The 55,057-nt window shown below is 60.4% G+C and carries 59 protein-coding genes (2 of these 59 cut by a window edge); 33 read left to right on the plus strand and 26 right to left on the minus strand.

All coding sequences use genetic code 11. The features are described 5' to 3' along the window. The 4 genes from BM017_RS20410 to BM017_RS20425 form a co-directional block, all read right to left on the minus strand. Positions 1–168 carry the 5' end (the start) of an EAL domain-containing protein gene (locus tag BM017_RS20410; RefSeq protein ID WP_071488502.1) on the minus strand. The gene continues 996 nt to the left of window position 1, outside the view, so 168 of the gene's 1,164 nt are visible here — the first part of the coding sequence; its start codon is at positions 166–168; its stop codon lies off the left edge, out of view. A 93-nt stretch (positions 169–261) separates the two neighbouring features. Next, entirely contained in the window at positions 262–603 is a 342-nt protein-coding gene (locus tag BM017_RS20415; RefSeq protein WP_092247738.1) for a hypothetical protein, read from the minus strand. Then, positions 600–983, minus strand: a complete 384-nt coding sequence (locus BM017_RS20420; protein ID WP_012723020.1) for a phage holin family protein — start codon at positions 981–983, stop codon at positions 600–602. Before BM017_RS20420 ends, BM017_RS20415 begins: the two co-directional genes overlap by 4 nt. 2 nt (positions 984–985) lie before the next feature. Beyond that, a complete protein-coding gene (locus tag BM017_RS20425) occupies positions 986–1,300 on the minus strand; it encodes an ElaB/YgaM/YqjD family protein (RefSeq protein ID WP_012723021.1) in 315 nt (104 codons plus the stop codon). Between the two features lie 346 nt (positions 1,301–1,646). Here BM017_RS20425 and BM017_RS20435 point away from each other — a divergent pair, with 346 nt between their 5' ends. Then, on the plus strand, positions 1,647–2,855 hold the full coding sequence (locus BM017_RS20435) for an ammonium transporter (RefSeq protein WP_071488501.1): 1,209 nt from the start codon (positions 1,647–1,649) through the stop codon (positions 2,853–2,855). Here BM017_RS20435 and BM017_RS20440 read toward each other — a convergent pair. Continuing rightward, positions 2,842–4,566, minus strand: a complete 1,725-nt coding sequence (locus BM017_RS20440; protein ID WP_083351560.1) for a cation:proton antiporter — start codon at positions 4,564–4,566, stop codon at positions 2,842–2,844. The genes BM017_RS20435 and BM017_RS20440 overlap by 14 nt on opposite strands. 155 nt (positions 4,567–4,721) lie before the next feature. Here BM017_RS20440 and BM017_RS20445 point away from each other — a divergent pair, with 155 nt between their 5' ends. The 3 genes from BM017_RS20445 (at position 4,722) to BM017_RS20455 (ending at position 6,329) form a co-directional block, all read left to right on the plus strand. Further along, the gene (locus BM017_RS20445; RefSeq protein ID WP_058427940.1) at positions 4,722–4,958 is read left to right on the plus strand and encodes a glutaredoxin family protein; all 237 of its coding nucleotides are present in this window, start codon (positions 4,722–4,724) and stop codon (positions 4,956–4,958) included. Positions 4,959–5,031: 73 nt separating this feature from the next. Continuing rightward, positions 5,032–5,367 carry a hypothetical protein gene (locus tag BM017_RS20450; protein WP_010565034.1) on the plus strand — a complete coding sequence of 112 codons (336 nt, stop codon included), beginning with the start codon at positions 5,032–5,034 and terminating at the stop codon, positions 5,365–5,367. Between the two features lie 71 nt (positions 5,368–5,438). Then, positions 5,439–6,329: a pseudouridine synthase gene (locus BM017_RS20455; RefSeq protein ID WP_092247741.1), complete on the plus strand. Its 891-nt coding sequence runs from the start codon at positions 5,439–5,441 to the stop codon at positions 6,327–6,329. Between the two features lie 55 nt (positions 6,330–6,384). Here the strand turns inward: BM017_RS20455 and BM017_RS20460 are convergent, their stop codons facing one another. Continuing rightward, the gene (locus tag BM017_RS20460) at positions 6,385–6,606 is read right to left on the minus strand and encodes a YgdI/YgdR family lipoprotein (RefSeq protein ID WP_010211805.1); all 222 of its coding nucleotides are present in this window, start codon (positions 6,604–6,606) and stop codon (positions 6,385–6,387) included. A gap of 79 nt (positions 6,607–6,685) precedes the next feature. Further along, positions 6,686–7,288 carry a molybdenum cofactor guanylyltransferase MobA gene (gene mobA / locus BM017_RS20465; RefSeq protein ID WP_092247744.1) on the minus strand — a complete coding sequence of 201 codons (603 nt, stop codon included), beginning with the start codon at positions 7,286–7,288 and terminating at the stop codon, positions 6,686–6,688. A 76-nt stretch (positions 7,289–7,364) separates the two neighbouring features. Here mobA and moaB point away from each other — a divergent pair, with 76 nt between their 5' ends. Together moaB and glp are read left to right on the plus strand one after the other, a co-directional pair. Beyond that, a complete protein-coding gene (gene moaB / locus BM017_RS20470; protein ID WP_056857153.1) occupies positions 7,365–7,904 on the plus strand; it encodes a molybdenum cofactor biosynthesis protein B in 540 nt (179 codons plus the stop codon). Further along, positions 7,888–9,114: a molybdopterin molybdotransferase MoeA gene (gene glp / locus BM017_RS20475; RefSeq protein ID WP_092247747.1), complete on the plus strand. Its 1,227-nt coding sequence runs from the start codon at positions 7,888–7,890 to the stop codon at positions 9,112–9,114. The genes moaB and glp overlap by 17 nt, the downstream gene beginning before the upstream one ends. Positions 9,115–9,173: 59 nt before the next feature. Here glp and BM017_RS20480 read toward each other — a convergent pair whose 3' ends face one another. Continuing rightward, positions 9,174–9,503: an EscU/YscU/HrcU family type III secretion system export apparatus switch protein gene (locus tag BM017_RS20480; protein ID WP_092247750.1), complete on the minus strand. Its 330-nt coding sequence runs from the start codon at positions 9,501–9,503 to the stop codon at positions 9,174–9,176. Then, entirely contained in the window at positions 9,500–11,077 is a 1,578-nt protein-coding gene (locus BM017_RS20485; RefSeq protein WP_092247753.1) for a flagellar hook-length control protein FliK, read from the minus strand. The genes BM017_RS20480 and BM017_RS20485 overlap by 4 nt, the downstream gene beginning before the upstream one ends. A gap of 200 nt (positions 11,078–11,277) precedes the next feature. On the opposite strand from BM017_RS20485, the gene ccmA reads away from it, so the two are divergent. The 11 genes from ccmA (at position 11,278) to phnN (ending at position 19,583) form a co-directional block, all read left to right on the plus strand. Beyond that, positions 11,278–11,913: a cytochrome c biogenesis heme-transporting ATPase CcmA gene (gene ccmA / locus BM017_RS20490; RefSeq protein ID WP_092247756.1), complete on the plus strand. Its 636-nt coding sequence runs from the start codon at positions 11,278–11,280 to the stop codon at positions 11,911–11,913. After that, positions 11,910–12,578 carry a heme exporter protein CcmB gene (gene ccmB, locus BM017_RS20495; protein WP_092247759.1) on the plus strand — a complete coding sequence of 223 codons (669 nt, stop codon included), beginning with the start codon at positions 11,910–11,912 and terminating at the stop codon, positions 12,576–12,578. Before ccmA ends, ccmB begins: the two co-directional genes overlap by 4 nt. An 83-nt stretch (positions 12,579–12,661) precedes the next feature. Next, positions 12,662–13,417: a heme ABC transporter permease gene (locus BM017_RS20500; protein ID WP_071488491.1), complete on the plus strand. Its 756-nt coding sequence runs from the start codon at positions 12,662–12,664 to the stop codon at positions 13,415–13,417. Next, entirely contained in the window at positions 13,414–13,590 is a 177-nt protein-coding gene (gene ccmD, locus BM017_RS20505; protein ID WP_061435869.1) for a heme exporter protein CcmD, read from the plus strand. The genes BM017_RS20500 and ccmD overlap by 4 nt, the downstream gene beginning before the upstream one ends. After that, positions 13,587–14,042, plus strand: a complete 456-nt coding sequence (ccmE, locus tag BM017_RS20510; protein ID WP_092247762.1) for a cytochrome c maturation protein CcmE — start codon at positions 13,587–13,589, stop codon at positions 14,040–14,042. The genes ccmD and ccmE overlap by 4 nt, the downstream gene beginning before the upstream one ends. 3 nt (positions 14,043–14,045) lie before the next feature. Next, positions 14,046–16,034 carry a heme lyase CcmF/NrfE family subunit gene (locus BM017_RS20515; protein ID WP_092247765.1) on the plus strand — a complete coding sequence of 663 codons (1,989 nt, stop codon included), beginning with the start codon at positions 14,046–14,048 and terminating at the stop codon, positions 16,032–16,034. Further along, a complete protein-coding gene (locus BM017_RS20520; protein WP_071488488.1) occupies positions 16,031–16,567 on the plus strand; it encodes a DsbE family thiol:disulfide interchange protein in 537 nt (178 codons plus the stop codon). Before BM017_RS20515 ends, BM017_RS20520 begins: the two co-directional genes overlap by 4 nt. Next, positions 16,564–17,037: a cytochrome c-type biogenesis protein gene (locus tag BM017_RS20525; protein ID WP_071488487.1), complete on the plus strand. Its 474-nt coding sequence runs from the start codon at positions 16,564–16,566 to the stop codon at positions 17,035–17,037. Before BM017_RS20520 ends, BM017_RS20525 begins: the two co-directional genes overlap by 4 nt. Continuing rightward, positions 17,030–18,214: a c-type cytochrome biogenesis protein CcmI gene (gene ccmI, locus BM017_RS20530; protein WP_092247768.1), complete on the plus strand. Its 1,185-nt coding sequence runs from the start codon at positions 17,030–17,032 to the stop codon at positions 18,212–18,214. Before BM017_RS20525 ends, ccmI begins: the two co-directional genes overlap by 8 nt. A 15-nt stretch (positions 18,215–18,229) precedes the next feature. After that, positions 18,230–18,622, plus strand: coding sequence for a hypothetical protein (locus BM017_RS20535; protein ID WP_071488485.1), 393 nt, complete (start codon positions 18,230–18,232; stop codon positions 18,620–18,622). Positions 18,623–19,010: 388 nt separating this feature from the next. After that, positions 19,011–19,583: a phosphonate metabolism protein/1,5-bisphosphokinase (PRPP-forming) PhnN gene (phnN, locus tag BM017_RS20545; protein WP_092247771.1), complete on the plus strand. Its 573-nt coding sequence runs from the start codon at positions 19,011–19,013 to the stop codon at positions 19,581–19,583. Between the two features lie 29 nt (positions 19,584–19,612). Here phnN and BM017_RS20550 read toward each other — a convergent pair whose 3' ends face one another. Then, positions 19,613–20,491 carry a LysR family transcriptional regulator gene (locus tag BM017_RS20550; protein WP_092247774.1) on the minus strand — a complete coding sequence of 293 codons (879 nt, stop codon included), beginning with the start codon at positions 20,489–20,491 and terminating at the stop codon, positions 19,613–19,615. Between the two features lie 190 nt (positions 20,492–20,681). Here BM017_RS20550 and BM017_RS20555 point away from each other — a divergent pair, with 190 nt between their 5' ends. From BM017_RS20555 to BM017_RS20570, 4 genes are all read left to right on the plus strand, one after another. After that, positions 20,682–20,870, plus strand: coding sequence for a type II toxin-antitoxin system HicA family toxin (locus BM017_RS20555; RefSeq protein WP_092247776.1), 189 nt, complete (start codon positions 20,682–20,684; stop codon positions 20,868–20,870). An 11-nt stretch (positions 20,871–20,881) separates the two neighbouring features. Further along, complete coding sequence (locus tag BM017_RS20560) at positions 20,882–21,286, plus strand: type II toxin-antitoxin system HicB family antitoxin (protein ID WP_092247779.1); 405 nt, start codon at positions 20,882–20,884, stop codon at positions 21,284–21,286. A gap of 374 nt (positions 21,287–21,660) precedes the next feature. Further along, positions 21,661–23,190 (plus strand): M10 family metallopeptidase C-terminal domain-containing protein, encoded by a 1,530-nt coding sequence (locus BM017_RS20565; protein ID WP_256575654.1) that lies wholly within the window; start codon positions 21,661–21,663, stop codon positions 23,188–23,190. A gap of 217 nt (positions 23,191–23,407) precedes the next feature. Further along, positions 23,408–25,117, plus strand: a complete 1,710-nt coding sequence (locus tag BM017_RS20570) for a M10 family metallopeptidase C-terminal domain-containing protein (protein ID WP_139216870.1) — start codon at positions 23,408–23,410, stop codon at positions 25,115–25,117. Between the two features lie 96 nt (positions 25,118–25,213). On the opposite strand, the gene BM017_RS20575 is transcribed toward BM017_RS20570, so the two are convergent. Further along, complete coding sequence (locus tag BM017_RS20575; RefSeq protein ID WP_092247785.1) at positions 25,214–26,410, minus strand: MFS transporter; 1,197 nt, start codon at positions 26,408–26,410, stop codon at positions 25,214–25,216. Between the two features lie 175 nt (positions 26,411–26,585). Between BM017_RS20575 and BM017_RS20580 the strand changes: the two genes are divergently transcribed. Further along, the gene (locus BM017_RS20580; protein WP_092247788.1) at positions 26,586–27,200 is read left to right on the plus strand and encodes a DUF5666 domain-containing protein; all 615 of its coding nucleotides are present in this window, start codon (positions 26,586–26,588) and stop codon (positions 27,198–27,200) included. Between the two features lie 53 nt (positions 27,201–27,253). Here BM017_RS20580 and BM017_RS20585 read toward each other — a convergent pair whose 3' ends face one another. The 8 genes from BM017_RS20585 to gcl form a co-directional block, all read right to left on the minus strand. Then, on the minus strand, positions 27,254–28,258 hold the full coding sequence (locus tag BM017_RS20585; RefSeq protein WP_071488477.1) for a sulfate ABC transporter substrate-binding protein: 1,005 nt from the start codon (positions 28,256–28,258) through the stop codon (positions 27,254–27,256). A gap of 105 nt (positions 28,259–28,363) precedes the next feature. Continuing rightward, positions 28,364–29,188 carry an ion transporter gene (locus tag BM017_RS20590; RefSeq protein ID WP_092247791.1) on the minus strand — a complete coding sequence of 275 codons (825 nt, stop codon included), beginning with the start codon at positions 29,186–29,188 and terminating at the stop codon, positions 28,364–28,366. A gap of 31 nt (positions 29,189–29,219) precedes the next feature. Then, the gene (locus tag BM017_RS20595) at positions 29,220–30,095 is read right to left on the minus strand and encodes an urea transporter (RefSeq protein ID WP_092247794.1); all 876 of its coding nucleotides are present in this window, start codon (positions 30,093–30,095) and stop codon (positions 29,220–29,222) included. Between the two features lie 118 nt (positions 30,096–30,213). Beyond that, complete coding sequence (gene pyk, locus BM017_RS20600; protein ID WP_092247797.1) at positions 30,214–31,629, minus strand: pyruvate kinase; 1,416 nt, start codon at positions 31,627–31,629, stop codon at positions 30,214–30,216. Continuing rightward, a complete protein-coding gene (locus tag BM017_RS20605) occupies positions 31,619–32,899 on the minus strand; it encodes a glycerate kinase type-2 family protein (RefSeq protein WP_092247801.1) in 1,281 nt (426 codons plus the stop codon). The genes pyk and BM017_RS20605 overlap by 11 nt, the downstream gene beginning before the upstream one ends. Positions 32,900–33,093: 194 nt before the next feature. After that, positions 33,094–33,984 carry a 2-hydroxy-3-oxopropionate reductase gene (locus tag BM017_RS20610; RefSeq protein ID WP_071488472.1) on the minus strand — a complete coding sequence of 297 codons (891 nt, stop codon included), beginning with the start codon at positions 33,982–33,984 and terminating at the stop codon, positions 33,094–33,096. An 18-nt stretch (positions 33,985–34,002) separates the two neighbouring features. Next, complete coding sequence (gene hyi, locus BM017_RS20615) at positions 34,003–34,785, minus strand: hydroxypyruvate isomerase (protein ID WP_071488471.1); 783 nt, start codon at positions 34,783–34,785, stop codon at positions 34,003–34,005. Positions 34,786–34,795: 10 nt separating this feature from the next. Further along, entirely contained in the window at positions 34,796–36,571 is a 1,776-nt protein-coding gene (gcl, locus tag BM017_RS20620; RefSeq protein ID WP_092247804.1) for a glyoxylate carboligase, read from the minus strand. A 256-nt stretch (positions 36,572–36,827) separates the two neighbouring features. On the opposite strand from gcl, the gene BM017_RS20625 reads away from it, so the two are divergent. Continuing rightward, positions 36,828–37,268, plus strand: a complete 441-nt coding sequence (locus tag BM017_RS20625; RefSeq protein WP_092247807.1) for a GlcG/HbpS family heme-binding protein — start codon at positions 36,828–36,830, stop codon at positions 37,266–37,268. A gap of 47 nt (positions 37,269–37,315) precedes the next feature. On the opposite strand, the gene BM017_RS20630 is transcribed toward BM017_RS20625, so the two are convergent. Beyond that, complete coding sequence (locus BM017_RS20630) at positions 37,316–37,921, minus strand: TetR/AcrR family transcriptional regulator (RefSeq protein WP_092247810.1); 606 nt, start codon at positions 37,919–37,921, stop codon at positions 37,316–37,318. A gap of 134 nt (positions 37,922–38,055) precedes the next feature. Between BM017_RS20630 and BM017_RS20635 the strand changes: the two genes are divergently transcribed. Beyond that, on the plus strand, positions 38,056–38,970 hold the full coding sequence (locus BM017_RS20635) for a DUF808 domain-containing protein (RefSeq protein WP_092247813.1): 915 nt from the start codon (positions 38,056–38,058) through the stop codon (positions 38,968–38,970). A gap of 224 nt (positions 38,971–39,194) precedes the next feature. On the opposite strand, the gene BM017_RS20640 is transcribed toward BM017_RS20635, so the two are convergent. The 4 genes from BM017_RS20640 to BM017_RS20650 form a co-directional block, all read right to left on the minus strand. Beyond that, positions 39,195–40,073, minus strand: a complete 879-nt coding sequence (locus BM017_RS20640) for a hypothetical protein (protein ID WP_092247816.1) — start codon at positions 40,071–40,073, stop codon at positions 39,195–39,197. 309 nt (positions 40,074–40,382) lie between these two features. Beyond that, entirely contained in the window at positions 40,383–40,976 is a 594-nt protein-coding gene (locus BM017_RS28925; protein ID WP_139212891.1) for a hypothetical protein, read from the minus strand. A gap of 125 nt (positions 40,977–41,101) precedes the next feature. Further along, positions 41,102–41,890, minus strand: coding sequence for an MlaA family lipoprotein (locus BM017_RS20645; RefSeq protein ID WP_092247818.1), 789 nt, complete (start codon positions 41,888–41,890; stop codon positions 41,102–41,104). Then, the gene (locus BM017_RS20650; protein ID WP_071488466.1) at positions 41,883–43,181 is read right to left on the minus strand and encodes a serine/threonine protein kinase; all 1,299 of its coding nucleotides are present in this window, start codon (positions 43,179–43,181) and stop codon (positions 41,883–41,885) included. Before BM017_RS20650 ends, BM017_RS20645 begins: the two co-directional genes overlap by 8 nt. 236 nt (positions 43,182–43,417) lie before the next feature. On the opposite strand from BM017_RS20650, the gene BM017_RS20655 reads away from it, so the two are divergent. Next, entirely contained in the window at positions 43,418–43,786 is a 369-nt protein-coding gene (locus BM017_RS20655) for a hypothetical protein (RefSeq protein WP_092247821.1), read from the plus strand. An 81-nt stretch (positions 43,787–43,867) separates the two neighbouring features. Here BM017_RS20655 and BM017_RS20660 read toward each other — a convergent pair whose 3' ends face one another. Beyond that, positions 43,868–45,421, minus strand: coding sequence for a glycoside hydrolase family 17 protein (locus BM017_RS20660; RefSeq protein WP_092247824.1), 1,554 nt, complete (start codon positions 45,419–45,421; stop codon positions 43,868–43,870). Positions 45,422–45,752: 331 nt separating this feature from the next. Here BM017_RS20660 and BM017_RS20665 point away from each other — a divergent pair, with 331 nt between their 5' ends. The 3 genes from BM017_RS20665 to BM017_RS20675 all read left to right on the plus strand — a co-directional run bounded on the left by BM017_RS20665 (position 45,753) and on the right by BM017_RS20675 (position 48,826). Continuing rightward, positions 45,753–46,604: a glycine betaine ABC transporter substrate-binding protein gene (locus BM017_RS20665; RefSeq protein ID WP_092247827.1), complete on the plus strand. Its 852-nt coding sequence runs from the start codon at positions 45,753–45,755 to the stop codon at positions 46,602–46,604. A gap of 255 nt (positions 46,605–46,859) precedes the next feature. Beyond that, positions 46,860–47,171: a DUF485 domain-containing protein gene (locus BM017_RS20670; RefSeq protein ID WP_016972153.1), complete on the plus strand. Its 312-nt coding sequence runs from the start codon at positions 46,860–46,862 to the stop codon at positions 47,169–47,171. Further along, positions 47,168–48,826, plus strand: coding sequence for a cation acetate symporter (locus BM017_RS20675; protein WP_071489586.1), 1,659 nt, complete (start codon positions 47,168–47,170; stop codon positions 48,824–48,826). Before BM017_RS20670 ends, BM017_RS20675 begins: the two co-directional genes overlap by 4 nt. A 253-nt stretch (positions 48,827–49,079) precedes the next feature. Here BM017_RS20675 and gltA read toward each other — a convergent pair whose 3' ends face one another. After that, the gene (gltA, locus tag BM017_RS20680; protein ID WP_092247829.1) at positions 49,080–50,369 is read right to left on the minus strand and encodes a citrate synthase; all 1,290 of its coding nucleotides are present in this window, start codon (positions 50,367–50,369) and stop codon (positions 49,080–49,082) included. A 365-nt stretch (positions 50,370–50,734) separates the two neighbouring features. Between gltA and sdhC the strand changes: the two genes are divergently transcribed. The 5 genes from sdhC to BM017_RS20705 all read left to right on the plus strand — a co-directional run. Further along, on the plus strand, positions 50,735–51,109 hold the full coding sequence (sdhC, locus tag BM017_RS20685) for a succinate dehydrogenase, cytochrome b556 subunit (RefSeq protein ID WP_003172804.1): 375 nt from the start codon (positions 50,735–50,737) through the stop codon (positions 51,107–51,109). Continuing rightward, positions 51,103–51,471 carry a succinate dehydrogenase, hydrophobic membrane anchor protein gene (gene sdhD, locus BM017_RS20690; protein WP_003172805.1) on the plus strand — a complete coding sequence of 123 codons (369 nt, stop codon included), beginning with the start codon at positions 51,103–51,105 and terminating at the stop codon, positions 51,469–51,471. Before sdhC ends, sdhD begins: the two co-directional genes overlap by 7 nt. 3 nt (positions 51,472–51,474) lie before the next feature. Continuing rightward, positions 51,475–53,247 (plus strand): succinate dehydrogenase flavoprotein subunit, encoded by a 1,773-nt coding sequence (sdhA, locus tag BM017_RS20695; RefSeq protein ID WP_010211741.1) that lies wholly within the window; start codon positions 51,475–51,477, stop codon positions 53,245–53,247. A gap of 11 nt (positions 53,248–53,258) precedes the next feature. Next, a complete protein-coding gene (locus tag BM017_RS20700) occupies positions 53,259–53,963 on the plus strand; it encodes a succinate dehydrogenase iron-sulfur subunit (protein WP_003172807.1) in 705 nt (234 codons plus the stop codon). Positions 53,964–54,225: 262 nt separating this feature from the next. Next, positions 54,226–55,057, plus strand: the beginning of a protein-coding gene (locus tag BM017_RS20705) for a 2-oxoglutarate dehydrogenase E1 component (RefSeq protein WP_092247832.1). Its footprint extends 2,000 nt past the window's final position; 832 of the gene's 2,832 nt are visible here — the first part of the coding sequence; its start codon is at positions 54,226–54,228; its stop codon lies beyond the right edge, outside the window.

Genomic DNA, 55,057 nt, shown 5'->3' on the forward strand with positions numbered 1-55,057 from the left:
ACGGCGCAAGGTCACGCCTGGGGTGCGCGGGTCGGCGAACAGCGGCCCCACCGATTGCAGGCGCCCGTCGGCCTGGCGCAGGCGGCCGAGGGCCTCGACACCGGCGATGCGGCCGGTGGCGGTATCGATAAACGGCTGGAAGCAGGCGAGCGGTTGCCCGTCGATCACGGGGCCTCCTTAAGCGAGGTGGCTGAAAAAAGGCCCGGCCCTCGAAAACGAGGGCCGGGCCGATTCTGTTAGCAAGAATGCAGCCAGCCAGGCTCAACTTTTGCGCGAAGTGCCCTGCATGGCCAATTTGATCAGCGGGATCAACCCGGCACCGAGACGCACCAGGCGTGTCAGGCTGCTGATACCGCCGCCCTTGGCGCCTTTGCCGGTGAAAAAGCCCATCAGCGTCACCGCAGCCACGCCCCACAGCGGCGCGTGCTTGATGCCAAGGCTGTCCTGCCAGTTACTGCCCAGGTTGCGCACCTTGTTCAACGGCAGCATCAGTTGCTGGGACTCGTGGCGGATTTCCTGACGGTGCATTTCCATGCGCAGCCTGATCAACGCTTTGCGCATTTCCCGCCGTGACGTGTTTTTTGGCATTTCAGTCAGGCTCATGGCAGCAGACGCTCCCGGTCATTGGCCAGCTCTTCGAGGGTGGCGTGGAATGGCGTGGATTCATCGAACACCGCCGCTTTCAAGCGTACCCCGCAAAAGGCTGCGGCCAGGCTGTAGAACACGCAGAGGCAGATGATTCCGGTCAGGCGGTAGCCGGTGTCCCAGACCAGGATCATCACCAGTGTCGACAACCCCACCAGCAACAGCAGTGCAAACACCAGCGCCAGGCCGGCAAACAGCAGCAGGCTGACGGTGCGAGCTTTCTGTTCCTGCAATTCGATGCCGAACAACTCGACGTGGCTGTGCAGCAAGCCCAGCACGGCTGCGCCCAGGCGCCTTGAAGTCGTCCCCGTGGACGAGCCGGTTTCGCCGATAGACATGATTAGCGCCTTGTGGCCAGCAGGCCGATCAGAAAGCCCACGCCGGCGGCAATGCCCACCGACTGCCAAGGGTTGGCTTGCACGTAATCTTCAGTCGCAGTGACCGCCGCCTGGCCGCGTTCACGCAGCGAGTCTTCAGTCTGCTTGAGGGTTTCGCGGGCCTGGAGCAGGGTATCGTGGATCTTGGCCCGTAGCTCATCAGCCTGGTCACCGGCGAGCACTTTGGTGTCGTCCAGCAACCTTTCGGTATCAGTCACCAGGGTTTGAAAATCCGCCATCAATATTTCTTGAGCAGTCTTTGCAGTTCTTCTGGCCATGGTTATCTCCGTGATGGGCTGTTTTGTACTTAGTGGTTTCGAGTCACCGGCGTCGGTGAAGGTTCAGTGCAATTGTGTGGTACAGCTTTTGCTTTGCCTTGGTGCGCAGGCCCCGGGGCCTGCGCCGAATCCGGGCGGTCGGGCAGGAAGCCTTGAAAAACCTTACCCTAAATAACTGAAACTCGCGGAAAAACCCTGTCGGCAACGGCCTGTTGTGTTGATCGCTGCGCTAAATCGGTTCATGCCCTCTGCAGAGGGGCGGGACCGGCGGTGCCAATTTAGTGCGCGCAACCCGGGCTTGAACCGCTTTGGTGCTTTTTGCCTTACTGCAGGCCTGCCAACTTCCATGGAAAATGTGCAAAGTGCAGTGGACACGCTTGTCCACAGCTCCAACACCCTGTTTATCCTGATCGGTGCGGTCATGGTCCTGGCCATGCACGCTGGCTTCGCCTTCCTCGAAGTCGGCACGGTGCGCCAGAAGAACCAGGTCAACGCCCTGTCGAAGATCCTCAGCGACTTCGCCATCTCCACCCTGGCCTATTTCTTTATAGGCTATTGGATCTCCTACGGGGTGAGCTTCATGCAACCGGCGGCGGTGATCAGCGCCGACCATGGCTACGGCCTGGTGAAGTTCTTCTTCTTGCTGACTTTCGCGGCAGCGATCCCGGCGATCATTTCCGGGGGGATTGCCGAGCGTGCACGGTTTGCGCCGCAACTCTGCGCAACCGCGTTGATCGTGGCGTTTATCTACCCGTTTTTCGAAGGCGTGGTGTGGAACGGCAATTTCGGTCTGCAGGCCTGGTTGCTCGCGACCTTCGGCGCCAGCTTCCATGATTTCGCCGGCTCCGTGGTGGTCCACGCCATGGGCGGCTGGCTGGCGCTGGCGGCGGTGTTGCTGCTTGGCCCGCGCAACGGGCGCTACCGCGAAGGGCGCCTGGTGGCGTTCGCGCCGTCGAGCATTCCGTTCCTGGCATTGGGGTCGTGGATCCTGATTGTCGGCTGGTTTGGTTTCAACGTGATGAGTGCGCAAACGTTGAATGGCGTCAGTGGCCTGGTGGCGGTCAACTCGCTGATGGCCATGGTTGGCGGCACCGTCGCGGCTTTGATCATCGGCCGCAACGATCCGGGTTTCCTGCATAACGGTCCGCTGGCCGGGCTGGTGGCCATCTGTGCGGGTTCCGACCTGATGCATCCGGTGGGCGCACTGGTCACTGGCGCAGTCGCCGGTGGTTTGTTCGTGTGGTTCTTTATCGCCGCCCAGGATCGCTGGAAGATCGACGACGTGCTGGGCGTGTGGCCGCTGCATGGCCTGTGCGGCGTGTGGGGTGGCATTGCCTGCGGCATCTTCGGCCAGACGGCATTGGGTGGCCTGGGCGGTGTCAGCCTGGTCAGCCAGTTGATCGGCACTGCCCTTGGTGTGCTGGTCGCGCTGGTCGGTGGCCTGCTGGTGTACGGCGTGATCAAGCGCGTGCACGGGCTGCGCCTGAGCCAGGAAGAGGAGTATTACGGCGCGGACCTGTCGATCCACAAGATCGGCGCGGTCAGTCAGGATTGATCGGCTCGTCTGCCTGGCGATAAAAACCGTGCAGCAGGCGGTAGCGGTTGTGTCGCACATCGTCAACCCGCGCCTGCACCTGTTGGTCCGGCAGGCCCAGCAGGATCAGGGCGTGGGAGGCGAGCATCAGGCTTGACTCCAACAGTTCGGGCACCACTTCGCTGGCGCCTGCGGCCTTCAGTTCAGCCAGTTGGCTGTCATCGCGGGTGCGCACCAGGATCGGCACTTCGGTGTTGATCCGGCGTGCTTCCTTCAACACCACCAGCGCGACATCGGTGTTGTCCACCGCAATCACCACCAACCGCGCGCGTTCCAGGCCGACCGCACTGAGCAAGGCGCCACGCCGGCAATCACCGTAGTGCACGCTGCTGTCTTCGGTGGCGGCTTCCTGTACCCGTTCCGGGTCGTCATCCAGAGCGATGAATGCCTGTTGTTCCTGGCGCAGAAAGCGCCCGATGGATTGGCCGACGCGACCATAGCCGCAGATCACCGCGTGACCGTGCAGCTCGGCGTTGAGCGCGGTGATGGCTTCCAGTTGTACTTGCTGGTTGGGCTTGCGGTGCAGGCGCAGGGCAATGCCCGGCGCGGCACGCAGCAGCAGCGGCGTCAGTAGCATCGAGCAGAAGGTGGCGGCGAGCAGCAAGCCGTTGAATTCATCCGGGATCAACCGGCTCTGTTGCATCTGTGCCATCAACGCAAAGCAGAACTCGCCGCCTTGGGCCAGCGCCAGGCCGCTGCGCCAGGCGGTTTCGCTGTCGCTGCCGCGCAGCTTGACCAGCGCGGCGACCACACAGCCCTTGACCAGCATCAAGGTGAGGGTCAGGGCGAGGATCAACAGGCTGTGGCTGACGAACAGTTGCAGGTCGATCAGCATACCGATGCTGACGAAAAACAGCCCCAGCAGGATGTCGCGAAACGGACGGATATCTGCCTCGATCTGATGGCGGTAGTGGCTTTCTCCCAACAGCATGCCGGCCAGGAACGCGCCGAGGGCAGGGGAGAGCCCCAGCAGGTGGGTGAGCCAGGCGGTCAGCAACACAATCACCAGCGCTAGCAGTACAAACAACTCGGCCGAATGGGAGGCGGCGACTTCATGAAACAAGCGCGGCAACAACCAGCGACTGGCGAGCAGCAAGCCGACAAACAACACCACGGTCTTGCCCAGGGTCAGTGGCAGCGCCCAGTACCAGGCTTGTTCACCGGTGCCGGCAAACACCGGCACCAGGGTCAGCAACAGCACCGCTACCACATCCTGGAACAGCAACACGCCAATCGCGTTCTGGCCATGGCTGCTGAAGATTTCACCGAGGCTGGTCAACTCCTTGCTGACGATGGCCGTGGATGACAGCGCCAGCCCTGCGCCCAGTAACAACGCGACGCCTGGCGCCACACCCAGGATCATCAACAAGATGCCCAGCAGCGCCCCGCAGCCCAATACCTGCAAACTGCCCAGGCCAAACACCACGCGGCGCAGGGCGAGCATCTTGGTCAGGGAGAACTCCAGGCCCAGGGAGAAGAGCAGGAACACCACGCCCAGTTCGGCGAGGTCGGGCAGCTCTTCGCTGTCATTCACCCAGTCCAGCGCGGTGGGGCCTACGGCCAGGCCGACGCAGAGGTAGCCCAGCACCGGCGGCAGTTGCAGCCGGCGAAACAGCGCAATCACCACCAGGGATGAGGCCAGAATGATCAGCAGGTTGGCAAACACACGCATCTCCGTTGCAAGGGGGCAGGCAAAAAGCCGCGAGAATCGCTGAAACAGTTATAGGCCATGGTGACCTGGGTCAGGGTTTTTGGGGGCTGGTTTCTCGCCACAGATTTTCGTCAGGCTTAGAATGTTGGCCTACTTTCTGATCAGGTCCATTCGTCATGCTTCCTGAATGCCAGCTATTCGGCACCCTGGGTTGCCATCTGTGTGAAATCGCCGAAGCCGAAATCATGCCGCTCGTCGAACACGGGTTGTTGGTGGAACTGGTGGATATCGCCGACCCCGACGACCTGACCGAAGCCTACGGCCTGCGGATTCCGGTACTTCGCAGAGTGGACACCGGGGCGGAACTGGATTGGCCATTTGACTCACAACAGGTCGTGGCCTTCCTTCGTTGAGTTTATGCGATGGCAGGTTTCCAAATATTACGTTACTGTATGTTTGTACAGCGATTGAGTAGAGGGAACGCCCGTGGTGAATGTTGAACAACTGAAAAGCAGCGTCAATCGCATGTCCGCCGATGTCGTGCGCGACGCGGTGAACGAGCTGCGCCTCGATGGCCTGGTCACAGAAGGCAAGACGCCTTTTAACAAGGTGCATTTCAATACCTGCTTTGCCGAGATCGAGGCGCTGTTCCAGCGTGCCGGTTACCACAAGCAATTGGATGTGGTGGGTTACCAGGGCTTGTTGTACGCGTTGTACGATCCAGGCCGCTGGGAAGCGGTGGACGTGCTGCGCTGGCTCAAGGAATTCACCGAGGCCGCCAGTGCCTCGCCGATTCTGCGGGCGGAGCTGGCCAAGGCTTGAGATCCGCCCTAGGCTCAAGCCCGACCGATGCGGGATAATGCCCGCCGGTTTTCCCAGGCTTCGAGCATTTCATGTCCACTTCCGTTTTTATCGCCTCCGAGCACCAAGCCAGCACCCTGTATTTGCCGCCCGGTCCTTGGGCGACGGTGCTCGATTGCCTCTGCGAGCACTTCCCGGCGATCGGCCGTGGACAGTGGCTTGACCGCATCGCCCGTGGCAGGGTGCTGGACATCAACGGCAGCCCCATCAGGCTGGACTTGGCCTACAAGGAAGGCCTGTGTATCTATTACTTCCGCGAAGTGCCCAACGAGAAAGTCATCCCGGTGCAGGAAACCATCCTGTACGCCGACGAGCACTTGGTGGTCGCTGACAAACCGCACTTCCTGCCCGTGACCCCCGCCGGTGAATACGTCGAGCAAACGCTGCTGCGGCGCTTGATTCGCCAGTTGGATAACCCATCGCTGGTGCCCCTGCACCGCATCGACCGGCATACGGCGGGGCTGGTGCTGTTCTCGGCCAACCCGGCCAGCCGCTCGGCGTATCAGCAACTGTTTCCCACACGCCAGATCGACAAGTTCTACGAAGCCATCGCTCCGGCCCTGCCGAACCTGACGTTCCCCCTGGTGCATAAAAGCCGCCTGGTCGATGGCGAGCCGTTCTTTCGCATGCAGGAAGGGCCTGGCGCGAGTAACACCGAAACGGCGGTGGAAGTGCGGGAAAAAAACGGCGATCTATGGCGCTATGGCCTGTTTCCCGTAACCGGCAAGAAACACCAGTTGCGTGTGCACATGACCGCACTCGGTGCGAGTATCTGCAACGACCCGTTCTACCCGGACGTGATCAAGGACGCCGTGGACGATTACGCCAACCCCCTCAAACTGTTGGCCCAGGGCGTACGGTTTATCGACCCGGTCACAGGTGTCGAGCGCAACTTGCGCAGCCAGATCACCCTCGACTGGTAACTGCCAGAAACGACAAGGCCCGCGCGAGGCGGGCCTTGATGGCAAACGCTAAGACTTACAAGTCTTTGACGGTGCGAACCTGATCTTTGTTGATGCGGGTGCGCTTGCCGTCAAGCTGTTCGAATTCGTAGAAACCCGAATCTTCGTTGTATTTAGGGGTGTCGACGGCCTGGATTTCGCGACCGTCATTCAGGGTGATCACTGTCGGCGAGGCACAACCGGCGAGGGTGGCGAGGCCCAGTGCAAGCATGAGAGCGGCGATGGTCCGTTGAGTCATGAGTTTGTCTCCGAGATAATTCTTTTGAATAGCTGACCTTGTGACGCTCACGGCGTCGACAAAGTTCCGGGTGCGAGGTTCATTCTGACACGCCCGGGCGCGTCTGTAACAGCTCCGGCGTATTAAGGTTGGCCAGGCGCGGGTCATCCGCCGGGCACTCCAGGCCCACGCCGCCCAGTTGCAGGAAGAGCTTGCGCGGGCTGCGCTCACCGGCTTGCCAGGCGCTCTCCACCGCGTCCCGCAGGGCGGTGGGGAGGATGCAGATCAGCGGCTCCCAGAACTCACCATGGCGTACCATCACCGGCAGCCGAGGGTTGCGCCGTGCAGTGTCACACAGGCCGGCGAGCAACCCTGCGTCGATATGCGGCACATCGCACGGCAGTATCAACAGGTGTGTGTGGCGCGCGGCGGCGAGTCCTGCGCGGATACCGGCAAGCGGGCCGGGAAAATCCGGGCTGTCGTCGTTCACCAGTTGGTCGGCGTACGCGGCGTAGTGCTCCAGGTTGCGGTTGCACGAGATGATCAGGTCATCCGTCAGCGGCCGCACCAGGCGCTGCAGATGGGCGATCAAGGGCTGGCCATGCCATTCCAGCAGACCTTTGTCCTGGCCGCCCATGCGCTGGCCACGCCCACCGGACAGCAGCAAGACCGAACAGGGCAGTGATGATGAATCGATAGGCATGGCGGTTCCGCAGCGGCAGTAAAAGGGGGGGCTGTGATATAACATCGGGCTGTTCCTTCGACAACCGGACCGTGCCATGAAAGCCAAGGCAGATGCGCCCTTCGTACCTCTGAATATCGCTGTATTGACCGTCAGCGACACCCGCACCCTCGACACCGATACCTCCGGCCAGGTCTTTGTCGACCGCCTCACCGCTGCCGGCCATAACCTGGCCGAACGCGTGCTGCTCAAGGACGACCTCTACAAGATCCGCGCCCAGGTCGCCCACTGGATCGCCGAAGACGTGGTGCAAGTCGTGCTGATCACCGGCGGCACCGGCTTTACCGGCCGTGACAGCACCCCCGAAGCCGTGAGCTGCCTGCTGGACAAGCAGGTCGATGGTTTTGGCGAACTGTTCCGCCAGATCTCCGTGGCGGACATCGGCACCTCTACGGTGCAGTCCCGCGCCCTGGCCGGCCTGGCCAATGGCACCCTGGTGTGCTGCCTGCCAGGTTCCACCAATGCCGTGCGCACCGGTTGGGACGGTATCCTCGCCGAGCAATTGGACAACCGTCACCGCCCATGCAACTTCGTCCCGCACCTGAAACAGGCCGAGCCCTGTGAATCCCGTGGGTAAGCCGGGCAAGACCGGCGCCCTGATGCCGGTGGAAGACGCGTTGGCGCAACTGCTGGCCATGGCTGAAGCCGCACCGATCCGCGAGCAGGAAACCTTGCCCCTTGCGCACTGCGACGGGCGTGTATTGGCCTTGGACCTGGTCTCCACCCTCGACCTGCCACCCTGGCCGAACAGCGCCATGGACGGCTATGCCGTGCGTCTGTCGGACTGGACCGGCGAGCCCCTGGTGGTCAGTCAGCGCATCTTCGCAGGCCAGGCGCCGCAACCCTTGGCTGCGGGCACCTGCGCGCGCATCTTTACCGGCGCCCCGGTACCCGAAGGCGCCGACTGCGTGGAGATGCAGGAAAACGCCGTGGTCCATGCCGACGAGCGCGTGAGCTTCACCGAACCCCTGCACCTCGACCAGAACATCCGTCCACAAGGCCAGGAAACCACTGCAGGCGAGCTGGTTTTGTCGGCAGGTACGCGCCTGGGTCCGATTGAACTCGGACTTGCCGCCTCCCTGGGTCGTGACCGCCTGGACGTGGTGCGCCGCCCGCGTGTGGCGGTGCTGTCCACCGGTGACGAATTGATCGAGCCGGGCCAGCCACTGGGGCCGGGACAGATCTACAACAGCAATCGGCGGGTGCTGTGCTCGTGGTTGACCCGTATTGGTTGTGAAGTGATCGACGCCGGCATCCTGCCCGACGACCTTGAGCAAACCCGTACGCGCCTGGGCGACCTGGGCAGTGTCGACCTGATCCTGTCAACCGGCGGCGTGTCGGTGGGCGAGGCGGATTTCCTCGGCATTGCCCTGCGCGAAGAGGGCGAACTGGCCCTGTGGAAACTGGCGATCAAACCGGGCAAGCCGCTGACGTTCGGGCATTTTCGTGGCGTGCCGGTGATCGGCCTGCCAGGCAATCCGGCGTCGACGCTGGTGACCTTTGCGCTGTTGGCCCGGCCTTATCTGCTGCGCCGCCAAGGTGTGCAGGATGTCGAGCCGTTGCGTTTCGAAGTGCCGGTGGGCTTCACCTGGCCTAAACCTGGCAACCGCCGCGAGTACCTGCGTGGTCGCATCGAACAGGGCAAGGCGATCATCTACCGCAACCAGAGCTCCGGTGTACTGCGCAGCGCGGCGTGGGCGGAGGGGTTTGTCGAGGTGTTGGAAGGCACGACGCTGGCGATCGGCGATCGGGTCAACTTCATCCCGCTCAGTGAAGTCCTGAACTGACCCCAATCCAAATATGGGAGAGGGCAAGCCCCCCTCCCACATTTGGATCTTCATATGCCTCAGTAATCGTCGCCGCGTTCGGTGATGTCGCGCTCCACCGGCCCCGCATCCGGGTCATACCCCACCGGGAACTTGCCCTTCAACGTCCAGGCAAACGCAATGATCTCGGCAATCGTGCGGTACAGCTCCTCGGGAATACTGTCGCCCAGCTCCATCCGTGCCAGCAGCTTGACCAGTTCGGCGTTTTCGTAGATCGGTACTTCATTTTCCCGCGCCAGCTTCAGGATTGCTTCGGCCAGGGCGTCATCGCCCTTGGCCGTCAGCGTGGGTGCCTGCTGGCCGTCGTACTTGAGGGCAATCGCCTGGCGCGGCGGTGTCGGGTTCTTCATGCGGTTTCATCCACCCAGCGTTGTTCCAGTCCGGTTTTCGGCCCGCGCGGTGGGATGCCGAGGTGGCAATCGAGGTCGCCGACATTGATGCCCGAGGTCACCAGGCGTTCGCGCAGGGTGCCCAGGTGGCTTTCGATCAGGCTGGCGGTGAAGGGGCGGGAGGCCCACAGCTGGCTGGAGAGTTTGCCCTGGCTCAATTGTGCCTGGACCTGCAACGGCCCGAGCGGCTCCATGTCGAAAGCCAGTTCGACGCGCCAGAGCATCTGCTTGGCGTCCTTTTTCTCCTTGCGTTCGGGCTGGTCCTTGTCCGGTGCCGGTTCTTCGCGCTGGAACTTGACCTGCAACGGCACGATGTCCTGCAACGTGCGCATGGGGATTTCCAGTTGCCAGGTGGTTTGCAAGCGGCCGTCGGCAGTCGTGCCGGTCTGTTCCAGGCTCGACAGCTGATGGCTTTGTAGGCGTGAGATGGCTCCGGCGGCCAGGCGCAGCAGGTTTTCCAGGTCGCCTTCGCCTTCCAGTTTCGCCATCAGCCGTTCAGGCAGCGGGAAGCTGGCAGGTATCTGGCGGGCGCTGACTTGGCCGAGGGTATTCAAAGGGCTGCGCACGAAGTTGGGCAGCGCCTGGGCCAGGGTGTTGGCGGCGAGGATCGCTGTCATGTTGGTGCTGGCGGGCAGGGCAGGCAACAGGTCCGCGACCAGGCGCAGCAACGCACCCTTCATGTCCAACGGCGGAATTTGCGGGTTCTGCCCGGCGAGCAGCTTGGCTTCAAGGAAGGCGCCGCTGTTCTGGATGACTTGCGCCAGTACCTTGGGGTTGCTGACCTGCGCCAGGTCCGGCAGGGCAGCCAGCAGGCGGTCGGCGGCGGCGCGCAGGTCGGCGGAAGTACTGTCGCCGCGTGGCAGGTTTTGCAGGGCGGTGACGACTGCATCCAGCGAGCCCTGGCGACTCTGTTGGGTCGACAGTTGCTGGCTGACGGCCAGTTGATCCTTGAGCCCGCTCAGCGGCACAAAGCTCAGGGTCTGCGCGTTCTGCACCACGGCGCTGAGCAGGCTGCCGACGCGCAGGGGCTGAGGGCTTTCCACGGTCAGGGTCGCGCCCGCCAGGGCGTTGTTGAGCACAGTGACCAGCGAGCGGTAGATCGCCGGCTGCGCCGTGCCCTGGGGCAGTATCTGGGTGGTCAGCACCTTGGCCTGCAACAGCGTGCCTACCGGCATCTGGTTTGTGTCAATGCGGGTGAGGGCGGCGACATTGGCGCTCAAGGCCTGCTGCAGGCTGAGGGTCAGGTTGCCCGCAGTCGTCTGGCTCACTGCCACATTGCTGCCCAGCGGCAGTGGTTGGGGGCTGCTGGCCTGTACCAGGGTCTGGCGGCCGCCTTCCAGGGTCAATTTGAGCAGCAACTGGAAGGCTTCCCCGCCTTGTTTCAGGGCGATGACTTCAGCGTTCGCGGTTTTGCCAGGGTCGATCAGGCCGATCTGCGGCTCCAGCAGTTTCAGCAGCTCGCCGGCCGCGGGTGCGGGGCCAGGCCCGGCTGTCGGGGCGGGTGCAAGCGTAGGAAGGTTGATCTCACCGGTCATCGCGCGCGTCGTCTCTGGGGAAATTGCCCTCTTTAGAGTAGGGCATCACATGTATAATGCCGCCCGTCTGCAACGAGAGCGGTAAAAACCTCACAACTATTTGATCCAGCTCTCTAAAATCGGTCGCCAAAGCCGTTATTGTGCATTTCTCTTTAACGGCCGCTGCACCGCCGACTTGAACCGTAAAGGCCCGCGATCTTTTGACCAGCCCTCTTCTTGAAGCCGTAGCGCTTGCCTGTGAACGCGACCTGCGCCTGCTGTTCGAGCACCTCGAACTGCGGCTCAAGGGCGGCGACATGGTGCAGATCAGCGGCCCCAACGGCAGCGGCAAGACCAGTTTGCTGCGCCTGCTGGCCGGGCTGATGCAGCCGACCGCCGGTGAGGTTCGACTCAACGGCAAGCCCCTCAACGAACAACGCAGCGAACTTGCCCGCAACCTGGTGTGGATCGGCCACGCCGCCGGCATCAAGGACGTACTGACCGCCGAGGAAAACCTCAGTTGGCTCAGCGCCCTGCATCATCCCGCTTCCCGCGATGCCATCTGGCAGGCCCTGGCCGCTGTCGGCCTGAAGGGTTTCGAGGACGTTCCCTGTCACACCTTGTCCGCCGGCCAGCAGCGCCGCGTGGCCCTGGCGCGTTTGTATCTGCCCGGCCCGCCGCTGTGGATTCTCGACGAACCCTTCACCGCCCTCGATAAACAGGGCGTCGCCCAGTTGGAAGAGCACCTGGCCCGGCATTGCGAGCAGGGCGGTCTGGTCGTTCTCACCACTCATCACACCCTTAATCGCGTGCCCGCCGGTTATCGTGACTTGGACCTGGGGCGGTGGTCGCTATGAGCGTATTCGGCCTGTTGGTTGCCCGCGAAGCACGCTTGCTCTGCCGTCGCCCCGCCGAACTGGCTAACCCGCTGGTGTTCTTCGCGATTGTCATCGCGCTGTTCCCGCTGGCGGTTGGCCCCGAGACTAAACTGTTGCAAACCTTGTCCCCAGGACTGGTGTGGGTGGCCGCGCTTTTATCGGTCCTGCTCTCGCTGGACGGGCTGTTTCGCAGTGATTTCGAAGACGGTTCCCTGGAACAGTGGGTCCTTTCGTCGCACCCCCTGCCACTTCTGGTTCTGGCCAAGGTACTGGCACACTGGGCTTTTTCCGGCCTCGCGCTAGTCTTGCTCTCGCCGCTGCTGGCGATGATGCTCGGGTTGCCCACCGAATGCCTGCCGATCCTGCTGCTGAGCCTGTTGCTCGGTACGCCGGTGCTCAGCCTGTTGGGCGCGGTAGGCGCGGCATTGACCGTGGGTTTGAAGCGGGGCGGCCTGCTGCTGGCCCTGTTGATTCTGCCTTTGTACATCCCGGTATTGATCCTGGGCAGCGGTGCCTTGCAAGCCGCGCTCATGGGCATGCCGGCGACCGGTTACCTGTTGTGGCTGGGTAGCCTGACCGCCCTGGCGGTCACCCTGACACCCTTTGCTATAGCGGCCGGCCTGAAGATCAGCGTCGGCGAATAATGAGGTCTGGTTAAGCGTTGTCTTAACCAGTAAAGACCCTAAGCTTTTCGCAACGACGAAAAGCAACCGTGATGGAAACAGCAATGAACTGGACCTGGTTTCACAAGCTCGGCTCGCCCAAATGGTTCTATGGCATCAGCGGCAAGCTGTTGCCGTGGTTGAGCGTAGCCGCCGTGTTGCTGATCGGCATCGGCCTGGTCTGGGGCCTGGCCTTCGCGCCGCCGGATTACCAGCAAGGCAACAGCTTTCGCATCATTTATATCCACGTACCTGCCGCGATGCTGGCCCAGTCCTGCTACGTGATGCTGGCGGTGTGCGGCATCGTCGGCCTGGTGTGGAAGATGAAGCTCGCGGATGTGGCCCTGCAATGCGCCGCGCCCATCGGCGCCTGGATGACCGCCGTGGCGCTGGTCACCGGCGCGATCTGGGGCAAACCCACCTGGGGCTCGTGGTGGGTGTGGGATGCGCGACTAACGTCCATGTTGATCCTGCTGTTCCTGTACTTCGGTCTGATTGCCCTGGGCAACGCGATCAGCAATCGTGACAGCGCCGCCAAGGCTTGCGCGGTGCTGGCGATTGTCGGCGTGATCAACATCCCGATCATCAAATACTCGGTGGAGTGGTGGAACACCCTGCACCAGGGCGCCACCTTCACCCTCACCGAAAAACCGGCGATGCCGGTAGAGATGTGGGCGCCGCTGCTGCTGATGGTGCTGGGGTTCTACTGCTTCTTCGGCGCCGTGCTGCTGCTGCGCATGCGCCTCGAAGTGCTCAAGCGTGAAGCCCGTACCAGTTGGGTCAAGGCCGAAGTGCAAAGCAGCCTGGGAGCGCGTGGATGAGTTTTGCTTCTTTCAGCGAGTTTCTCGCCATGGGCCATCACGGCCTGTACGTCTGGACCGCCTATGGCATCTGCCTGGCGGTGCTGGCCCTCAACGTCGCCGCGCCGATCCTGGCCCGCAAGCGTTACCTGCAACAAGAGGCGCGTCGTCTGCGCCGGGAGACCGAAAAGTGAATCCGCTGCGTAGAAAGCGTCTGTTGATCATCCTTGCCATCCTGGTGGGCGTCGGCATTGCCGTGGGCCTTGCCTTGAGCGCCTTGCAACAGAACATCAACCTGTTCTACACCCCGACTCAGATCGCCAACGGCGAAGCGCCGGTGGACACGCGGATTCGCGCCGGCGGCATGGTGGAGAAGGGCTCGCTGAAACGCTCTGCCGACTCCCTCGACGTCACCTTCGTGGTCACCGACTTCAATAAAGCCGTGACCATCACCTACCGCGGCATCCTCCCGGACCTGTTCCGCGAAGGCCAGGGCATCGTCGCCCTGGGCAAGCTCAACGCGGATGGTGTAGTGGTGGCTGATGAAGTGCTGGCCAAGCACGATGAGAAATACATGCCGCCGGAAGTCACCAAGGCGTTGAAAGACAGCGGCCAGTCGGCTCCAACACCTGCCAAGGAGGGCTAAGCCATGACGTCCGCACTGTTTATTCCGGAGTTGGGCCAGTTGGCGATGATCCTCGCCCTGTGCTTTGCCATCGTCCAGGCCGTGGTGCCGTTGCTCGGTGCCTGGCGTGGCGACCGTTTGTGGATGAGCCTGGCGCAGCCGGCGGCCTGGGGCCAGTTTGCTTTCCTGCTGTTCGCGTTTGGCTGCCTGACCTATGCCTTCATGACCGACGACTTTTCCGTCGCCTATGTGGCCAACAACTCCAACAGCGCGTTGCCCTGGTACTTCAAGTTCAGCGCCGTGTGGGGCGCCCACGAAGGCTCGCTGCTGCTGTGGGCGCTGATCCTCGGCGGCTGGACCTTTGCCGTGTCGGTGTTCTCGCGCCAACTGCCGCAAGTGATGCTGGCCCGGGTGCTGGCGGTGATGGGCATGATCAGCATCGGCTTCCTGTTGTTCCTGATCATGACCTCCAACCCGTTCAGCCGCATCCTGCCGCAGATCCCGGCGGACGGGCATGACCTCAACCCTTTGCTGCAAGACATCGGCCTGATTGTGCACCCGCCGATGCTCTACATGGGCTACGTGGGTTTCTCCGTGGCTTTTGCCTTCGCCATTGCCGCCTTGCTGGGTGGGCGCCTCGATGCGGCCTGGGCGCGCTGGTCGCGGCCCTGGACCATCGTCGCCTGGGCGTTCCTCGGGATCGGCATCACCCTGGGTTCGTGGTGGGCTTACTACGAACTCGGCTGGGGCGGTTGGTGGTTCTGGGACCCGGTGGAAAACGCCTCCTTCATGCCATGGCTGGTGGGTACGGCGCTGATTCACTCGCTGGCCGTCACCGAGAAGCGTGGCGTGTTCAAGAGCTGGACCGTGTTGTTGGCCATCGCCGCGTTTTCCCTCAGCCTGCTCGGCACCTTCCTCGTGCGTTCGGGGGTGCTGACGTCGGTGCATGCGTTTGCGTCCGACCCGGAGCGCGGCGTGTTCATCCTGATCTTCCTGCTGTTTGTGGTCGGCGGCTCCCTGACCCTGTTCGCCCTGCGCGCCCCGGTGGTCAAGAGCCAGGTCGGCTTCAACCTATGGTCGCGGGAAACCCTGCTGCTGGGCAATAACCTGGTGCTGGTGGTAGCCGCGTCGATGATCCTGCTCGGCACCTTGTATCCGCTGGTGCTGGATGCCCTGAGTGGCGCCAAATTGTCGGTCGGCCCGCCGTACTTCAACGCATTGTTCATCCCACTGATGGGCCTGCTGATGGTGGTAATGGCGGTCGGCGTGCTGGTGCGCTGGAAAGACACCCCGGTCAAATGGCTGGCCGGCATGCTGATGCCGGTTCTGCTGGGCAGTGTGGCCCTGGCGGTGATCGCCGGGGTTGCCTACGGCGACTTCAACTGGGCGGTGCTCGCCACCTTCCTGCTCGCCGCCTGGGTGTTGCTGGCCGGCGTGCGCGATATCTTCGACAAAACCCGCCACAAAGGCCTGCTCAAGGGCCTGCCAACCCTGACCCGCAGCTACTGGGGCATGCAGGTCGCCCACATTGGCATCGCCGTGTGCGCCCTCGGTGTGGTGCTGTCCAGCCAGAACAGCGCTGAACGCGACCTGCGCTTGGCGCCGGGCGAGTCCATGGACCTGGCCGGTTACCACTTCATCTTCGAAGGCGCCAGGCACTTCGAAGGGCCGAACTTCACCTCCGACAAAGGCACCGTGCGCGTCGTGCGCAACGGCAAGGAGGTGGCGGTGCTGCACCCGGAAAAACGCCTGTACACCGTGCAGAGCTCGATGATGACCGAAGCCGGGATTGACGCAGGTTTCACCCGTGACCTCTACGTCGCATTGGGTGAACCGCTGGGCGACGGCGCCTGGGCCGTGCGGGTGCATGTGAAGCCGTTTGTGCGCTGGATCTGGTTCGGCGGTTTGCTCACGGGCTTTGGTGGTTTGCTCGCCGCGCTGGACCGGCGTTATCGGGTCAAAGTGAAAAGCCGGGTGCGTGAAGCTCTCGGCCTGCAAGGAGCGGCGGCATGAAGCGTTGGTTGATGGTGGTACCGCTGGCGATGTTTCTGGTGGTGGCGGTATTCCTGTATCGCGGGCTGTACCTGGACCCGGCCGAGCTGCCTTCGGCGATGATCGGCAAACAGTTCCCGGCGTTCAGCCTGCCGACCGTGCAGGGCGACAAGACCCTGACCCAGGCCGACCTGCTGGGCAAACCGGCGCTGGTCAACGTGTGGGGCACCTGGTGCATCTCCTGCCGCGTCGAACACCCGGTGCTGAACAAGCTGGCCGAGAAGGGCGTGGTGATCTACGGCATCAACTACAAGGACGACAATGCCGCCGCCTTGAAATGGCTGGCGGAGTTCCATAACCCGTACCAGTTGGATATCCGCGATGAAGACGGCAACCTCGGTCTGAACCTCGGTGTTTACGGCGCTCCGGAAACCTTCTTTATCGATGCCAAGGGCGTGATCCGCGACAAGTACGTCGGCGTGATCGACGAGGTGGTCTGGCGCGAGCAACTGGCCGCCAAGTACCAGGCCCTGGTCGATGAGGCCAAGCCATGAAGCGTCTGTTAGCTGCTGCGGTCCTGGCGCTCGGATTGGCCGGTGTGGCCCACGCCGCCATCGACACCTACGAATTCGCCAACGACGCCGAGCGCGAGCGTTTTCGCGACCTGACGAAGGAACTGCGCTGCCCCAAGTGCCAGAACCAGGACATCGCCGACTCAAACGCGCCGATTGCCGCCGACCTGCGCAAAGAGATTTTCCGCATGCTGGGGGAGGGCAAGGACAACCAGCAGATCATCGATTTCATGGTCGACCGCTACGGTGATTTCGTGCGCTACAAACCGGCCCTCACCGGCAAGACCGCGCTGCTCTGGTTCGGCCCTGCCGGGCTGTTGCTGGCCGGCGTTGTCGTAATGGCCGTGATCGTGCGCCGCCGCCGCGCCGCGCCAACCGATGGTTCCGACGCGCTGTCCCTGGATGAGCGTAAACGCCTCGACCAATTGCTGGACACCAAGACTGATGATTGATTTCTGGCTCGCAGCCGGCCTGCTGCTTCTGATTGCCCTGAGTTTCCTGTTGATCCCTGTCCTGCGCGGCCGCCGTGCCCAACGTGAAGAGGACCGCACCGCGCTGAACGTGGCGCTGTACCAGGAACGCGTCGCCGAGCTGCAAGTGCAGCAGGACGAAGGCGTATTGAATCCTGCGCAACTCGACACCGGCCGCGCCGAAGCTGCCCGCGAATTGCTGGCCGATACCGAAGGCGTGGAAAAGCCCCGTGAGTCGCGCCTGGGCAAGCCGCTGCCCTTGTTGGCGGCGTTTCTGGTGCCGGTCCTTGGCGTTGCCCTGTACTTGCACTATGGGGCCAGCGACAAGGTCGAACTGACCCGCGAATTCTCCCAGCCGCCGGTGTCCATGGAAGACATGACCCAGCGCCTGGAACGGGCCGCCGCTGCCCAGCCTGATTCGGCGGAAGGCCTGTACTTCCTCGGTCGCGCCTACATGGCCCAGGACCGCTCCGCCGATGCCGCTAAAGTCTTCGAGCGCACCGTGGCCCTGGCCGGGCGTCAACCGGAGTTGCTCGGCCAGTGGGCCCAGGCGCAGTACTTTGCCGACAACAAACAGTGGTCGCCCAAGGTCCAGGCCCTGACCGACGAAGCCTTGAAGCTCGATCCGAAGGAAGTCACCAGCCTCGGCCTGCTGGGTATCGCCGCCTTTGAAGGTCAGCGTTATCAAGAGGCGATCGACTACTGGAATCGATTGCTGGCCCAACTGCCACCGCAAGACAACTCCCGCGCCGCCCTGCAAGGCGGTATCGACCGCGCGGCCGAGAAGCTCAAGGAAAGCGGCGGCACGGTTGCGCAAAAGACCGTGATGAAAGTCCGCGTGGACCTGTCCGCCGAGGCGAAGGCCAAAGCCCTGCCCACCGACAGCGTGTTCATCTTCGCTCGCGCCGTCAGTGGCCCGCCGGCCCCCTTGGCGGCCAAGCGCGTCACTGTCGCCGAACTGCCGATCACCGTCGAACTGGGCGATGCCGACGCGATGATGCCGCAATTGAAACTGTCCAACTTCCCCGAAGTCCAACTGGTTGCGCGCATATCCCGGGCCGGTCAGCCGACCACTGGCGAGTGGATCGGCCGCAGCCAACCCCTGGCCAGCAGTACCACTGCCTTGCAGCAGCTGACCATCGACAGTCCGGACCAGTAAATCGAGGAAACGCCCATGACCGCATTTGCACGCATCACCCTGCTCAGCCTGGTATTGGGCCTGAGCGCTTGTGCGGTCCACCGCCCACCTCCGGCACCTACCGGCCCGACCATTCCACCGTCCCCGTCGACCCAACCGAGCACCAAACCGTCCGGCCCGGTGACCCCGCCGCCGAAGCCCGTGCCGACCAAGTCGCCGACGTTTGCGCCACCTCCAGGCGCTGCCAGCCACTGGGACGGCAAGATGCAGGTGTATGTACTGGACGACCAGCCCGACACCTTCTATCGCCAGCGCACGTATTACCGCTGGAGCAACGGCTGGAGCCGCTCGATCAGCCCGAACGGGCCGTGGGAAGACACCGATGTGCAGGGTGTGCCGCCGGGGTTGAGCAAGCAGTACGCGCAATGACAAAAGGCGACCTATTACACAGGTCGCCTTTTTTTGCGCTTTGAAATCCGCTCTTTCAAACACTGGAGATCAAAGAAAGGTGGGAGGGGGCTTGCCCCCGATGGAAAGAATGCGGCACCCCACTACGCCTGAGGCGGCGAAGGGCTGCCAGACGCTGAACATGAAAGTGTCGAGGGGGGGCGCCGAACGTGGTGCGCGACGCGTCGCTCTCCGGTAATGTGACTGCCTCCGGCCTGGCGGCCGGGGGCTTGCTGGATATACTTAGCGGCAGGGCTGAAGGACCGTGGCGAGACTGCCCTCGGCCCGCGCGAAGACCGGGTCCAGGCCCGCAGCCGCGAAGGGTCGCCTGTAGCGCATACGTATGACGACAAGCGAAGAGGGTGTTCTGATGCCAGGCAGGTTGATCTATCTCATCGGGCCTTCGGGCTCGGGCAAGGACAGCCTGCTGGATGCCGCACGCCCACGTTTAGCCGAGCGCGGCTGCCGCATTGTACGCCGCGTGATCACTCGCTCGCCGGAGTCGGTGGGCGAAGCGGCGCAAGGGGTGAGCCCGGAGCGGTTTGCGCAGATGCAGGCCGAGGGTGCGTTTGCCCTCAGTTGGCAGGCGAATGGCTTGTCCTACGGCATTCCCAGGGTGATTGACGACTGGCTGGCAGCGGGGGACGACGTACTGGTCAACGGCTCCCGTGCACACCTGGCGCAGACCCGCGAGCGCTATCCGACGTCGCTGGTGTTGCTGTTGACGGTGGACCAGGCCGTGTTGCGCCAACGCTTGATCGCACGGGGCCGTGAGGCGTTGGCGGATATCGAAGCGCGCCTGGCACGCAATGCGCGGTTCACCGCCGAGCTGATCGCCGGTAATGGCGCGGGGTTGTTCGTGCTGGATAACTCCGGGCCGCTGGACCACACGGTCGAGCGCCTGCTGTGCTGCCTCGACCACGGGCATTCGGCATGCGCTTGACCTCGCGCTGCACCGGCCTACGGATGGCGCTAGGTCATTAACCCTTCAACATAGCTGATAAACGCCTTGGCCTTGGCACTCGGCATCCGACCCGTCGGCAATACCGCCCAGAGATCCTTGGGAGGCAGTTCCCAATCGGTCAACACAGCTTTCACCTCCCCCCTGGCCAATTCCGGCGAGAACATCCATTCGGACGTCATCGCCAGGCCATGGTGGGCGAGTACGCCTGCGCGCAAGCCTTCGGAAGAGGTGACACGCAAGCGCCCGCGAGCGGCAATGGTGTGTTCGTGGGGGCCTTGTTTGAACGACCAGAGCGGGCTTTCCCCGAGGCTGTAGATCACGGCCTGGTGGTTGAGGATATCCGCCGGGCTTTGTGGCTCGCCGAAACGTTCGAAGTAGGCCGGTGTACCGAACACCCGGCTCGGGCTTTGGCCAAGCCGGCGAGCAGTGAGGCCGGAATCGCTCAGGTTGCCGATACGCAGAGCAACGTCGATGCCGTCTTCAACCAGGTTGAGGAGGCGGTCGTCAAGCAACACGTCGATGTTCAGGCCGGGGTGTTGGTCCAGGAACGGTCCCAGGTTGGGAATGATCCGCATGCGGGAGAACGTCACGCCGGCGCTGACCCGCAGGTTGCCCGTCAAGCCAGCGCCTGCGCCACGGGCGGCCTCGTCAGCTTCGTCGGCTTCGAAAATGGCGCTCTTGGCTTTCTCGAAAAATGCCAGGCCTGCCTCGGTAGGGGTCAGGCCCCTGGTCGAGCGCAGTAACAACCGCACGGCCAGGCGGGCTTCCAACTGCGCGATGCTTTTGGAAACGGCGGGCTGGCCTACGCCCAGTCGTTTGGCGGCGGCCGAGAAGGAGCCGGTCTCGACGACGTGAACGAAGGTTTCCATGGCAGTGAGACGGTCCATCGGATGTTCCTGTTGACTGGGCGGCGCTCAAGCCTAAGGCGCTGGGCTAGCGGTGTCATGCGTTTCCCGTGGTGAGCCGTTGAGTTTTCAATATTCGGTAAAACAGCCGTCAGTCAGACATGCGCATTTTGTGCTTGAGTAAAGATAACTCTAGAGTTACTTTTATTCGGGCCAAGCCAAGGAGGCTGGGGTGCAAAGCAGGCTATTGATCAAGGAACTGCAAGAGGCGGGTTGGGTTTTGGATCGGGTAACGGGCAGTCATCACATTTTTATCCATCGTTATAGCCCGTACACAATCCCGGTACCCCACCCCAAGAAGGACCTGCCACTGGGCACCCTCAGAAGCATCAGGAAACGCGCCGGGCTGTTTGATTTTTAAGGAGAGCATTCATGCAATACCCAATCTGTATCGAATGGGGCGATGACTTCACCGCCACCGGTATCCAGATCCCCGATATCCCCGGTGCAGTCACCGCCGGGGACAGTTTTGAAGAGGCCTACAAAGCCGCCGTGGAAGTTGCGCACATCATGCTGCAAGAGATCGCCGCAGAAGGTGGGACGATTCCGATGCCAACGTCGGTCGCCCGTTATCATGCCCATGAGGACTACGCCGGGATGGGCTGGGGCATGTTGGAGTTGGACGTCACGCCCTACCTGGGTAAGACCGAGAAGGTCAATGTGACCCTGCCCGGTTATGTCATCCAGCGCATCGACCGCTATGTGCGGGAGCACAAGGTCAAAAGCCGCTCGTCATTCCTGGCGGACGCGGCGCTGGAAAAACTGGTGCGATCCTAGGGCGATCAGGCGGTGTCAGGAGGGGGCGCATGCATTGTCGGATGAGCACGGTTTTTCTACCCGCCTTTTTTTCAGGCATGTTTGAGTGAGTTTCCTCATGTTTGAAATTAAGATTTTGATTAAGTTAAGGGGGTGTTTTACAAGATTTTTTCCTTGAAAAATCAACTTCATAGTGTTGTTGGTATTTCGGAGGTGATCGGTTGTTAAGTGATTTTATGTGTTTTCTTTGCAGGTGTGTTTATTAAGTATCGTTGAAAATAACTCGCGCTGGTGAAGGTGTCGTTAATTTGAGAATTTAATCGCCTGCCAATGGACTGGTCAGCATTGGTATTTCTCATACATGGACGAATGGCTGTTCACTGTTCAGAGTATTCATGATCATGCACTTTCCTGTCCGACAAACTTCACAGCAACCCCCTGTTCACTCGTCGCATTCCCTTTTGTCTGCGTTCGATAACGGCGCCTCGTACTGGACCAGCAAAAAGAGGTCGCTCAGCACCGCGCAGGCAGCGAAACATATCACTCGAGGTAACTTCAAGTTTCATGATCGAGATCGAGACAATAAAGTCGTGGTGGGCTTTAGTTTTTCCGGCGTCTTTACTGCGGCCCAGAAAGAGCGCGCCAGGCAGGCATTGAAGGCTTATGCCGATGTCGCCAACATTTCCTTTGTTGAAAACGGTGCCCAGGTCGATGGCTCTATCGTCATCAGAGGCATGCCAGGCTCCTGGTCGGGCCACGGAGAATTTCCCAACCGATACCAATCGAACGTAACGGCGAAAGTTGGGACGGCAGGCGCGGGCGCCAATCCTGGAGTGGGCAGTCATTTCATGTTCCTGTTGGCCCATGAGTTGGGGCACACCCTGGGCCTGCAACATCCGGGCGGTTACGACGGCGGTGGCACTTACGAGGCCAATGCCGATTATACGCAGGACACCAAGGCCCGCAGTGTCATGAGCTATTGGTCGGAGCGCAAGCAACCGGGGCATGACTTCAACGAACAACAACCCGCAGCGCCCATGATGGACGATATCGCGGCGCTCCAGCGCTCATACGGGGCGAATACGCGCACCCGTGCCACCGATACCGTGTATGGGTTCAACTCCAACACCGATCGTGCGCACTACAGCCTCAAGAGCGCCCGCGACAAGCCCGTCTTCTGCGTCTGGGATGGTGGAGGCGAGGACACCCTGGATTTTTCCGGCTTTGGCAATAAACAAAACATCAACCTCAATGCCGAGGCGTTTTCCGATGTGGGGGGGCTGCGGGGTAATGTGTCGATCGCCAAGGGCGTGATCGTTGAGAACGCTATTGGGGGCTCCAACAGCGATGTGTTGACGGGTAACAGCGCCAATAACCGCTTGAAAGGGGCTGGCGGCAGCGACACGCTGCGCGGCGGTGCCGGCGCCGACACCTTTGTATACGACCGCGTCAGCGACTCAACGCCCCAGGCTCCCGACTTTATTCAGGACTTCACCAGCGGTAGCGACAAAATTGACGTGGCCGGCGTACTGCGCGAGGCGGGGCTCACGTCGCTGAACTTCACGGATAGCTTCAGTGGTCGTGCCGGCGACGCGGTGCTCAGGCATGACACGGCAACCGGGCGCTCCACACTGGCGGTGGATACCACGGGAGATGGTACGGCAGATCTGTTGATCAGCAGCCAAGGCCAAATCAAACAGGAAGATGTGATCTGGAGCGGTGAGAGAGAGGTCGTGGCGGTGACGTCCACTCCAGCCACTGACCCCGCGCCGGAGCCTGAACAGGATCCTGTGCTTGACTCGACTTCAGAGCCGGATCCGCTTTCAACGCCCGGGCCCACACCCTGGTTTGGATCGCGGGTGGGCAAACAGATCGTTTCAGGGGTCTCGCGCTTCGCGAACTGGATATTCAGCTGGTTCCGGTGAACGCTTGGAAACTGTTGTCAATTGCAAGTATTGGAGTGTGAATTTTTATAGGTTTGTTTATGGCGCATGCACGGCGTTTCAGTTGGTATGACTCACGTACTTGCTTGGCGTACTTCTCTGTGCGATTTTGCTTGTGTGTTCATGGTTTGTTTGTTTGCAAGTAACTGGTGTGAGTATTAGTTGTTGTTTCCTTTTTTAAAAGTCTAGCGAGTTGCTCATGAAGATATCAAATGTTTCCCCTGTTGCGAGCAGTAGCAGGATTATGGGTTCTGACAATTTAAAAACAGATGGCCATCCCACTTCATACACGACGGATCAAGCGGCGAAACATCTCACGCGAGGCGGTTACAAATGGCAAGATCGGAATAACGACGGAAAAATAGATCTTTCGTATACCTTGGATTCCAGATTCACCCCTCACCAGAAATCGCGGATCAAGGAGGGGCTTCGGTCCTGGGCGGAGGTGACCAACCTGTCGTTCAAGGAAAATGCCAAGGGGGCCGATGCCTCCCTCCATATCTCACCCTTAGCGGGAGATAGAGGGGGAGTAGCGAGTCTGCCCAATAGCTTTTCGATCGGTACGGTCGACATCGGCACTCAGGGGGCTGATGGAAAGCTGGAACACGGGACTTTGTTTGATAAGGTAACAGTCCATGAAATTGGCCATTCCATCGGTCTTGAGCATCCCCACGACGACGGTCCGGCTTACCGAGAGGACTCAACCACCTACACCGCCATGAGCTACCACGATTCATCCTTTGGCGATTATCCTTACGGCGGCAAAAAAATCGCGGCCCCCATGATGCACGATATCGCCGCTGCGCAGAGGTTGTACGGGGCGAACACCCACACCCGAAAAACCAACACGGTCTACGGCTTCAACTCCAACACCGGTCGAGATTTCTACAGCCTGAAGAGCGCCAAGGACAAACCTGTTTTTTGCGTCTGGGATGCAGGTGGAACCGATACCCTGGACTTTTCCGGTTTCCGCCAGAAACAGAAAATCAATCTGAATGCTGAGTCCTTTTCGGATGTTGGCGGCCTGAAAAACAACGTCTCCATCGCCAAGGGCGTCACGTTGGAAAATGCGGTGGGTGGTTCCAGTGATGACAGCCTGATCGGTAACCCTATCGGCAACCGCCTCAAGGGCGGTGGCGGGGCGGACAAGCTCGAGGGCGGCGGCGGTGCGGATACGTTTGTCTATGACAGCATCGCAGACTCCACGCCTGAGTCCCCTGATTTGATCATGGATTTTGCCAGCGGTACTGACAGAGTCGACATCTCCACGCTATTGAAGCGCGCTGCTGTGAAGGTCCTCTACATTGTTGACCGATTCAGCGGGCGTGCGGGCGAGGCGGTATTGAGCCACGACGCGAGCAACGGGCAGGGACGCCTGGCGCTTGACCTTACAGGTAATGGGAAGCCTGATTTTCTGGTGAGCTGTAACGGGAAAATCCACTACAAGGATTTGATGGTCAACCCTGAACCTCCCACCTCAATTGAACCAGAGCCCGATTTGACGACAGCTCCGGAACCAGAGCCCAGCCCGCCGAGGACTAAAAGAGAGAACGCAGCAAAAGAGCAGGGGGGCGGCAAAACGCACTCTTACAGTTCGGCTTCTGAATCGAACTGCCAAAAGGTCGACACCTTGGAGGATTTCACCAGTGGCAAGGATAAAATCGATTTATCCAGGATGCTTGAAAAGTCGGGTGTTTCGCTGACACAGGTAGACAGGTTCACGGGAAAGGCCGGTGAGGCATTCATCATGAAATCAGGCTGTGATGGCCTGTACTGGGTAGCCGTTGACCTGGACGGGGACAAATGCAGTGATTTTGTCGTCAATAGCCCTAACGTGATAAGCGCCGCAGACGTGGTGGGTATGAAGGTGAACCAGGCCTACGATCAGCAGTTATCCCGACGTAACTGATGGTCCTGCAAAAGGCGCGTCGCCGTTTGAAACGGCATCCAGTCAAAGCCGTCCGTCATTGCTGGCGGACGGCTTTGGCATAGCGAAACAAGCGCCTCAGGCAGTGGCCACCGAGGCTTCGCGTGAAGCGCTCAGGAACCGTAATAGCGCGATCAAGGGGAACGCACTGCCCACCAGCATTACACCCAGCCAGCCGCCGTGTTCATACACGCTGCTGGCAATCGCCGAGCCGAAGGCACCGCCGATGAAGATGCTGGTCATGTACAGCGCGTTCAGGCGGCTGCGGCTGTTGGCGTCGAGGGCGTAGATGGCGCGCTGGCCGAGCACCATGTTCATCTGCACGCAGAAGTCCAGGACCACGCCAGTCACGGCCAGGCCAATCACGCTGTACAGCGGGTGCACGAAGGCCGGCAGGAAGCTCAACGCGGCGAACAACATGGCCAGCAGCGAAGCGCGGTGGGTGTGACCGGCATCGGCCAGGCGACCGGCGATGGGTGCGGCTATGGCGCCCAGTGCGCCGACCAGGGCGAACAGGGCGATCTCGCTTTGGCTCAGGCCATGGTTACGCGCCAGTTCCAGTGGGGCGGCGGTCCAGAACAGGCTGAAGGTGGCAAACATGCAGCCCTGGTAGAACGCCCGTTGACGCAGAACCGGTTGCTCACGCAGCAAGGTGCCGAGGGAGCGCAGCAGTTGACCATAGCTGGCAGAGTGATCCGGCTGACGCTTGGGAATGGTCAGCATCAACACCACACTGATAAACGCCATCAGCGCCGCCGCCGCCATGAACATCGCCCGCCAGCCGAAGTGGTCCGCGACCACGCTGGACACCGGCCGCGCCAGCAGGATGCCCAGCAACAGGCCACCCATGATGCTGCCGACCACACGGCCCCGGGATTCGGCGGGCGCCAGGTGCGCGGCCAGCGGAATCAGGATCTGCACCGACACCGAACTGAAGCCGATCAGCAGCGACACCAGCAGGAACAGGTTCGGCTGCTCGGTGACCGCTGCGCCCAGCAGGCTGGCGATAGCGATCACGGTAGTGGCGATCATCAGCTTGCGGTTTTCCAACAGGTCGCCCAGGGGTACCAGGAAAAACAGCCCCAGGGCGTAGCCGATTTGCGTCAGTGAAACGATCAGGCTGGCCATGGCCGGCGTAAGGCCGATGTCCGGCGCGATCAGCTCGATGATGGGTTGCGCGTAGTAGATGTTGGCAACGATGGCGCCGCAGCAAAACGCAAACAGCATCACCATGCTCCGGGTCATGGTGCTTGTAGCGTGGGAAGTAGCGTTCATGGTGTTCTCATAAAAGCGAAGGAAGTGGGGCGAGCCTAAAGACAACACCGTAGCCCGGGTAGGCCGCTGGCAGTGATAACACTCATGCCCGGTAATGATGAGTGAATCGTTAACTTTCTGCGCGAAGGCTGATGATACATTCAGGCACCACTGCTGAAACAGGAAATCCATTGCAATGAAGATCACGTTGAACAAGATGCTCCTGGCTTCCACGCTGGCCGCCGCCATGGCCGTGGGCCTGGCCCAGGCTGCCGAGACACCTCGCATGGGCGTACGCGGCGCCATCACGGCGATGGACGGCGATGCGATGCACGTCAAGGTCAACAGCGGCGAAGAGGTGGTCGTGCACTTGACCAAAGACACCCAGGTGCGCGCGGTCACCCTGGCCGAAATCGATGAGATCAAGCCGGGCAGCTACATCGGCTCGGCCGCGATGCCCAACGACGATGGCAGCCTTACCGCGCTGGAAGTGCACGTGTTCCCGCCAGCCATGGCCGGCACCGGCGACGGGCACCGCGCGTTTGATTTGAAAGAAGGCAGCAGCATGACCAACGGCACCGTCGGCGACCTGGTAGTGAGCAACGGGCGCACGCTGACGGTGAAATACAAAGGCGGCGAGCAGAAGATCGTGGTGCCGGAAGATGTGCCGATCGTGAACCTGGAGCCGGGTGACCGCAGCCTGCTCAAGCCGGGCGTGAAGGTGGTGCTGTTTGCCGCGCAGGGCGCGGATGGGACGATCACGGCCCAGGCAATCTCCGCCGGTAAGGATGGCGTGACACCACCGATGTAACGGCCAGACACAGAGCCAAATGTGGGAGGGGGCTTGCCCCTCCCACATATCAATTACTGGCCGCTGTAGATCTGGTCGAACACCCCACCATCATTGAAGTGGGTCTTCTGCACGGTACGCCAGTCACCAAAGGTCTTCTCCACCGACAGGAAGTCGACTTTCGGGAACCGGTCGGTGTACTTGGCCAGCACCTTCGGATCACGCGGGCGCAGGTAGTTGTTGGCCGCGATTTCCTGGCCTTCCGGCGACCACAGGTACTTCAGGTAGTCTTCGGCCGCCACGCGGGTGCCTTTCTTCTCGACCACTTTGTCGACCACCGACACCGGCGGCTCGGCTTCGGCGGAGACGCTCGGGTAAATCACTTCGAACTGATCACGGCCGAATTCGCGGGCGATCATTTCCGCTTCGTTCTCGAAGGTCACCAGCACGTCGCCGATCTGGTTGGTCATGAAGGTGGTGGTGGCGGCACGGCCACCGGTGTCCAGTACCGGCGCTTGCTTGAACAGCTTGCCAACAAAGGCCTTGGCCTTGTTTTCGTCACCGCCGTTCTTCAGCACATAACCCCAGGCCGACAGGTAGGTGTAGCGGCCATTACCCGAGGTTTTCGGGTTGGGCACGATCACTTGAACGCCATCCTTCAACAGGTCCGGCCAGTCTTTCAGGGCTTTGGGGTTGCCTTTGCGCACGATGAAAACGGTGGCCGAGGTGAACGGCGCGCTGTTGTTCGGCAGGCGGGTGACCCAGTTGTCCGGCACCAGTTTGCCGTTGTCCACCAGGGCGTTGATGTCGGTGGCCATGTTCATGGTGATCACATCGGCCGGGAGGCCGTCGATGACCGAGCGTGCTTGCTTGCTGGAGCCACCGAAGGACATCTGCAGCGTCAGTTTGTCGTTCGGGTGCTCGGCTTCCCAGTGTTTCTGGAAGGCGGCGTTGTAGTCCTTGTAGAAGTCGCGCATCACGTCGTAGGAGACGTTGAGCAGTGTGACGGGGGCAGCCTGGACGGCGCCCGCCAGGGCAAGGCCGGCGGCCAGAAGAGAGGCGCTAAGGAGTTTTTTCACTGCTCATTCCTTGTTGTTCGAGAAGGTTGCTGATTGAGTGGGGGCAATTTGCCAGCGACTATAGCTGGCGTCGCATAGACGCTTAAAGATTAAAACGAACTTTGCTTATTCCACTTTCTTGAAAAGATGACTGCCACAGCGTGAGCAGAACGCTGCGTTTGGCTCATGACTGTCTTTCTTGCACACCGGGCAGTCATGCTGCAATTGTTCACCGCGCATGGCACTGGCCAGTTCGGCGGTGAAAATCCCGGTGGGCACGGCGATGATCGAGTAACCGGTGATCATCACCAGGGACGAAATCACCTGGCCCAGCGGGGTCTTGGGCACGATGTCGCCAAAGCCCACCGTGGTCAGGGTCACGATGGCCCAGTAGATGCCCTTGGGAATACTGGTAAAGCCGTGCTCCGGGCCTTCGATCACGTACATCAGGGTGCCGAACACCGTCACCAGGGTGCACACGCTGACCAGGAACACCACGATCTTCTGCTTGCTGCCGCGCAGCGCCGCCATCAGGTAGTTGGCCTGCTTGAGGTAGGGGCTGAGCTTGAGCACGCGGAAGATCCGCAGCATCCTGATGATGCGGACGATCAGCAGGTACTGCGCGTCGCTGTAATACAGCGCAAGGATACCGGGCACGATGGCCAGCAAATCCACCAACCCATAAAAGCTGAAGGCGTAGCGCAAGGGTTTGGGCGAACAGTACAGCCGCAGCCCGTACTCGATCAGGAAGATGAGGGTGAACCCCCACTCGATGTACGCCAGCACGTCGGCGTAGTTCTGGTGAATCTGGTCAATGCTGTCGAGCATCACGATCACCAGGCTGGCGAGGATGATCAGCAGCAGGATGCCATCGAAGCGCCGCCCGGCGACTGTGTCACTTTGAAAAACCATGACGTAGAGCCGTTGGCGCCAGTCGTTGTTGCTGTCCATAAAGCCCGCCTGAATCGAATATCGAGCAAGCCTAGGGGGATTCGAAGGGGCTGTCCATGCGGGGTTTCTGAAGCACTCGAACACCTGCGCGTATCAGCCAGCAGGCGAGTATGAATGGCGCGGTCAATGCGGGCAGGTGCAGGGCCGCAAAGCCCGGTGTGAGGAGGATCGCCAGCAGGATACCGAGCAGCGGCAACCAGGGTTGGCGACGCATCTGGCTCAATGCCATGGCCGCCAATGCCGGGTTGTAGCTGTGCAGGCCGAGGAGGGCGCCCGCAGGTTCGTCCAGCCACAGCGCAAGCAGCACACCGACGCTGGCACCGATCAGCGCCCATACAGCGGCGCGGCGGTTGGCCAGCCACAGACCCAGTGCAATCAGCGCGCCCGCCACTGGTTGGTCCAGCAGCATGATCTGCGCAAGCCCGGTAAAAGGCGCCGTGAGGATAGCCAAGGTGTCGGGTTCGCCCAGGGCAAACGTGTTCTGCGGCACCGTGCCCAGCAACAACCAGCCCAGGCCGACAAAAGGCACCGTGTAAGCGGGCAAGTCATTGGGCTGGTCGGCGTGTTTCAACCATTGCCGTGTCAACATCGCCGCCAGTCCGCCGCACGCCAGGATCAGCGGCGGCAACAACGCCGACCAGGCAAAGTGCTGGCTGATCAATAAGCCCAGCAGAACGCCGTTGTAGCTGTAAAGGCCGGCCTGGCGTTCGGCCTTGGGATAACCGCGACGCTGGGCCGTGAGCAACCCCGCCACGCCACCCAGCAGCGCCCCGCCGAACAAGGCCGGGGCGCCGATCAGGATCGCCAGCAGGCACAGCAGGCCGCACAGCGGCTGGCGCTGCAGGAAGATCTGGCTGAAGCCGTTGAGCAGCGCTTCGGCCCAGTCAGGGCAGGATGGGTTGTGCATGGTGATTAATCAGTGGGACCGAGTTGTTCCCATCGGGGGCAAGCCCCTCCCACACTTGATTGGGTTCACAGATTCAAATGTGGGAGGGGGCTTGCCCCCGATGAGGGCCTTACAGACGCTAAATCAGCGTCTCGATACGCAGCGAATTGGTCGACCCCGGCTGCCCGAACGGCACCCCCGCCGTAATCACCAACGTATCCCCACGCTCCGCCATGCCCTGTGCCTGGGCTATCTCCAGTGCCGTGGAGCACACCTCATCCACTTGGCGCAGGCGGTCATTGACCACCGAGTGCACGCCCCACGCCACGCTCAAGCGCCGCGCCGTGGACAGGTTCGGCGTAAGGTTGAGGATCGGCGCCACTGGCCGCTCCCTGGCCGCGCGCAGGCTGGAACTGCCCGACTCGCTGTAGTTCACCAGCACCGCCACCGGCAGGATGCTGCTGATGCGGCGGATCGCACAGCTGAGTGCGTCCGACACCGTGGCATCCGCCTTGGGCCGGTTGACGTCGAGCTGGGTCTGGTAGTCCGGGCCGTTTTCCACCTGACGGATGATCTTGCTCATCATCTGCACGGCTTCCAGCGGGTACTCGCCGGACGCCGTTTCCGCCGACAGCATCACCGCGTCCGCGCCTTCGGCCACGGCGTTGGCGACATCGGTGACTTCGGCACGGGTCGGCGCCGGCGAGAAGCGCATCGACTCCAGCATCTGTGTGGCCACCACCACCGGTTTGCCCAGTTGGCGGCAGGTACGGATGATGTCTTTCTGGATCTGCGGCACGCTCTCGGCCGGCACTTCCACGCCCAGGTCGCCCCGGGCCACCATGATGGCGTCGCTCAGTTCGGCGATTTCCCGCAGGCGCAGCACGGCCGAGGGCTTTTCAATCTTGGCCATCAGGAAGGCCTTGTCGCCGATCAGCTCGCGGGCTTCGCGGATATCCTCCGGGCGCTGCACAAACGACAGCGCCACCCAGTCCACGCCCAGTTCCAGGCCGAAGCTCAGGTCGCGCCGATCCTTGGCGGTCAGTGGGCTGAGTTCCAACAGGGCTTGTGGGACGTTCACGCCTTTGCGGTCCGACAGTTCGCCACCATTGAGCACGGTGGTGTCGATGGCGTCAGTATGTTTGGTGATGACCCGCAGACGCAGCTTGCCGTCATCCAGCAGCAGGTCCATGCCCGGCTCCAGCGCCGCGATGATTTCCGGGTGGGGCAGGTTGACCCGGCGCTGGTCGCCCGGCGTCGGATCCAGGTCAAGGCGCAGGGCCTGGCCGCGCACCAGTTGCACCTTGCCCTCGGCAAAACGCCCGACCCGCAGCTTCGGCCCCTGTAAATCCATGAGGATGCCCAACGGGTAATTCAGCTGGCGCTCGACCTGGCGGATCCATTGGTAGCGCTGGGCGTGGTCGGCATGGTCGCCGTGGCTGAAATTGAGCCGGAAGATATTCACCCCGGCTTCCACCAGTTCGCGGATGTCATCGATACCGTCGGTGGCCGGGCCCAGGGTGGCGAGGATTTTGACCTTCTTGTCAGGCGTCATGTTGGGCAGTCTCAAGGATCAGGATGGCGCGGAAGTCGTTGACGTTGGTGCGCGTCGGCTCGGTGACGATCAACCCGTCGAGGGCGGCGAAATAGCCGTAGCCGTTGTTGTTGTCCAATTCGTCGCTGGCCGACAGGCCGAGGGCTTCGGCGCGGCGGTAACTGCAGGGGGTCATGATGGCGCCGGCGTTGTCTTCCGAGCCGTCGATACCGTCGGTATCACCGGCCAGGGCGTATACGCCGGGCAGGCCCTTGAGGCTATCGGTGAGGCTCAGCAGGAACTCCGCGTTGCGCCCGCCACGGCCAGTGCCGCGCACGGTGACGGTGGTTTCGCCACCGGAGAGAATCACGCATGGCGCCGCCAGCGGCTGGCCGTGTTGCACGATTTGCCGGGCAATGCCGGCGTGTACCTTGGCCACGTCCCGCGCTTCGCCTTCCAGGTCGCCGAGGATCAATGGGCTGAACCCGGCCTGGCGCACTTTCACCGCCACGGCTTCGAGAGATTGCTGCGGGCGGGCGACCAATTGGAAGTGGCTGCGCGAGAGCACCGGGTCGCCGGGCTTGACGGTTTCCGAGGCCGGGTCTTGCAACCAATTGCGCACCGAGGCGGGAACGTCGATGTGGTAGCGCTTGAGGATCGCCAGGGCCTGTTGCGAGGTGCTCGGGTCGCCCACCGTGGGCCCGGAGGCAATCACCGTGGCCTGATCGCCGGGTACGTCGGAAATCGCATAGGTGTAGACCGTCGCCGGCCATGCGGCTTTCGCCAGGCGGCCGCCCTTGATTGCGGAGAGGTGCTTGCGCACGCAATTCATCTCGCCGATGGTCGCGCCGGATTTGAGCAGGGCTTTGTTGATGGCCTGTTTGTCGGCCAGGGTGATGCCTTCGGCGGGCAGTGCCAGCAAGGCGGAACCGCCACCGGACAGCAGGAAGATCACGCGGTCGTCTTCACCGAGGTTACCGATCAATGCCAGAACGCGCTTGGCCACCGCGAGGCCCGCCGCATCGGGCACCGGGTGCGCGGCTTCGACCACTTCGATTTTTTTGCAGGGTGCGCCGTGGCCGTAACGGGTGACCACCAGGCCGCTGACGTCGCCCTGCCAGCAGTTCTCCACGACCAGCGCCTTGGCGGCGGCCGCCTTGCCGGCGCCGATCACGATCACACGGCCGCTGCGGTCGGCGGGCAGGCAGGGTTCAAGGACTTGCCGGGGGTGGGCGGCGTCGATGGCTGTGGCAAACAGCGCGCGAAGCAGGTGTTGCGGATCGACCGACATAAGCGGGCTCCCGGGGATTTTTGTTATTAGAGGTGCGTCAATTTCAGGCTTGGAATGGGGTCAAATGGTGGGAGGGGGCTTGCCCCCGATGGCATTCTTTCATTCAACATTTTTGTCGGTTGATACACCGCTATCGGGGGCAAGTCGAATCGTCGCACCGCCCCTCCCACAATTTGACTGCAGCTCATCAGGGGTTATTTATCGCGAATCGAGAAGTTCGCCATATGCTCCAGGCCCTTGATCAGCGCCGAATGGTCCCAGTTGCCGCCGCCAATCGCGGCGCAAGTGCTGAACACCTGTTGCGTACCGGCGGTGTTCGGCAGGTTGATTCCCAGCTCCTTGGCCCCGGCCAGTGCCAGGTTGAGGTCTTTCTGGTGCAGGTTGATACGGAAGCCCGGATCAAAGGTGCCCTTGATCATGCGTTCGCCATGCACTTCGAGGATTTTCGACGAGGCAAAGCCGCCCATCAGGGCTTCACGCACCTTGGCCGGGTCGGCACCGTTCCTGGACGCGAATAACAATGCTTCGGCCACCGCCTGGATATTCAGCGCCACGATGATCTGGTTGGCGACCTTGGCGGTCTGGCCATCGCCATTGCCGCCCACCAACGTGATGTTCTTGCCCATGGCCTGGAACAGCGGCAAGGCGCGTTCGAAGGTCTGCGGCTCGCCACCGATCATGATGCTCAGGGTGCCGGCCTTGGCGCCGACTTCGCCACCGGACACGGGCGCGTCCAGGTACTGCGCGCCGGTCTCGTTGATCTTCGCGGCGAATGCCTTGGTGGCAGTGGGGGAGATCGAACTCATGTCGATCACCACCTTGTTCGGCGACAGGCCTGCGGCGACGCCGTCCTTGCGGAACAGCACGTCATCCACCTGAGGTGTATCCGGCACCATCACGATGATGAACTCGGCTTCCTGCGCCACCTGCTGCGGGTTGGCCAGGGCCACGGCGCCAGCGTCGATCAGCGCTTGCGGGGCCTTGCCGTGGTGCTCGGAGAGGAACAGTTGGTGGCCTGCTTTCTGCAGGTTCGCGGCCATGGGTTGGCCCATGATGCCGGTGCCGATGAATCCGATTTTAGCCATGAAAGAATCCTCTTTTTATTAGATGGCGTTATGGGTCTTCAACCAACCCAAACCCGCTTCGGTGGTGGTCAACGGCTTGTATTCACAGCCGACCCAACCCGTGTAGCCGATGCGGTCCAGATGTTCGAACAGGAAGCGGTAGTTGATCTCACCGGTGCCCGGCTCGTTACGTCCCGGGTTGTCCGCCAACTGGATATGGTTGATCTCGCCCAGGTGCGCGGCCATGGTGCGGGCCAGGTCGCCTTCCATGATTTGCATGTGGTAGATGTCGTACTGCAGGAACAGGTTGTCGCTGCCGACCTGTTCGCGAATCGACAGGGCCTGCGCCGTGTTGTTCAGGTAGAAGCCAGGGATGTCGCGGGTATTGATCGCTTCCATCACCAGCTTGATGCCCACCGCTTGCAGTTTTTCAGCGGCGTACTTGAGGTTGGCGACGAAGGTTTTTTCCAGGGTTTCGTCATCAACGCCGTGTGGGCGGATGCCCGCCAGGCAGTTGATCTGGGTGTTGCCCAGCACCTGGGCGTAGGCGATGGCCAGCTTGACCCCGGCGCGGAACTCTTCGACGCGGTCCGGGTGACACGCCAGGCCGCGTTCACCCTTGGCCCAGTCACCGGCCGGCAGGTTGAACAGCACCTGGGTCAGGCCGTTGGCGTCGAGCTGCGCCTTGATTTCAGCGGAACTGAATTCATACGGGAACAGGTATTCGACCCCTTGAAAACCGGCATCGGCAGCCGCTTTGAAGCGGGCAAGGAAGTCCTGTTCGGTAAACAGCATGGACAGGTTGGCGGCGAAACGCGGCATAGGGTTCTCCTTAATCGAGCAGGGAAATGGCAGTCGGCGCATCATTGCCGACCAGCGCCAGATCTTCGAATTCATTGACGGCGTTGATCTCGGTGCCCATGGAAATATTGGTCACGCGCTCCAGAATAATCTCAACGATCACCGGCACCTTGAATTCTTCGATCATTGCCTCGGCGCGGCGCAGTGCCGGCGCGATCTGGCCTGGCTCGAACACGCGCAGGGCCTTGCAACCCAGGCCTTCGGCGACGGCCACGTGGTCTACGCCATAACCGTTGAGCTCCGGGGCGTTGAGGTTGTCGAAGGACAGCTGCACGCAGTAGTCCATTTCAAACCCACGCTGGGCCTGGCGGATCAAGCCCAGGTAGGAGTTGTTCACCACCACGTGGATATACGGCAGCTTGAACTGCGCGCCCACGGCCAGTTCTTCGATCATGAACTGGAAGTCGTAGTCGCCGGACAGCGCCACCACCTTGCGGCTCGGGTCGGCCTTGACCACGCCGAGGGCGGCGGGGATGGTCCAGCCCAATGGGCCGGCCTGGCCGCAGTTGATCCAGTGGCGTGGCTTGTACACGTGCAGGAACTGCGCGCCGGCAATCTGCGACAGGCCGATGGTGCTGACGTAGCAGGTGTCTTTGCCGAACACCTGGTTCATTTCTTCATACACACGTTGTGGCTTGACCGGTACGTTGTCGAAGTGCGTCTTGCGGTGCAGGGTGGCCTTGCGCTGCTGGCAGTCGTGCAGCCAGGCACTGCGATCCTTGAGTTTGCCGGCAGCTTTCCACTCGCGGGCCACTTCAATGAACATTGTCAGGGCGGAGCCGGCGTCGGAGACGATGCCCAGGTCCGGGGTGAAGACGCGGCCAATCTGCGTGGGCTCGATGTCGACGTGAATGAACGTGCGGCCCTCGGTGTACACCTCCACCGAACCGGTGTGACGGTTGGCCCAGCGGTTACCGATGCCCAGCACCACGTCCGACTTGAGCAGCGTCGCGTTGCCATACCGGTGGGAGGTTTGCAGGCCGACCATGCCGACCATCTGCGGATGATCGTCAGGGATGGTGCCCCAGCCCATCAGGGTCGGGATCACTGGGATGCCGGTCAACTCAGCGAATTCCACCAGCAGCTCGCTGGCGTCGGCGTTGATCACGCCACCACCACTCACCAGCAGCGGGCGCTCGGCCTGGTCCAGCAGGGCGAGGGCTTTTTCCACCTGCACGCGGGTGGCCAAAGGCTTGGCCAGGGGCAGCGGCTGGTAGGCGTCGATGTCGAATTCGATCTCGGCCATCTGCACGTCGAAGGGCAGGTCGATCAGTACCGGGCCCGGGCGGCCGGAGCGCATTTCATAGAAGGCTTTCTGAAAGGCATACGGCACTTGGCCGGGCTCCAGGACAGTGGTTGCCCACTTGGTCACCGGCTTGACGATGCTGGTGATGTCCACGGCCTGGAAATCTTCCTTATGCATGCGGGCGCGGGGCGCTTGCCCGGTGATGCACAGGATCGGGATGGAATCGGCCGAGGCGCTGTAAAGACCCGTGACCATGTCGGTGCCCGCCGGGCCCGACGTGCCGATGCACACGCCGATGTTGCCGGCCTTGGTGCGGGTGTAGCCCTCGGCCATGTGGGAGGCGCCTTCAACGTGGCGAGCAAGGACGTGATCGATGCCACCCACCTTCTGCAAGGCCGAATACAGCGGGTTGATCGCGGCGCCTGGGATACCGAAGGCGGTGTCTACGCCTTCACGGCGCATGACAAGGACGGCGGCTTCGATTGCTCTCATTTTGCTCATTATTTTGGTGCCTCTTGCGTTTTGTAATTGTATACAAGTGGTGTCTGTCCAAAGTGTATTCACGGCGGGCTGCGCAGGTCAATGCATTTTATAAACTGGCCTTTGCGTTCGTCGGAACGGCTTTTTTCGACGTATGGAGCTTTTGTGCGAAAATATTGTATACAAAAATAAAAGTCATTGTGTTCTATTTGTCGGGTGGAGCATCTGATCATTCAGACCTGCACCGCGTTCCCAATAACAAAAGAAGGACGGCACCATGAGCGCTTTAACCTTGAAAATTGCCACCCAACTGGCCAGTCAGGCCCTTGCTGCAGGGCGCAGTGTTGCGGCGGCGCCGCTGACCATCGCGGTACTCGACAGCGGCGGTCACTTGATCGCCCTGCAACGGGAGGACGGCGCGAGCTTGCTGCGCCCGCAGATCGCCATTGGCAAGGCCTGGGGGGCGATTGCCCTGGGCAAGGGGTCACGCCTGCTGGCGCTGGACGCGCAGCAACGCCCGGCCTTTATCGCCGCATTGAACAGCCTGGGGCAGGGCAGTGTGGTGCCAGCGCCGGGTGGGGTGTTGATTCGAAGTCAGGAAGGTGTGGTGCTGGGCGCGATCGGGATCAGCGGGGATACGTCGGATATTGATGAGCAGTGTGCGATCACGGCGATCGAGGGGGTGGGGTTGATGGCGGATGCCGGGGTGTCAGCTTGATTTTGTGTTGACTTGCCCCCGATTGGCACACACACACACACGGTGTGTCAGTCCGGCTCACAGCCCTTGAGCACCAACCGGATAATGGTCTGCGCCGCCGCCTCGTAATCCGCTTCATCCAACTTGGCCTTGCCGGTCACTGCCGAGATCTGCCAGTCGAAATCCGCGTAGGTCTGTGTGGCCGCCCAGATGCTGAACATCAAGTGATTGGGGTCAATCGCCGCGATCAGGCCACGATCCACCCAATCCTGGATGCACGCGATGTTGTGTTTGGCCTGGGCATTCAGTTGCTCGACCTGATCAGCGCTCAGGTGCGGCGCGCCGTGCATGATTTCGCTGGCGAACACCTTGGAGGCAAACGGCAGGTCGCGGGAAATGCGTATTTTCGAGCGGATGTAGTTGCTCAGGACTTCCTTGGGGTCGCCCTGCGGATTGAATGGCGTGGAGGCGGCCAGGATCGGCTCGATGATGCTTTCGAGCACCTCGCGGTAGAGGTTGTCCTTGGACTTGAAGTAGTAGTAGACGTTGGGCTTGGGCAGGCCGGCCTTGGCGGCGATGTCGCTGGTTTTGGTCGCGGCGAAGCCCTTGTCGGCGAACTCCTCGCTCGCCGCCCGCAGGATCTTTTCTTTGTTGCGCTCGCGAATGGTGCTCATAAACCTGGAGTTTCCTTGCCAAGACTGGCGGTTGCGCATGGTAGCACCGGCTATCCGCGCGCCTCAACAATCTGCCCGTCGGGCCTTGCGCCGCGTTATGCTCGCGCCATCTCACTCTTACGGAAGCCCGATTCATGGCAGGAAGCAGCTTGTTGGTGTTGATCGACGATATCGCCGCGGTACTCGATGACGTTGTCCTGATGACCAAGATGGCGGCGAAGAAGACCGCCGGGGTGCTGGGCGATGACCTCGCGCTCAATGCCCAGCAGGTCTCCGGCGTGCGCGCCGAACGGGAAATCCCCGTGGTGTGGGCGGTGGCCAAGGGCTCCTTCGTCAACAAGTTGATCCTGGTGCCCGCAGCGCTGTTGATCAGTGCGTTCGCGCCGTGGGCGGTGACGCCCTTATTGATGCTCGGCGGTGCCTACCTGTGTTTCGAAGGTTTCGAGAAACTCGCGCACAAGTTTCTGCACAGCAAGGATCAGGACCAGGCTGAACATGCGCAGTTGGTCGAGGCCGTGGTCGATCCGGCAACCGTCCTGGTGGCCTTCGAAAAGGACAAGATCAAGGGTGCCATTCGTACCGACTTCATCCTTTCCGCCGAAATCATCGCCATCACCCTCGGCACCGTGGCCGATGCGCCGCTGATGCAGCAGGTGATCGTACTGTCCGGCATTGCCATCGTCATGACGGTGGGCGTCTACGGACTGGTGGCCGGTATCGTCAAGCTGGATGACCTGGGCCTGTGGCTTACCCGCAAGCCCGGTCAGGTGGCGCGCAGTATCGGCGGTGCCATCCTGCAAGCGGCACCGTACATGATGAAGAGCCTGTCGGTGATCGGAACGGCGGCGATGTTCCTGGTCGGCGGTGGGATTCTTACCCATGGCGTGCCGGTGGTGCATCACTGGATTGAAACGGTCAGCCAGGGTGCGGGCGGGGTGGCGTGGTTGGTGCCGGTGGTGCTCAACGGCATTGCGGGAATTGTTGCGGGGGCAGTGGTGCTGGCGGTGGTCAGCGCAGTGGGCAAGCTCTGGAACGCCGCGAAGGCTTGATCCGTTGGCAATAAAAAAGGCCATTCATTCGAATGGCCTTTTTGCGGACAGATTTTCTGAGTGACGTGCTGGACCTGTCAGGTGTTGCTGGCGCAGGCTTCTACTCATCGAGACGGGACGCGCTCAATCCTGGCGGGTGAGCCATTCAAGGAGTTTTTCAGCTTCAGCACCTCGCCTGCCAAACAAAGAGTGAAATTCCACTGGTGTCAAGAAGTCGTCTGTCGTTATTTTACAGGTTCACCAAAAATCGCCCAGCTCATAAGAACATCTGCTTCTGAGCCCGGCAGGGTCAGTTCGTCAATACTGTGGGGACGTATCTTTCTGTCTATTAGTCTATTCGGAGGAGGGAAGTCGATTTCTTGGTTACCTGCGGTAGAAGACGTTCCGCCTTTTTTATCGATTGGGATAAGAATCTCTTTTTCAAATCGGTCCAATATTTTCGCCTGCGCCTTCTTGCTGAGCCCCGTCGCGTCCCAGTCACCTATTCGCGCCTTAATCGCGTCGATTAAACGAATTATTGTTAATTTCTTTGTTTGAGGATCTATGTACTCGATTTCCTCGTTCATACGGTGCTTGATTGACGAATAATAAGGCCCGTTTTTTATTTGTTCAGGGCTGCGGAGTCTTTCTTTGGGGGCAGTCGCGGGTGGGTGATCTTTTGGTAGTTCTTTGGAGGTGAGGTATTCATAGAACTTTTCAAGTTCAGAGCCCGGTTTAGCCAATTCAGACACTAAGTGATATGGCCCAGCGTTAATAAACGTTCGACCTCCGTCGATTTTTTGATTACCGTTTTGATCAAAATGTTTGATTGTTTCGTTGGCTTTCTGACGGGAAGTCTCCCTCTCTTCAACGCTGCGACTCTTATCATCCCAGTCACCTACCTGCCTCTTTAACAAGTCGATGGGTTTGGATACCGCATACTTTTTAGTCACCGGATCAAAGTGAATGATGGGATAGGAGAGTTCGTGGCGTAGAGACGAAAGATAAGGGGTTTTTTCTGCTTTCTCATTTTTCACGTGGTCGCAACGATTCGAAGGCTGTGAAGGCAATGAGGGTTCCGTATAAAAAAACTTTTGAGCGGCGGGGGCTATAGAAAACGGCATGTGATAATCCTTGTGTGATTTTGAATGTAGCGGATATTGAAGGTCAAGCTGGAGTCCATTTGCTGTCCTCGCAAAGTGATTGGTGGGTGAGGCGGCGACAGTTCCTGACGTGTATGGTTTGTAATATTTATAAGAAAGGCATTTTCCCTCGTATGGAATGTGTCGTTGCAGTCGTGGGAAGAATGTAAAGCTATTTGGCGTGAGAGGTATTGGTTGTAGGGTGTTCTGTTGGCAATAAAAAGGCCATTCAATCGAATGGCCTTCTAAGAAGTGTTTGCCTACCGTCTGTAAGTTATGCTTCGCGAAGTCTTATCGCCGGTTAACGATATCGCCCGACAACGCTTCTTCTCCCCTTTCGCAATAATCCAATAAACGCATGAATTCCGAATTTGCGTGTACGGTATTGGAAATATAGCGAGACTCTAACGTCTGTCGATTGCGCATGACGCCATCGATTTTATTGTCGTTTTGCTTGGAGTGAGCGCCGCCCATGCTGTCAATACTTTCAAGCACAACCAGTGCCTTGAACGCAAGGCTTAATCGCTGAAGCGGACTTAGAGATTTGTCGTTCCAATTGCCACCCAATTGTTTATAAAATTTATTAAGGTCCAGGAAGTGAGCCCCCTCTGGTTTTCCGCATTTGTCTAGAGTTGAAAAAAGAGGGTGTTCAAGGACCTGTTTAAGGAGACGAAGATGGAATGTGTCTTGGTCATGACTGGTCACATGCCCGAGATGAACTGGGGCTGTTGAAATCGTAGCCGGAGGTGGAGGGGTAAAACTGGAAGCGCTGTGGTCGTTTCTAATAGTGGTCATAAATAAACAACTCCATTTGATTAAGTATATTTTCTGTTTTTCTGGCGAGACCGAAAAATGTATCGGTTGCGCAGTATTAGTGCGTTGCATGGCTGGGCGGTTCCATGAAAACGGCACGGCGCGAGGCGAGGTTTTTACTGGTTATGTTGAAATTCTTTGGCAATAAAAAAGGGCTCCCCGAATAACCGGGTAGCCCTGTATTTGCTGAATTTATGTTATTCGGCTATTTGTAACTTTCGAGACTCAGTATATATATACCGCACTTTCTCATATTCAAACGGCGAGTTCATCTGCCCGTACCGGAAGCTGGTCTGATAGCGTTTATCCACCGCACGCAACGCCCATATTTCCGGGTGGTTGGAGCTGACTTCCGACACGTTGAGGAAGTTGATCTGGGTTTCCGCGCCGTAGTCGACGATCAGGCCAGTGGTATCGCGCAGGTTGGATGGACCGAAGATCGGCAGCACCAGATACGCCCCGCCAGGCACGCCGTAGAAGCCCAGGGTCTGGCCGAAGTCTTCGCTCTGGCGCGGCAGGCCCATGGCGGTGGCCGGGTCCCACAGGCCGGCAATACCGAGGGTGGTGTTGACCAGCAGGCGCCCGGTGGTTTCCAGGGAGCGGTGGCCCTTGAGTTGCAGCAGGCTGTTCAACAGGTTGGGCACGTCGCCCAGGTTATTGAAGAAGTTGCTGACGCCGGTACGCAGGAAGCTGGGGGTCACATAGGTGTAGCCGTTGACCACCGGCAGGAACACCCATTGGTCGAAGCGGTAGTTGAAGTGGTACACGCGGCGGTTCCACGACTCCAGCGGGTCATACACGTTGAGTGCGGTGAGCGATGAGCGCTCGAACTCCCTCTGGTCCAGGCCTGGGTTGAACTTGAGCTTGCTCAGCGGTTCCTTGAAACCGTCGGCATCCACGTTGACCGGCTCATGGGCCTTGCTGTTGTCGGCATTGGCCACGCCTGCGCACATCAAGGCGGCAAGCAGCAGAAGATATTTAGCCACGGAAGAACTCCAGCATGGCGTCGGCGTTGACGCGGTAATTGAGGTTGCCGCAGTGGCCGCCCAGCGGGTAGACGGTCAAGCGATCGCCGAAGGTTTTACGCAGGAAACCGAGGTCGCCAGGGCCGAGGATCACATCGTCCGCGTTATGCATGACGGCGATTTTCGGGCTGTTGTGCAGGTAGTCCTTGAGGGCGTACAGGCTGACCTGGTCGACCAGTTGCAACAGGCTGCCGCCATCGGAGCGCGCGCGCCACATCGGGATCACTTGTTCGGTGAGGTAGCAATCGAAGTCGCATTGCAACGCTCGCTTGAGAAACGGCGTAAGGCTGGTGCCTTCGGTGATCGGGTACTTCGGCGGGATGATCAGGCCACGGCGGTTGATCAGGTCCGAAGTAAAGGCGATGTCGGCCGCCGAAAAACGGAACGAGGTGCCGATCAGCATGGCCATCTGTTCGTTGGTCAAGTGCTGCTTGGACTGCTGGAAGTCGTACAGCAGGGCGTCGTTGAGGTCGATGTAGCCCTTTTGCTGAAAGTAACGGGTCAGCTTGTTCAGCACCAGCTCATAGAAGGTGGTGGTGTTGTTGATGCCCTTGACCTCGGTCTGTACCAGCTTGTCGAGGTTGGTGATCGAGGTATAGAGGTTGACGGGCGGGTTCAGCAGCAAGACTTTCTTGAAGTTGAAGCTGCGACGGGTCTCGTCGAGCTTGGCCACAAACGCCGCATCCAGGCCGCCCAGGCTGTAGCCGGTGAGGTAGAAGTCGGTGACCGGCAACGAGGCGTTCTGCGCGCGCACGGCTTGCATCACGCGGTACATGTCTTCCGCGTCTTCCTGGGTGATCCCCGGGGTTGCGAAGCGCGAGGCGGCGCTGATGAAGTCGAAGCTGGTGGGCGACGACAGTTGCACCACATGGTAGCCGGCCTGGTAATACAGTTTCTTCAGGTATTCGTTGAGGCTGCTGTCAAACCGCGCGCCAGTACCGGCGATCAGGAAGATCAGCGGCGCCGCTCGGTCCTGCTTGGCGATGCGGTAGGTGAGTTTCTTCACCGCCCAGAAGTTGTCCGGCAGGCTGAACTCGCGCTCGGGGCGCATGTTCAGGGTGTAGTCGGATTGGTTGATCTCGTCATCGCTCGGCAACTTTGGCCGAAGATCGGGCGGTGTGGTGGCGATGGTCGCTTCAAACGGGTTGGTCAAAGGGTAGCCATAGCTGGCCTGGTCAATATCGACAGCCAGTGCTGACGCACTCAGAAATAGGCTGCCCAGCAGGGCAGCACAGCGCAAGGAACGGAGCATGACTTAATCCCTAGGAGGAAACGTGCTTAATGAAGTTCGCAGGCTATGACCACCGCCTCGTCGCCGAAGTGCCAGCACTCGGCACGAAAAGTCGGTAAATAACGTCGGAATCGCGGTAATAGTAGCGAGAAGATACACTTTGCCGCGCTTTGATGAATACTAATTGTGTGTATGCGCCTTGCTAACGGCTGTCGGAGCATTAAGCTGAGCGCCGTTTTTGCCTATCGGAGTGGCCCATGTCCCGTCGTTTACCGTTGATTTTGCTGCTTATTGCCCTGCCACTATGGTTGGCTGCCAGTTACGGTGCGCGCTATGGCTTTATGGAGGACGGCCAGTGGGTGGGCATTTGCGTGGATGAAGCCAGCCGCTGGGAATGCCAATTGCGTTCGAACCTTGGCCTGATGATCCACTTCAAGGTGCTGGGCTGGACCGCGCTGATCACGTCGGTGCTGGCGTTTTTTGTGCCTGGCCGCGTGGGCTGGGGGTTGGCGGTGCTGGGGATGACGTTCGGGTTGCCGGCATTGGCGTTGTATAACACCACGTTTGCGGTGTTTGCGGTGGTGATCGCGGGGTTGCGGTTGGTCAGGAGGCCCCGCGTTGCCTGATAGGGCCTCATCGGGGGCAAGCCCCCTCCCACATTGGTAATGCATTCACCTGTGGGAGGAAGCTTGCCCCCGATAGCGGTTTTAGACCTTGCGCACTCGCAAGCAGCGCCACAAGGCTGCCGTCATGAGCAGGCTCACTACCGCCCAACCCCAAGCCTGCTGGTTCAACAACCCTTCACGGTACAACTGCGGCGCAATACCCGCACCGATGATGAAGGCCAGCAAGGCAATCTCCCGGCGCGGTCCGGTCACCGGACGCACCAGGTACACCAGGGCTGGCAACACCAGCGCGGCGCTCGGGAAGCTGCGGTAGCGCGGGTCAAACACCAGCGCCAGCATCATTACCGCCCCCGCAAAACCGGCAGTCGCCACCAGCCAGCCAGCGCGCTGCTCCAGCCAGTTGAATGCGCGTGCGCGCCAATCTTGCCGTGCGCTCAAGGCCAGGGCGGCATGAGCCAGCACCAGCAGGTTCAACACCACCAGCAAGCCTGCCCACACCCATTCATCGTTGAACCGCGCGGTGACGCGGGTCAGCTCGGCCCAGGTGCCGATGGAGCAGGCTGCCACGGCGCCCAGCAACGGCAGGGCGATCGCGGTGCGCGTGCTGCACACACGGCCACCCAGAACCAGGGTGCCCAGCAGGATGATCCCGCCCACGCCGAGCCACAGCGGCCAGTACGGCACATTGGTCACGGGCCCCGCGAGGATGCCCTTGTCCTGCCGATTGGCATCGAACAGGCCCCAATAACCACCGACGGCACCTTCACTCGCACGCTTCCACGGCTGGTCAAAGGCCTCGATCAGGTTGTAGCGCCAGCCATTCGCCTCGGCCATGGCCACGAAACCCCGCATGAACCTGGCTTCGTTGACCCGGCTCGGCACGGCGGTTTCGCGCTGGCGACCTTCGCTGGGCCAGCCGGTTTCACCGATCAGGATGTCCTTGGGCGCGAATTTGTTGCCGAACGTCTGGCGCACATCGCCCACGTGCTTGAGCGCCTGGTCGATGCCGGAAGGGTCATCTTCCCAGTACGGCAGCAGGTGGATGGTCAGGAAGTCCACCGCCGGCGCGATTTCCGGGTGTTGCAGCCAGAATTCCCACACATCCGCATAGGTCACCGGCTGCTTGATCCGGCTTTTCACGGTCTGGATCAGCGTCACCAGCTGTTTGGCGGTGACTTCTTTACGCAGCAGCGCTTCGTTGCCGACGATCACCGAGGTCACTACGTCAGGGTTGGCGTTTGCTGCGGCGATCAACTCTTCGATTTCTTTCTCGGTCGCCACCGGGTCACTGCTGACCCAGGCGCCGGCCATCACCTTCAGTCCATGCTTGCGTGCCATCTCCGGCAAGGCTTCCAGGCCGGTCATGGAGTAGGTGCGAATGCATTCGAAGCGGGTAGCCAGCAGGGCCAGGTCGGCGTCCATGCGTTCCGGGCGCAGTGTGAAGGGCTGGTCAAACGGGGATTGGTCTTTATCGAACGGCGTGTAGGACGCGCACTGCATCTTGTGCGTGGCGCTGGCGACATCGGGCAGCACTACGGGGCGGCCGAGGCCATACCAGTAGCCGATCAGGGCCAGCAGGCCGAGGAGCAGGGCGCAGAAATAGGGCAGGGCAGGGAAGCGGGCAGTCGCGGGCATGGTCGGCTTATCTGGAGAGCAAAGGCGCGCATCTTACCCGGATTTGGGCCGTCCCAGTGGGGCCGCATAATTTTGACATGCAAAGTTCGGGCGGGATTTTGGCGTCAAGTCCTACAAAATGCCCTGCTGGCTATGTGATGTCGTTTCTTGCTTGTATGAGGTCGCTGACAGAGCAGGTCGAAGGGCGCGGCAGGTTGATGATCGAACTGTCAGCACTCCACTGATGCCGCAGACACCGGATCGATGCGCGTGACGGGGGCGCGGTGCACCACATAACAACAGGTTGACGTCGCTCGGCATCCGTCGGGCGCAGCACTTTCGGGGAAGTACGATGAAGATGCGACGACTCTTGGGCGCAGCTGCCACTCTGGTAGTTGCGATGAGCTCCACACTGGCCAACGCCGACAGCAAAACCCTGAGCATCGGCTATGTGGACGGCTGGTCCGACAGCGTTGCCACCACGCACGTGGCGGCAGAGGTGATCAAGGCCAAGCTCGGTTATGACGTGAAACTGCAAGCGGTAGCCACCGGGATCATGTGGCAGGGCGTGGCCACCGGCAAGCTCGACGCCATGCTGTCCGCCTGGTTGCCGGTGACCCACGGTGAGTATTGGGCCAAGAACAAGGACAAGGTGGTCGACTACGGCCCCAACTTCAAGGATGCGAAGATCGGCCTGATCGTGCCGGAGTACGTCAAGGCCAAGTCCATCGAAGACCTCAAGACCGACACCACCTTCAAGAACAAGATCGTCGGTATCGACGCCGGCTCGGGCGTGATGCTCAAGACCGACGAAGCCATCAAGCAGTACGGCCTCGACTACAAACTGCAAGCCAGCTCGGGGGCGGCGATGATCGCCGAGCTGACCCGCGCCGAAGACAAACAGGAATCCATTGCGGTCACCGGTTGGGTGCCACACTGGATGTTCGCAAAGTGGAAACTGCGTTTCCTGGACGATCCAAAAGGGATTTATGGTGCTGCTGAAACCGTCAACAGCATCGGCAGCAAGGGCCTGGAGAAGAAAGCGCCGGAAGTCGCGGCCTTCCTGAAGAAATTCCAGTGGGCCTCCAAGGACGAAATCGGCGAAGTCATGCTGGCTATCCAGGAAGGCGCCAAGCCTGATGCAGCGGCCAAGGATTGGGTCGCCAAGCACCCTGAGCGCGTAGCCGAGTGGACCGGTAAGTAACAGCCCCTGATATACCCTTGTGGGAGGGGGCTTGCCCCCGATAGCGATCTGTCAGCTATCGATGTACTGGCTGACACACTGCTATCGGGGGCAAGCCCCCTCCCACATTAATTTTGCCTCCCGCAAATCTCCCTGCGCCCCCGCAAACCCTCGCTACACTCGATCTAAGACTAAGGTCGTCTGGAACCTCTACGGCAGCCGCATACAGTGGATACGTTCCAATAATAAAAAAGCTGTGCTGCGAGGATAAAAACAATGAACGACAGCATTTACCTCTCGATTCAAAACAGCCCGCGTTTCAAGGAGCTGGTGAGAAAAAGGGAAAGGTTCGCCTGGATTCTCTCGGCGATCATGCTAGGGCTTTACTCCGCTTTCATCCTGTTGATCGCCTACGGGCCACAAGTGCTGGGGGCCAAGCTCAGCCCTGGTTCGTCGATTACCTGGGGCATTCCCCTGGGCGTCGGGCTGATTGTGTCCGCCTTCATCCTGACCGGCATCTACGTGCGCCGAGCCAATGGCGAGTTTGACGACCTGAACAATGCGATTCTCAAGGAGGCTGCGCAATGATCCGTCGTCTACTGGCAATATTCGGCGCTTCGCTCTTTGCTCCGGCCGTCTGGGCGGCAGACGCATTGACCGGTGAAGTGCACAAGCAACCCCTGAACATATCGGCCATCGTGATGTTTATCGCGTTTGTCGGTGCGACCCTGTGCATCACCTACTGGGCTTCCAAGCGCAACAAATCGGCAGCCGACTACTACGCGGCCGGCGGCAAGATCACCGGTTTCCAGAACGGCCTGGCCATTGCCGGCGACTACATGTCGGCGGCGTCCTTCCTGGGGATTTCCGCACTGGTCTACACCTCCGGCTATGACGGTCTGATCTACTCGATCGGCTTCCTGGTGGGCTGGCCGATCATTCTGTTCCTGATCGCCGAGCGCCTGCGTAACCTGGGCAAGTACACCTTTGCCGACGTGGCGTCCTATCGCCTGGGCCAGACCCAGATCCGCAGCCTCTCGGCCTGTGGCTCGCTGGTGGTGGTGGCGTTCTACCTGATCGCGCAGATGGTGGGCGCGGGCAAGTTGATCCAGCTGCTGTTCGGCTTGGACTATCATGTAGCGGTGATCCTGGTGGGGATCCTGATGTGCATGTACGTGCTGTTCGGCGGCATGCTGGCGACCACCTGGGTGCAGATCATCAAGGCGGTGCTGTTGCTGTCCGGTGCCTCGTTCATGGCGCTGATGGTGATGAAGCACGTCAACTTCGACTTCAATATGTTGTTCTCCGAGGCGATCAAGGTTCACCCTAAAGGTGAAGCGATCATGAGCCCCGGCGGCCTGGTGAAAGACCCGATCTCGGCATTCTCCCTGGGCCTGGCACTGATGTTCGGTACCGCCGGCCTGCCGCACATCCTGATGCGTTTCTTCACCGTGAGCGACGCCAAGGAAGCGCGCAAGAGCGTGCTGTATGCAACTGGCTTTATCGGCTACTTCTACATCCTGACCTTCATCATCGGTTTCGGCGCGATCCTGCTGGTGAGCACCAACCCGGCGTTCAAGGATGCGGCTGGTGCCTTGCTTGGCGGCAACAACATGGCGGCGGTGCACCTGGCCAACGCGGTGGGCGGCAGTATCTTCCTGGGCTTCATCTCGGCCGTGGCCTTTGCCACCATCCTTGCGGTGGTTGCAGGCCTGACCCTGGCCGGTGCGTCGGCGGTGTCCCATGACCTGTACGCCAGTGTGATCAAGAAAGGCAAGGCCAACGACAAGGATGAGATTCGCGTCTCGAAGATCACCACCATCGCGTTGGGCGTATTGGCGATCGGCCTGGGTATCCTGTTCGAAAGCCAGAACATCGCGTTCATGGTCGGCCTGGCGTTCTCCATTGCCGCCAGCTGTAACTTCCCGGTGTTGCTGCTTTCCATGTACTGGAAAAACCTCACCACCCGTGGCGCGATGATCGGCGGCTGGCTGGGCCTGGTCAGTGCGGTTGGTCTGATGATCCTTGGCCCGACCATCTGGGTCTCGATCCTGCACCACGAAAAAGCCATCTTCCCTTACGAATACCCGGCGCTGTTCTCGATGATCATTGCGTTCGTCGGCATCTGGTTCTTCTCCATCACCGACAAGTCGGCGGCGGCAGAGAAAGAGCGTGCGCTGTACTTCCCGCAGTTTGTGCGTTCGCAGACTGGCCTGGGGGCGAGTGGGGCGGTGAATCACTAAGGTTGTAGCCCGATAAGGAAATGCCCCGGTCGAAAGGCCGGGGCATTTTTTTACCTGGTGTTCTGCGTTATGGGTACCCGCGTCATCGGGGGGGGGGCGAGCCCCCTCCCACATTTGACTGTATTCACAAATAGACATGTGTAAACCGAGCCCAGTGTGGGAGGGGGCTTGCCCCCGATAGCGGTCGCCCAGTCGGCACAAACAAAAACGGCCTCCACTAGGGGAGGCCGTCTTCGGTGCAACTCAGCGATGCTTACTTGCGATCTTCCAACTGGGTGATGTCACGCGACTTGTAGCCCCTGTACAGCTGGCGCGGACGGCCAATCTTGTACGGGCTGGAGAGCATTTCTTTCCAGTGGGAGATCCAGCCCACGGTCCGCGCCAGGGCGAAGATCACGGTGAACATGCTGGTTGGAATGCCGATCGCCTTGAGGATGATCCCCGAGTAGAAGTCGACGTTCGGGTACAGCGAGCGTTCGATGAAGTACGGGTCGGTCAGGGCGATCTCTTCCAGGCGTATGGCCAGTTCGAGTTGCGGGTCGTTCTTGATGCCCAGTTCCTTCAACACTTCGTCGCAGGTCTGCTTCATCACGGTGGCGCGCGGGTCGCGGTTCTTGTAGACCCGGTGACCGAAGCCCATCAGCTTGTACGGATCGTTCTTGTCCTTGGCTTTTGCGATGAACTTGTCGATGTTGGACACATCGCCGATTTCATCGAGCATGGTCAATACCGCTTCGTTCGCACCGCCGTGGGCAGGGCCCCACAGTGCGGCGATACCGGCGGCGATACAGGCGAACGGGTTGGCACCCGAAGAACCGGCCAGGCGTACGGTGGAGGTAGAGGCGTTCTGCTCGTGGTCGGCGTGGAGGATGAAGATCCGGTCCATGGCCTTGGCCAGCGTCGGGCTGATCGGTTTGATCTCGCACGGCGTGTTGAACATCATGTGCAGGAAGTTTTCCGCGTACGTCAGGTCGTTGCGCGGATACATCATGGGTTGGCCCATGGAGTACTTGTAGACCATGGCGGCCAGGGTCGGCATCTTGGCAACCAGGCGGATCGCGGAGATTTCGCGATGCTGCGGGTTATTGATGTCGAGGGAGTCGTGATAGAAGGCCGACAGGGCGCCGACCACACCGCACATGACGGCCATCGGGTGGGCGTCGCGACGGAAGCCGTTGAAGAAGGTCTTCAACTGCTCGTGAACCATGGTGTGGTTCTTCACGGTGCTGACGAACTGGGCTTTCTGCTCGGCTGTTGGCAGTTCGCCATTTAGCAGCAGGTAGCAGGTTTCCAGGTAGTCCGATTTCTCGGCCAGTTGCTCGATCGGGTAGCCGCGGTGCAGCAAAATGCCATTGTCGCCATCGATATAGGTGATCTTCGACTCGCAAGAGGCGGTCGACATGAAGCCTGGGTCGAATGTGAAACGGCCCGTGGCCGTCAGGTTCCGTACGTCGATAACATCGGGACCAACGGTGCCGGTTAAAATGGGCAGCTCGACGGGGGCTGCGCCCTCGATGATCAACTGCGCTTTTTTGTCAGCCATGTGGCCTCCTATTTATGCTTCAAATCATCAGACAGACCCCCCACGCAGGGCCCGCACCACTATATTGATATAAATCCAGATGTCAATTTGCCTAAAGTCTTGCACCAGAAGGCTTTAACCGTACTTTTTCCTCGAAATTGCCTGCCATTTACGCCTTTTATTCCCCCAGCGCAATCCGCTATTAGGGTGAGGAGTGCGCGTTGTCATTAGTAACCTAACTGTCTATACTCGGCCACCGACCGCCAAGGGCTTTTGGGCTTGCTTTCATTGGGGGTCGCACTCCCTGGGTGGTGCTTACCTGACCAGTCGCACTCCCCAACAACTTTGCCCTGATTGTTAGGGGCTCTTCAGTGTGAAAAAAAGCCGTGAATAGCCAACGACCTGTAAACCTAGACCTAAGGACCATCAAACTCCCCATCACCGGCGTTACGTCGTTCCTGCACCGTGTTTCCGGCATCATCCTGTTCCTGGGCTTGGGCATCATGCTTTATGCATTGAGCAAATCCCTGGGTTCCGAGGAAGGATACGCCGAGGTGAAGGCATGCTTGACCAGCCCGCTGGCCAAGTTCGTAGCATGGGGCCTCCTGTCCGCTCTGCTGTATCACCTGGTAGCCGGTGTGCGCCACTTGATCATGGACATGGGCATCGGTGAGACGCTGGAAGGCGGCCGCCTGGGCTCGAAAATCATCATCGCCATTTCCGTGGTGCTGATCGTTCTGGCAGGAGTTTGGATATGGTAACCAGCGTTACGAATCTGTCGCGTTCGGGCCTCTATGACTGGATGGCACAGCGTGTGTCTGCGGTCGTTCTCGCGGCTTATTTCATTTTCCTGATCGGATACCTCGTCGCAAATCCGGGCATTGGCTATGAGCAATGGCACGGCCTGTTTTCCCACAATGCGATGCGAATCTTCAGTCTGCTGGCCCTTGTTGCCCTGGGCGCACACGCCTGGGTAGGCATGTGGACCATCGCGACCGACTACCTGACGCCGATGGCGCTGGGCAAGTCCGCGACTGCAGTACGTTTCCTCTTCCAGGCAGTCTGCGGCGTCGCGATGTTCGCTTACTTCGTCTGGGGTGTGCAGATTCTTTGGGGTATCTGATTCATGGCTAACATTCCAACTATTTCATTCGACGCCATCATTATTGGTGGCGGCGGCGCTGGCATGCGCGCTGCGCTGCAGCTGGCTCAGGGCGGTCACAAGACTGCCGTGATCACCAAGGTGTTCCCGACCCGTTCCCACACTGTATCGGCCCAGGGTGGCATCACCTGCGCCATCGCCTCCGCCGACCCGAACGATGACTGGCGCTGGCACATGTACGATACCGTCAAGGGTTCCGACTACATCGGTGACCAGGACGCGATCGAATACATGTGTCAGGAAGGCCCGGCTGCAGTGTTCGAGCTGGACCACATGGGTCTGCCGTTCTCCCGTACCGAGCAAGGCCGTATCTACCAGCGTCCGTTCGGCGGCCAGTCGAAGGATTACGGCAAAGGCGGGCAGGCTGCCCGTACCTGCGCCGCGTCCGACCGTACCGGTCACGCGCTGCTGCACACCCTTTACCAGGGCAACCTGAAAGCCGGTACCACGTTCCTGAACGAGTACTACGCCGTTGATCTGGTCAAGAACGCACAAGGCGAGTTCGTCGGTGTGATCGCGATCTGCATCGAAACCGGTGAAACCACCTACATCCGCGCCAAGGCTACCGTGCTGGCGACCGGCGGTGCAGGTCGTATCTACGCGTCCACCACCAATGCCCTGATCAACACCGGTGACGGCGTCGGCATGGCACTGCGTGCGGGCGTGCCGGTACAAGACATCGAAATGTGGCAGTTCCACCCGACCGGTATCGCCGGCGCCGGCGTACTGGTGACCGAAGGTTGCCGTGGTGAAGGTGGCTACCTGATCAACAAGCACGGCGAGCGTTTCATGGAGCGTTATGCGCCGAACGCGAAAGACCTTGCTGGTCGTGACGTTGTGGCCCGTTCGATGGTTAAAGAGATCATCGCCGGCAACGGCTGTGGCCCGAATGGCGACCACGTACTGCTGAAACTCGATCACCTGGGCGAAGAAGTACTGCACAGCCGCCTGCCAGGTATCTGCGAGCTGTCCAAGACCTTTGCTCACGTTGACCCGGTGGTTGCTCCGGTTCCGGTTGTCCCGACTTGCCACTATATGATGGGCGGCGTGCCGACCAACATCCATGGCCAGGCGATCACCCAGAATGCCGAAGGCGAGGACGAGATCATCCACGGTCTGTTCGCCGTAGGCGAAGTGGCGTGCGTATCGGTTCACGGTGCCAACCGCCTGGGTGGCAACTCGCTGCTCGACCTGGTGGTCTTCGGCCGTGCTGCCGGCCTGCACCTGGAAAAAGCGCTGACCGACGGCATCGAATACGATGACGCGACCGACGCCAACATCGAGGCTGCCCTGGCACGCCTGAACGCTCTGAACGAGCGTACCGATGGCGAAGACGTGGCAACCCTGCGTCGCGAGCTGCAAAGCTGCATGCAGAACTACTTCGGTGTGTTCCGTACCGGCGAATACATGCAGAAGGGTATTGCCCAGCTGGCCGATCTGCGCAAGCGCATCGCCAACGTCAAGATCAACGATAAGAGCCAGGCGTTCAACACTGCTCGTATCGAAGCCCTTGAACTGCAGAACCTGCTGGAAGTGGCCGAAGCGACTGCCATCGCTGCCGAGGTTCGCAAGGAATCCCGTGGTGCCCACGCCCGTGAAGACTTTGAAGATCGCGACGACGAAAACTGGTTGTGCCACACCCTGTACTTCCCGGGTGACAAGCGCGTAACCAAGCGTGCCGTGAACTTCTCGCCGAAGACGGTTCCGACGTTTGAACCGAAGATTCGGACTTACTAAGGGTGGCTGCCATGTTGAAAGTCAGTGTTTATCGCTACAACCCTGATCAGGACGCTGCGCCGTTCATGCAGGAATTCCAGGTCGATACCGGTGGTAAAGACCTGATGGTGCTGGATGTACTGGCACTGATCAAAGAGCAGGACGAAGGTTTCTCCTATCGTCGCTCTTGCCGTGAAGGTGTATGCGGTTCCGACGGCATGAACATCAACGGCAAAAACGGCCTGGCGTGCATCACGCCGCTGTCCGCCGTGGTCAAAGGCAACAAGCTGATCGTTCGTCCTCTGCCAGGTTTGCCGGTTATCCGTGACCTGGTCGTCGATATGAGCATCTTCTACAAGCAATACGAGAAAGTTAAGCCGTTCCTGCAGAACGACACGCCGGCTCCGGCCATCGAGCGTCTGCAGTCCCCGGAAGAGCGCGAGAAGCTCGACGGCCTGTACGAGTGCATCCTGTGCGCTTGCTGCTCGACGTCGTGCCCGTCCTTCTGGTGGAACCCGGACAAGTTCCTGGGTCCAGCTGCCCTGCTGCAAGCGTACCGCTTCCTGGCAGACAGCCGTGACACCAAGACGTCCGAGCGTCTGGCTTCGCTGGATGACCCGTTCAGCGTATTCCGCTGCCGCGGGATCATGAACTGCGTCAACGTATGTCCCAAAGGCCTGAACCCGACTAAGGCCATTGGTCACATCCGTAACATGCTGCTGCAGAGCGGCGTGTAACTGACGTTGTAGTAAAAGCAGGACCGTTGTGCCCGTAAATGCTACGGCGCAGGCTTCAACCGGCGCCGTAGTTTTAACTTGAGCAGCGACTTACAAAGCCGCGGCTCTTATTTTGAAGAAATGAGACAAGCAGGGGCATTCGGGTTGGTACCCGAACTATCAGCGTGATCCTAAGTGGCTTGTTTTGGTCGCTGCACTTGGCCTTTTGCAAGCAAACTCGGTGTTTTCGCCGGTGGTGTCCCCAAATCGAGGGTGACCAAGCATGCAAGAAAGCGTGATGCAGCGCATGTGGAACAGCGGCTATCTTTCAGGTGGTAACGCTGCCTATGTGGAAGAGCTTTATGAGCTCTACCTGCACGACCCTAACGCTGTGCCAGAAGAATGGCGCACCAAATTTCAGACGTTGTCTTCAGACGGCAACGCTGCCACCGATGTATCGCACGCAACAATTCGCGATCAGTTTGTGCTGCTGGCAAAGAACCAGCGCCGCGCCCAACCGGTTTCCGCCGGCAGCGTGAGCAGTGAGCACGAGAAGAAGCAAGTTGAAGTATTGCGACTGATCCAGGCCTACCGGATGCGCGGCCACCAGGCGGCCCAGCTTGACCCGCTGGGGCTCTGGCAGCGTCCTGCACCTGCAGACCTGTCGATCAATCATTACGGCTTGACCAATGCCGATCTTGATACGACCTTCCGTGCCGGCGACCTGTTCATCGGCAAAGAGGAAGCGAGCCTACGCGAAATTCACGAAGCGTTGCAGCAGACATATTGCCGCACCATCGGCGCTGAGTTCACGCACATCACCGATTCCGAGCAACGCCAATGGTTCCAGCATCGCCTGGAAGGTGTGCGTGGCCGTCCGGTGCTGTCCGCCGATGTACGCAGCCACCTGCTCGAGCGCGTCACCGCTGCCGAAGGCCTGGAAAAATACCTGGGTACCAAATACCCGGGCACCAAGCGTTTCGGCCTCGAAGGCGGCGAAAGCCTGATCCCGATGCTCGACGAGCTGATCCAGCGTTCCGGTTCCTACGGCACCAAGGAAATCGTGATCGGCATGGCCCACCGTGGTCGCCTGAACGTGTTGGTCAACACCTTCG

The sequence above is a fragment of the Pseudomonas sp. NFPP04 genome (assembly GCF_900113815.1).
Lineage (GTDB): Bacteria > Pseudomonadota > Gammaproteobacteria > Pseudomonadales > Pseudomonadaceae > Aquipseudomonas > Aquipseudomonas extremorientalis.

What these genes read in the sequence shown, in the direction of transcription:
- BM017_RS20415 (WP_092247738.1), bottom strand. Translation starts at nt 603, where the DNA reads ATGAGCCTGACTGAAATGCCAAAAAACACGTCACGGCGGGAAATGCGC.
- BM017_RS20420 (WP_012723020.1), bottom strand. Translation starts at nt 983, where the DNA reads ATGTCTATCGGCGAAACCGGCTCGTCCACGGGGACGACTTCAAGGCGC.
- BM017_RS20425 (WP_012723021.1), bottom strand. Translation starts at nt 1,300, where the DNA reads ATGGCCAGAAGAACTGCAAAGACTGCTCAAGAAATATTGATGGCGGAT.
- BM017_RS20435 (WP_071488501.1), top strand. Translation starts at nt 1,647, where the DNA reads ATGGAAAATGTGCAAAGTGCAGTGGACACGCTTGTCCACAGCTCCAAC.
- BM017_RS20440 (WP_083351560.1), bottom strand. Translation starts at nt 4,566, where the DNA reads ATGCGTGTGTTTGCCAACCTGCTGATCATTCTGGCCTCATCCCTGGTG.
- BM017_RS20445 (WP_058427940.1), top strand. Translation starts at nt 4,722, where the DNA reads ATGCTTCCTGAATGCCAGCTATTCGGCACCCTGGGTTGCCATCTGTGT.
- BM017_RS20455 (WP_092247741.1), top strand. Translation starts at nt 5,439, where the DNA reads ATGTCCACTTCCGTTTTTATCGCCTCCGAGCACCAAGCCAGCACCCTG.
- BM017_RS20460 (WP_010211805.1), bottom strand. Translation starts at nt 6,606, where the DNA reads ATGACTCAACGGACCATCGCCGCTCTCATGCTTGCACTGGGCCTCGCC.
- mobA (WP_092247744.1), bottom strand. Translation starts at nt 7,288, where the DNA reads ATGCCTATCGATTCATCATCACTGCCCTGTTCGGTCTTGCTGCTGTCC.
- moaB (WP_056857153.1), top strand. Translation starts at nt 7,365, where the DNA reads ATGAAAGCCAAGGCAGATGCGCCCTTCGTACCTCTGAATATCGCTGTA.
- BM017_RS20480 (WP_092247750.1), bottom strand. Translation starts at nt 9,503, where the DNA reads ATGAAGAACCCGACACCGCCGCGCCAGGCGATTGCCCTCAAGTACGAC.
- BM017_RS20485 (WP_092247753.1), bottom strand. Translation starts at nt 11,077, where the DNA reads ATGACCGGTGAGATCAACCTTCCTACGCTTGCACCCGCCCCGACAGCC.
- ccmB (WP_092247759.1), top strand. Translation starts at nt 11,910, where the DNA reads ATGAGCGTATTCGGCCTGTTGGTTGCCCGCGAAGCACGCTTGCTCTGC.
- BM017_RS20500 (WP_071488491.1), top strand. Translation starts at nt 12,662, where the DNA reads ATGAACTGGACCTGGTTTCACAAGCTCGGCTCGCCCAAATGGTTCTAT.
- ccmD (WP_061435869.1), top strand. Translation starts at nt 13,414, where the DNA reads ATGAGTTTTGCTTCTTTCAGCGAGTTTCTCGCCATGGGCCATCACGGC.
- BM017_RS20515 (WP_092247765.1), top strand. Translation starts at nt 14,046, where the DNA reads ATGACGTCCGCACTGTTTATTCCGGAGTTGGGCCAGTTGGCGATGATC.
- BM017_RS20520 (WP_071488488.1), top strand. Translation starts at nt 16,031, where the DNA reads ATGAAGCGTTGGTTGATGGTGGTACCGCTGGCGATGTTTCTGGTGGTG.
- BM017_RS20525 (WP_071488487.1), top strand. Translation starts at nt 16,564, where the DNA reads ATGAAGCGTCTGTTAGCTGCTGCGGTCCTGGCGCTCGGATTGGCCGGT.
- ccmI (WP_092247768.1), top strand. Translation starts at nt 17,030, where the DNA reads ATGATTGATTTCTGGCTCGCAGCCGGCCTGCTGCTTCTGATTGCCCTG.
- BM017_RS20535 (WP_071488485.1), top strand. Translation starts at nt 18,230, where the DNA reads ATGACCGCATTTGCACGCATCACCCTGCTCAGCCTGGTATTGGGCCTG.
- phnN (WP_092247771.1), top strand. Translation starts at nt 19,011, where the DNA reads ATGCCAGGCAGGTTGATCTATCTCATCGGGCCTTCGGGCTCGGGCAAG.
- BM017_RS20550 (WP_092247774.1), bottom strand. Translation starts at nt 20,491, where the DNA reads ATGGACCGTCTCACTGCCATGGAAACCTTCGTTCACGTCGTCGAGACC.
- BM017_RS20560 (WP_092247779.1), top strand. Translation starts at nt 20,882, where the DNA reads ATGCAATACCCAATCTGTATCGAATGGGGCGATGACTTCACCGCCACC.
- BM017_RS20565 (WP_256575654.1), top strand. Translation starts at nt 21,661, where the DNA reads ATGATCATGCACTTTCCTGTCCGACAAACTTCACAGCAACCCCCTGTT.
- BM017_RS20570 (WP_139216870.1), top strand. Translation starts at nt 23,408, where the DNA reads ATGAAGATATCAAATGTTTCCCCTGTTGCGAGCAGTAGCAGGATTATG.
- BM017_RS20575 (WP_092247785.1), bottom strand. Translation starts at nt 26,410, where the DNA reads ATGAACGCTACTTCCCACGCTACAAGCACCATGACCCGGAGCATGGTG.
- BM017_RS20580 (WP_092247788.1), top strand. Translation starts at nt 26,586, where the DNA reads ATGAAGATCACGTTGAACAAGATGCTCCTGGCTTCCACGCTGGCCGCC.
- BM017_RS20590 (WP_092247791.1), bottom strand. Translation starts at nt 29,188, where the DNA reads ATGGACAGCAACAACGACTGGCGCCAACGGCTCTACGTCATGGTTTTT.
- BM017_RS20595 (WP_092247794.1), bottom strand. Translation starts at nt 30,095, where the DNA reads ATGCACAACCCATCCTGCCCTGACTGGGCCGAAGCGCTGCTCAACGGC.
- pyk (WP_092247797.1), bottom strand. Translation starts at nt 31,629, where the DNA reads ATGACGCCTGACAAGAAGGTCAAAATCCTCGCCACCCTGGGCCCGGCC.
- BM017_RS20605 (WP_092247801.1), bottom strand. Translation starts at nt 32,899, where the DNA reads ATGTCGGTCGATCCGCAACACCTGCTTCGCGCGCTGTTTGCCACAGCC.
- BM017_RS20610 (WP_071488472.1), bottom strand. Translation starts at nt 33,984, where the DNA reads ATGGCTAAAATCGGATTCATCGGCACCGGCATCATGGGCCAACCCATG.
- hyi (WP_071488471.1), bottom strand. Translation starts at nt 34,785, where the DNA reads ATGCCGCGTTTCGCCGCCAACCTGTCCATGCTGTTTACCGAACAGGAC.
- gcl (WP_092247804.1), bottom strand. Translation starts at nt 36,571, where the DNA reads ATGAGCAAAATGAGAGCAATCGAAGCCGCCGTCCTTGTCATGCGCCGT.
- BM017_RS20625 (WP_092247807.1), top strand. Translation starts at nt 36,828, where the DNA reads ATGAGCGCTTTAACCTTGAAAATTGCCACCCAACTGGCCAGTCAGGCC.
- BM017_RS20630 (WP_092247810.1), bottom strand. Translation starts at nt 37,921, where the DNA reads ATGAGCACCATTCGCGAGCGCAACAAAGAAAAGATCCTGCGGGCGGCG.
- BM017_RS20635 (WP_092247813.1), top strand. Translation starts at nt 38,056, where the DNA reads ATGGCAGGAAGCAGCTTGTTGGTGTTGATCGACGATATCGCCGCGGTA.
- BM017_RS20640 (WP_092247816.1), bottom strand. Translation starts at nt 40,073, where the DNA reads ATGCCGTTTTCTATAGCCCCCGCCGCTCAAAAGTTTTTTTATACGGAA.
- BM017_RS28925 (WP_139212891.1), bottom strand. Translation starts at nt 40,976, where the DNA reads ATGCAACGCACTAATACTGCGCAACCGATACATTTTTCGGTCTCGCCA.
- BM017_RS20650 (WP_071488466.1), bottom strand. Translation starts at nt 43,181, where the DNA reads ATGCTCCGTTCCTTGCGCTGTGCTGCCCTGCTGGGCAGCCTATTTCTG.
- BM017_RS20655 (WP_092247821.1), top strand. Translation starts at nt 43,418, where the DNA reads ATGTCCCGTCGTTTACCGTTGATTTTGCTGCTTATTGCCCTGCCACTA.
- BM017_RS20660 (WP_092247824.1), bottom strand. Translation starts at nt 45,421, where the DNA reads ATGCCCGCGACTGCCCGCTTCCCTGCCCTGCCCTATTTCTGCGCCCTG.
- BM017_RS20665 (WP_092247827.1), top strand. Translation starts at nt 45,753, where the DNA reads ATGAAGATGCGACGACTCTTGGGCGCAGCTGCCACTCTGGTAGTTGCG.
- BM017_RS20670 (WP_016972153.1), top strand. Translation starts at nt 46,860, where the DNA reads ATGAACGACAGCATTTACCTCTCGATTCAAAACAGCCCGCGTTTCAAG.
- BM017_RS20675 (WP_071489586.1), top strand. Translation starts at nt 47,168, where the DNA reads ATGATCCGTCGTCTACTGGCAATATTCGGCGCTTCGCTCTTTGCTCCG.
- gltA (WP_092247829.1), bottom strand. Translation starts at nt 50,369, where the DNA reads ATGGCTGACAAAAAAGCGCAGTTGATCATCGAGGGCGCAGCCCCCGTC.
- sdhD (WP_003172805.1), top strand. Translation starts at nt 51,103, where the DNA reads ATGGTAACCAGCGTTACGAATCTGTCGCGTTCGGGCCTCTATGACTGG.
- sdhA (WP_010211741.1), top strand. Translation starts at nt 51,475, where the DNA reads ATGGCTAACATTCCAACTATTTCATTCGACGCCATCATTATTGGTGGC.
- BM017_RS20700 (WP_003172807.1), top strand. Translation starts at nt 53,259, where the DNA reads ATGTTGAAAGTCAGTGTTTATCGCTACAACCCTGATCAGGACGCTGCG.